This window comes from Lysinibacillus sp. NPDC056232, from assembly GCF_042267565.1.
In the GTDB taxonomy this organism is placed as follows: Bacteria; Bacillota; Bacilli; order Bacillales_A; family Planococcaceae; genus Lysinibacillus.
Genome location: NZ_JBHJTF010000014.1, coordinates 57672 through 105929 on the forward strand (window position 1 = coordinate 57672; position 48258 = coordinate 105929).

General features: G+C 36.4%; 52 protein-coding genes and 2 CRISPR repeat arrays (1 of these 54 cut by a window edge). Of the genes, 38 read left to right on the plus strand and 14 right to left on the minus strand.

What is annotated here, in order from left to right; all coding sequences use genetic code 11:
* Nucleotides 1-114 carry the final stretch of a lactonase family protein gene (locus ACFCYJ_RS12595; RefSeq protein WP_376074274.1) on the plus strand. 987 nt of this gene lie to the left of the window's left edge, so only the last 114 of its 1101 coding nucleotides appear in the window; its start codon lies off the left edge, out of view; its stop codon occupies nucleotides 112-114.
* 159 nt (nucleotides 115-273) lie between these two features.
* Here ACFCYJ_RS12595 and ACFCYJ_RS12600 read toward each other — a convergent pair whose 3' ends face one another.
* On the minus strand, nucleotides 274-1188 hold the full coding sequence (locus tag ACFCYJ_RS12600) for a LysR family transcriptional regulator (protein WP_376074275.1): 915 nt from the start codon (nucleotides 1186-1188) through the stop codon (nucleotides 274-276).
* An 81-nt stretch (nucleotides 1189-1269) separates the two neighbouring features.
* On the opposite strand from ACFCYJ_RS12600, the gene ACFCYJ_RS12605 reads away from it, so the two are divergent.
* From ACFCYJ_RS12605 to ACFCYJ_RS12645, 9 genes are all read left to right on the plus strand, one after another.
* Nucleotides 1270-2490, plus strand: coding sequence for an MFS transporter (locus ACFCYJ_RS12605; RefSeq protein ID WP_376074324.1), 1221 nt, complete (start codon nucleotides 1270-1272; stop codon nucleotides 2488-2490).
* Nucleotides 2491-2683: 193 nt separating this feature from the next.
* Nucleotides 2684-3703: an ATP-binding cassette domain-containing protein gene (locus ACFCYJ_RS12610; RefSeq protein WP_376074276.1), complete on the plus strand. Its 1020-nt coding sequence runs from the start codon at nucleotides 2684-2686 to the stop codon at nucleotides 3701-3703.
* On the plus strand, nucleotides 3700-4488 hold the full coding sequence (locus ACFCYJ_RS12615) for an ABC transporter permease (protein ID WP_376074277.1): 789 nt from the start codon (nucleotides 3700-3702) through the stop codon (nucleotides 4486-4488). The genes ACFCYJ_RS12610 and ACFCYJ_RS12615 overlap by 4 nt, the downstream gene beginning before the upstream one ends.
* A gap of 178 nt (nucleotides 4489-4666) precedes the next feature.
* Nucleotides 4667-5050, plus strand: a complete 384-nt coding sequence (locus tag ACFCYJ_RS12620) for an SRPBCC family protein (protein WP_376074278.1) — start codon at nucleotides 4667-4669, stop codon at nucleotides 5048-5050.
* Nucleotides 5051-5153: 103 nt separating this feature from the next.
* A complete protein-coding gene (locus tag ACFCYJ_RS12625; protein ID WP_370046892.1) occupies nucleotides 5154-5687 on the plus strand; it encodes a sigma-70 family RNA polymerase sigma factor in 534 nt (177 codons plus the stop codon).
* A complete protein-coding gene (locus ACFCYJ_RS12630) occupies nucleotides 5671-6558 on the plus strand; it encodes a hypothetical protein (protein ID WP_376074279.1) in 888 nt (295 codons plus the stop codon). The genes ACFCYJ_RS12625 and ACFCYJ_RS12630 overlap by 17 nt, the downstream gene beginning before the upstream one ends.
* A 177-nt stretch (nucleotides 6559-6735) precedes the next feature.
* The gene (locus tag ACFCYJ_RS12635) at nucleotides 6736-7452 is read left to right on the plus strand and encodes a toast rack family protein (protein WP_376074280.1); all 717 of its coding nucleotides are present in this window, start codon (nucleotides 6736-6738) and stop codon (nucleotides 7450-7452) included.
* 561 nt (nucleotides 7453-8013) lie between these two features.
* Nucleotides 8014-8649, plus strand: coding sequence for a TetR/AcrR family transcriptional regulator (locus ACFCYJ_RS12640; RefSeq protein ID WP_376074281.1), 636 nt, complete (start codon nucleotides 8014-8016; stop codon nucleotides 8647-8649).
* A gap of 133 nt (nucleotides 8650-8782) precedes the next feature.
* The gene (locus tag ACFCYJ_RS12645; RefSeq protein ID WP_376074282.1) at nucleotides 8783-9490 is read left to right on the plus strand and encodes a M23 family metallopeptidase; all 708 of its coding nucleotides are present in this window, start codon (nucleotides 8783-8785) and stop codon (nucleotides 9488-9490) included.
* 220 nt (nucleotides 9491-9710) lie between these two features.
* On the opposite strand, the gene ACFCYJ_RS12650 is transcribed toward ACFCYJ_RS12645, so the two are convergent.
* Nucleotides 9711-10082 (minus strand): DUF3888 domain-containing protein, encoded by a 372-nt coding sequence (locus ACFCYJ_RS12650; RefSeq protein ID WP_376074283.1) that lies wholly within the window; start codon nucleotides 10080-10082, stop codon nucleotides 9711-9713.
* Between the two features lie 244 nt (nucleotides 10083-10326).
* Between ACFCYJ_RS12650 and ACFCYJ_RS12655 the strand changes: the two genes are divergently transcribed.
* From ACFCYJ_RS12655 to ACFCYJ_RS12665, 3 genes are all read left to right on the plus strand, one after another.
* On the plus strand, nucleotides 10327-10869 hold the full coding sequence (locus tag ACFCYJ_RS12655) for a sigma-70 family RNA polymerase sigma factor (RefSeq protein ID WP_376074284.1): 543 nt from the start codon (nucleotides 10327-10329) through the stop codon (nucleotides 10867-10869).
* Nucleotides 10853-11959: a DUF4179 domain-containing protein gene (locus tag ACFCYJ_RS12660; protein ID WP_376074285.1), complete on the plus strand. Its 1107-nt coding sequence runs from the start codon at nucleotides 10853-10855 to the stop codon at nucleotides 11957-11959. Before ACFCYJ_RS12655 ends, ACFCYJ_RS12660 begins: the two co-directional genes overlap by 17 nt.
* Nucleotides 11960-12045: 86 nt before the next feature.
* Complete coding sequence (locus ACFCYJ_RS12665; RefSeq protein WP_376074286.1) at nucleotides 12046-12570, plus strand: tubby C-terminal domain-like protein; 525 nt, start codon at nucleotides 12046-12048, stop codon at nucleotides 12568-12570.
* A 159-nt stretch (nucleotides 12571-12729) separates the two neighbouring features.
* Here ACFCYJ_RS12665 and ACFCYJ_RS12670 read toward each other — a convergent pair whose 3' ends face one another.
* The 3 genes from ACFCYJ_RS12670 to ACFCYJ_RS12680 are packed head-to-tail and all read right to left on the minus strand — an operon-like array spanning nucleotide 12730 to nucleotide 16590.
* The gene (locus ACFCYJ_RS12670; protein WP_376074287.1) at nucleotides 12730-15243 is read right to left on the minus strand and encodes an ABC transporter permease; all 2514 of its coding nucleotides are present in this window, start codon (nucleotides 15241-15243) and stop codon (nucleotides 12730-12732) included.
* Nucleotides 15243-15971, minus strand: a complete 729-nt coding sequence (locus ACFCYJ_RS12675) for an ABC transporter ATP-binding protein (protein WP_376074325.1) — start codon at nucleotides 15969-15971, stop codon at nucleotides 15243-15245. Before ACFCYJ_RS12675 ends, ACFCYJ_RS12670 begins: the two co-directional genes overlap by 1 nt.
* Nucleotides 15972-16023: 52 nt before the next feature.
* The gene (locus ACFCYJ_RS12680; RefSeq protein WP_376074326.1) at nucleotides 16024-16590 is read right to left on the minus strand and encodes a sigma-70 family RNA polymerase sigma factor; all 567 of its coding nucleotides are present in this window, start codon (nucleotides 16588-16590) and stop codon (nucleotides 16024-16026) included.
* Nucleotides 16591-17488: 898 nt separating this feature from the next.
* Between ACFCYJ_RS12680 and ACFCYJ_RS12685 the strand changes: the two genes are divergently transcribed.
* The 19 genes from ACFCYJ_RS12685 (at nucleotide 17489) to ACFCYJ_RS12775 (ending at nucleotide 39804) form a co-directional block, all read left to right on the plus strand.
* The gene (locus tag ACFCYJ_RS12685) at nucleotides 17489-17926 is read left to right on the plus strand and encodes a hypothetical protein (protein WP_376074288.1); all 438 of its coding nucleotides are present in this window, start codon (nucleotides 17489-17491) and stop codon (nucleotides 17924-17926) included.
* Between the two features lie 272 nt (nucleotides 17927-18198).
* The gene (locus ACFCYJ_RS12690) at nucleotides 18199-19881 is read left to right on the plus strand and encodes a methyl-accepting chemotaxis protein (protein ID WP_376074289.1); all 1683 of its coding nucleotides are present in this window, start codon (nucleotides 18199-18201) and stop codon (nucleotides 19879-19881) included.
* A 485-nt stretch (nucleotides 19882-20366) separates the two neighbouring features.
* A CRISPR array of direct repeats spans nucleotides 20367-21327; the repeat unit is 33 nt; unit sequence GTCTCTTCTCGTATGAGGAGAGTGGATTGAAAT.
* Nucleotides 21328-21407: 80 nt separating this feature from the next.
* On the plus strand, nucleotides 21408-23846 hold the full coding sequence (gene cas3, locus ACFCYJ_RS12695) for a CRISPR-associated helicase Cas3' (protein WP_376074290.1): 2439 nt from the start codon (nucleotides 21408-21410) through the stop codon (nucleotides 23844-23846).
* A gap of 386 nt (nucleotides 23847-24232) precedes the next feature.
* Nucleotides 24233-24949 (plus strand): type I-C CRISPR-associated protein Cas5c, encoded by a 717-nt coding sequence (gene cas5c / locus ACFCYJ_RS12700; protein WP_376074327.1) that lies wholly within the window; start codon nucleotides 24233-24235, stop codon nucleotides 24947-24949.
* Nucleotides 24946-26871, plus strand: coding sequence for a type I-C CRISPR-associated protein Cas8c/Csd1 (gene cas8c, locus ACFCYJ_RS12705; protein ID WP_376074291.1), 1926 nt, complete (start codon nucleotides 24946-24948; stop codon nucleotides 26869-26871). Before cas5c ends, cas8c begins: the two co-directional genes overlap by 4 nt.
* 3 nt (nucleotides 26872-26874) lie before the next feature.
* Nucleotides 26875-27711, plus strand: a complete 837-nt coding sequence (cas7c, locus tag ACFCYJ_RS12710) for a type I-C CRISPR-associated protein Cas7/Csd2 (RefSeq protein ID WP_376074292.1) — start codon at nucleotides 26875-26877, stop codon at nucleotides 27709-27711.
* Nucleotides 27692-28351 (plus strand): CRISPR-associated protein Cas4, encoded by a 660-nt coding sequence (cas4, locus tag ACFCYJ_RS12715; RefSeq protein ID WP_376074293.1) that lies wholly within the window; start codon nucleotides 27692-27694, stop codon nucleotides 28349-28351. Before cas7c ends, cas4 begins: the two co-directional genes overlap by 20 nt.
* On the plus strand, nucleotides 28351-29382 hold the full coding sequence (cas1c, locus tag ACFCYJ_RS12720; protein WP_376074294.1) for a type I-C CRISPR-associated endonuclease Cas1c: 1032 nt from the start codon (nucleotides 28351-28353) through the stop codon (nucleotides 29380-29382). Before cas4 ends, cas1c begins: the two co-directional genes overlap by 1 nt.
* 9 nt (nucleotides 29383-29391) lie before the next feature.
* Nucleotides 29392-29682 (plus strand): CRISPR-associated endonuclease Cas2, encoded by a 291-nt coding sequence (gene cas2 / locus ACFCYJ_RS12725; protein WP_376074295.1) that lies wholly within the window; start codon nucleotides 29392-29394, stop codon nucleotides 29680-29682.
* Nucleotides 29683-29851: 169 nt separating this feature from the next.
* A CRISPR array of direct repeats spans nucleotides 29852-32160; the repeat unit is 33 nt; unit sequence GTCACTCTCTGTATGGAGAGTGTGGATTGAAAT.
* A gap of 289 nt (nucleotides 32161-32449) precedes the next feature.
* Entirely contained in the window at nucleotides 32450-34072 is a 1623-nt protein-coding gene (locus ACFCYJ_RS12730) for a right-handed parallel beta-helix repeat-containing protein (protein ID WP_376074296.1), read from the plus strand.
* 494 nt (nucleotides 34073-34566) lie between these two features.
* Complete coding sequence (locus tag ACFCYJ_RS12735; RefSeq protein WP_376074297.1) at nucleotides 34567-34758, plus strand: hypothetical protein; 192 nt, start codon at nucleotides 34567-34569, stop codon at nucleotides 34756-34758.
* A 388-nt stretch (nucleotides 34759-35146) separates the two neighbouring features.
* Nucleotides 35147-35710 carry a cysteine hydrolase family protein gene (locus tag ACFCYJ_RS12740; RefSeq protein WP_376074298.1) on the plus strand — a complete coding sequence of 188 codons (564 nt, stop codon included), beginning with the start codon at nucleotides 35147-35149 and terminating at the stop codon, nucleotides 35708-35710.
* A gap of 1 nt (nucleotide 35711) precedes the next feature.
* Complete coding sequence (locus ACFCYJ_RS12745) at nucleotides 35712-36308, plus strand: class I SAM-dependent methyltransferase (RefSeq protein WP_376074299.1); 597 nt, start codon at nucleotides 35712-35714, stop codon at nucleotides 36306-36308.
* A gap of 25 nt (nucleotides 36309-36333) precedes the next feature.
* The gene (locus tag ACFCYJ_RS12750) at nucleotides 36334-36909 is read left to right on the plus strand and encodes a DNA-3-methyladenine glycosylase I (RefSeq protein WP_376074300.1); all 576 of its coding nucleotides are present in this window, start codon (nucleotides 36334-36336) and stop codon (nucleotides 36907-36909) included.
* On the plus strand, nucleotides 36899-37582 hold the full coding sequence (locus ACFCYJ_RS12755) for a DUF1963 domain-containing protein (protein ID WP_376074301.1): 684 nt from the start codon (nucleotides 36899-36901) through the stop codon (nucleotides 37580-37582). The genes ACFCYJ_RS12750 and ACFCYJ_RS12755 overlap by 11 nt, the downstream gene beginning before the upstream one ends.
* Before the next feature lie 76 nt (nucleotides 37583-37658).
* The gene (locus ACFCYJ_RS12760) at nucleotides 37659-37859 is read left to right on the plus strand and encodes a hypothetical protein (protein WP_376074302.1); all 201 of its coding nucleotides are present in this window, start codon (nucleotides 37659-37661) and stop codon (nucleotides 37857-37859) included.
* Between the two features lie 227 nt (nucleotides 37860-38086).
* A complete protein-coding gene (locus ACFCYJ_RS12765) occupies nucleotides 38087-38389 on the plus strand; it encodes a hypothetical protein (protein ID WP_376074303.1) in 303 nt (100 codons plus the stop codon).
* A 364-nt stretch (nucleotides 38390-38753) separates the two neighbouring features.
* Nucleotides 38754-39104, plus strand: a complete 351-nt coding sequence (locus tag ACFCYJ_RS12770) for a hypothetical protein (RefSeq protein WP_376074304.1) — start codon at nucleotides 38754-38756, stop codon at nucleotides 39102-39104.
* Between the two features lie 79 nt (nucleotides 39105-39183).
* Complete coding sequence (locus tag ACFCYJ_RS12775; protein WP_376074328.1) at nucleotides 39184-39804, plus strand: NAD(P)-dependent oxidoreductase; 621 nt, start codon at nucleotides 39184-39186, stop codon at nucleotides 39802-39804.
* A 199-nt stretch (nucleotides 39805-40003) separates the two neighbouring features.
* Here the strand turns inward: ACFCYJ_RS12775 and ACFCYJ_RS12780 are convergent, their stop codons facing one another.
* Together ACFCYJ_RS12780 and ACFCYJ_RS12785 are read right to left on the minus strand one after the other, a co-directional pair.
* Nucleotides 40004-40390 carry a hypothetical protein gene (locus ACFCYJ_RS12780; RefSeq protein WP_376074305.1) on the minus strand — a complete coding sequence of 129 codons (387 nt, stop codon included), beginning with the start codon at nucleotides 40388-40390 and terminating at the stop codon, nucleotides 40004-40006.
* Nucleotides 40391-40456: 66 nt separating this feature from the next.
* Nucleotides 40457-40648 (minus strand): hypothetical protein, encoded by a 192-nt coding sequence (locus ACFCYJ_RS12785; protein WP_197142381.1) that lies wholly within the window; start codon nucleotides 40646-40648, stop codon nucleotides 40457-40459.
* Between the two features lie 302 nt (nucleotides 40649-40950).
* Here ACFCYJ_RS12785 and ACFCYJ_RS12790 point away from each other — a divergent pair, with 302 nt between their 5' ends.
* Together ACFCYJ_RS12790 and ACFCYJ_RS12795 are read left to right on the plus strand one after the other, a co-directional pair.
* Complete coding sequence (locus tag ACFCYJ_RS12790; protein WP_376074306.1) at nucleotides 40951-41316, plus strand: hypothetical protein; 366 nt, start codon at nucleotides 40951-40953, stop codon at nucleotides 41314-41316.
* Complete coding sequence (locus ACFCYJ_RS12795) at nucleotides 41303-41941, plus strand: O-methyltransferase (RefSeq protein WP_376074307.1); 639 nt, start codon at nucleotides 41303-41305, stop codon at nucleotides 41939-41941. Before ACFCYJ_RS12790 ends, ACFCYJ_RS12795 begins: the two co-directional genes overlap by 14 nt.
* 70 nt (nucleotides 41942-42011) lie before the next feature.
* On the opposite strand, the gene ACFCYJ_RS12800 is transcribed toward ACFCYJ_RS12795, so the two are convergent.
* The 5 genes from ACFCYJ_RS12800 to ACFCYJ_RS12820 form a co-directional block, all read right to left on the minus strand.
* Nucleotides 42012-42251, minus strand: coding sequence for a hypothetical protein (locus ACFCYJ_RS12800; RefSeq protein WP_376074308.1), 240 nt, complete (start codon nucleotides 42249-42251; stop codon nucleotides 42012-42014).
* 149 nt (nucleotides 42252-42400) lie between these two features.
* Nucleotides 42401-42565: a hypothetical protein gene (locus ACFCYJ_RS12805; RefSeq protein WP_376074309.1), complete on the minus strand. Its 165-nt coding sequence runs from the start codon at nucleotides 42563-42565 to the stop codon at nucleotides 42401-42403.
* A gap of 45 nt (nucleotides 42566-42610) precedes the next feature.
* Nucleotides 42611-43039: a GNAT family N-acetyltransferase gene (locus tag ACFCYJ_RS12810; protein ID WP_376074310.1), complete on the minus strand. Its 429-nt coding sequence runs from the start codon at nucleotides 43037-43039 to the stop codon at nucleotides 42611-42613.
* A gap of 345 nt (nucleotides 43040-43384) precedes the next feature.
* The gene (gene csaA / locus ACFCYJ_RS12815; RefSeq protein WP_376074311.1) at nucleotides 43385-43717 is read right to left on the minus strand and encodes a chaperone CsaA; all 333 of its coding nucleotides are present in this window, start codon (nucleotides 43715-43717) and stop codon (nucleotides 43385-43387) included.
* A gap of 17 nt (nucleotides 43718-43734) precedes the next feature.
* Entirely contained in the window at nucleotides 43735-44145 is a 411-nt protein-coding gene (locus tag ACFCYJ_RS12820) for a hypothetical protein (protein ID WP_376074312.1), read from the minus strand.
* A 300-nt stretch (nucleotides 44146-44445) separates the two neighbouring features.
* On the opposite strand from ACFCYJ_RS12820, the gene ACFCYJ_RS12825 reads away from it, so the two are divergent.
* From ACFCYJ_RS12825 to ACFCYJ_RS12835, 3 genes are all read left to right on the plus strand, one after another.
* Entirely contained in the window at nucleotides 44446-45180 is a 735-nt protein-coding gene (locus ACFCYJ_RS12825) for a polysaccharide deacetylase family protein (protein WP_376074313.1), read from the plus strand.
* Between the two features lie 137 nt (nucleotides 45181-45317).
* Nucleotides 45318-45770 carry a Type 1 glutamine amidotransferase-like domain-containing protein gene (locus tag ACFCYJ_RS12830; protein ID WP_376074314.1) on the plus strand — a complete coding sequence of 151 codons (453 nt, stop codon included), beginning with the start codon at nucleotides 45318-45320 and terminating at the stop codon, nucleotides 45768-45770.
* 190 nt (nucleotides 45771-45960) lie between these two features.
* Complete coding sequence (locus ACFCYJ_RS12835; protein WP_376074315.1) at nucleotides 45961-46251, plus strand: DUF5316 domain-containing protein; 291 nt, start codon at nucleotides 45961-45963, stop codon at nucleotides 46249-46251.
* 253 nt (nucleotides 46252-46504) lie between these two features.
* Here ACFCYJ_RS12835 and ACFCYJ_RS12840 read toward each other — a convergent pair whose 3' ends face one another.
* Nucleotides 46505-46654: a YjcZ family sporulation protein gene (locus ACFCYJ_RS12840; RefSeq protein WP_376074316.1), complete on the minus strand. Its 150-nt coding sequence runs from the start codon at nucleotides 46652-46654 to the stop codon at nucleotides 46505-46507.
* 293 nt (nucleotides 46655-46947) lie between these two features.
* Here ACFCYJ_RS12840 and ACFCYJ_RS12845 point away from each other — a divergent pair, with 293 nt between their 5' ends.
* Nucleotides 46948-47229 (plus strand): hypothetical protein, encoded by a 282-nt coding sequence (locus ACFCYJ_RS12845; protein ID WP_376074317.1) that lies wholly within the window; start codon nucleotides 46948-46950, stop codon nucleotides 47227-47229.
* A gap of 104 nt (nucleotides 47230-47333) precedes the next feature.
* On the opposite strand, the gene ACFCYJ_RS12850 is transcribed toward ACFCYJ_RS12845, so the two are convergent.
* Nucleotides 47334-47540, minus strand: coding sequence for a hypothetical protein (locus ACFCYJ_RS12850; RefSeq protein ID WP_376074318.1), 207 nt, complete (start codon nucleotides 47538-47540; stop codon nucleotides 47334-47336).
* Nucleotides 47541-48258 lie beyond the last annotated feature (718 nt).

The following is a 48258-nucleotide window of genomic DNA, read 5'->3' on the forward strand; positions in this document are numbered from 1 at the left end:
CAGGGAACAGTCTCCGTATTTGCAATCCAAGCGGATGGAAGTCTAGTTAGATTGCAGGTTGCTGCATGGACTCAACTCCCTTATTTTGGCTCGCAGGGGTTAGCGGTTCTTTGATTTTAAGTTGGGTGATGAATAAAAAAAGTTGGGTGATAAATTATAAAAGTTAGGTGATAAATTAAAAAAGTTAGGTGATAAATTTTAAAAGTTAGGCGATAAAATTGGGGCGATAAACCTTGAAATTGTTCCGATAAATTGCTAGAAGACCCTATCAAACTAGCTTCGTTCGATAGGGTCTTCTAGCAATGATTCAATTACATGTTTTAATTGAAAAATAGAAGATTGTTGATTCTCGTTCTTCTTGTAAACAAAGACAGTCTCTATTTCTTTATTTAACTTCGGCAAATCGTAATAGTGAATGTTGGAGTAGTTATAAAGGTCAATTAGTTTTGTATTTAATACAGCAATTGTATTGTCTATTTGTAGGAAATCAAGGATACTACTTACCGATTTTATTTCCTTCATCGTAAATGGAACTTGATTCTTTTTTAACCACTCTGCCATCGCCCGTGTATACATACAGCCTTTACTTAACACAAGGAGTGTGAAAGGAGAACGTTTCTCGAAATCAATAATATATGAATCGTTCGAAATGACTTCAAATGTTTCAGTTGCAATCCTGTCATAATTTAAATCAGGGTAGTGTTTAATAGGATTACTCGTCAGTGAACAATCCATTTCGGCATTATGTATTTTTTCATTTAAGGAAGTGCTTGATTCCACGGTGAAATCGACATCTAAAGGAATATTATTTGTCTGCAAGGCATTCATAATGGATGCGCCATAAATTTTAATCGTTGTATGGGAAGTGCCGAAGTTAATTTTTGAATTTGTTTGTGCCGAACCAATCTCTTGTAAAAATTCATCGTACTCCTGTGTCATCAGCTTTAAAAATTTTAAATAGTGTATCCCTACATCTGTAATCTTCAAGCCCTGTGGTGTACGCTTAAACACTTCCTGACCAATTTCAGCCTCCATTTTCTTCACTTTTGAGGTTAAGGCAGATTGCGTATAATTCGTCATTTCAGCGGATTTACTAAGATTTTGTCTCTCCAAAATTTCAATCTTTATTGCTATTTCTTCTATGTTCATGTTGTATGTCACACACCTATAAATTTTTTTGATAGCCACTATCACTTTCCTCCATTTTACGCATTCATAGGGTACGCGTAAACTCAAATATGTAAAGTAAATATGAATTAGTGTAAGAGCATAGGAGGAATTTTTATGAATACATATTATAAGTGGGTCATCGTATTAGTGGCCACGCTGTCTCAAACTGCGGCAACTTTCGTGACGTACGGCATGGGACCAATCGCCACGTTTTATCAAATTGAATGGAATTTATCATCGCTCCAAACAGGATTTATCGTCTCTGCCGTTAATATTGGGCCCATCTTTTCGATGATGATGTTCGGCTATTTAATGGATAAAAAAGGGGAAAAACAAATCATCGGATGGGGTTCCATATTATTAGGGCTCTCGGCTTTACTACTCATGTTGGTCAATAATTATATGGTGTTGTTATTTTTATTATTAATCGTAGGAGTTTGGTACGGCAGTGCACAAACTGGGGGGAGTACGGCTATTGTAAAATGGTTTCCAGACAAACATCGCGGGCTGGCGATTGGCATTCGACAAACAGGTATTCCAATCGGTGGAGCGCTAGCATCAGTCATTCTCACATATATATACCATCATTATAGCCTGTCATTCGTGCATCTTGTACAAGGATTCGTAGCAATTGCTGGTGGACTGCTCTTTTTACTGATTTATCAGGAGCCTAAAAAACGCGTAGCAGTAGCTGCAACATCTGTCACTTTTAAAGAGAAGCTCACGGCCATTAAAAATAATAAAGATTTATATCCAATCTATATTGTAGGAATCGTGATGATGACCTTACAAATGATACTCGTTGCCCATTTTATGAGTTATTTACATCAAGAAGGAGGCTATACCTTAACAGAGGCAGGCCAGTATTTAAGCCTAGTATTAATCGGTGGGATGATTGGCAGGGTGGCCATTGCTTGGATTAGTGATCAATTTTTTGCGCAGAAGCGGGAATATTTATTAATAATCGTGATGGTAAGTGCAGTGATTCTTACAGTCATATTGCCATTTATGCTACATGCTAAAATATTGATGCTAGTATGTTGTTTCTTATTAGGCTTCGTAGCGCTTGGCTGGTATTCATTGTTTATCGCCTGTGTGACAGAGCAATCGAATCCACAATATGTAGGTCTAACTGTGAGTGCTGCCTTGACGTTGAATCAGTTTTTTATCGTCATTGCCCCTTCATTATTTGGATTCATGGTAACTTTTTTTTCAAGTTATCAATTGGCGATGGACATTGTCGCAATAGTTGTCGCTCTCGGTGCAATAAATTTACATAGGGCGACCAAAAATACGAAGATTAGTCCAGAAGTGCTGTAGTTCCATGGAGATTGCTTCGTAAACAAACAGCTGATCAAATTCAATGAATGACTTAGATTATTCGGTTCACATTCAGTTCATAAATTTATTGTATCATCCGTTTATAGACAATTAATAAAATCTATAAAAAACTTAAAAAAAGGATTTCCATCATGAAAAATGAAATGATGGTAGTAAGTGAGGAGGAATAGTAATGGGGAATGTGAATAGAATGAAAAGCCCGTTAGAGAATAGTGAGTGGGCTATTGAAGCACGTGGCCTAGTCAAACATTTTGGAGAAAATCGGGCTGTTGATGGTGTCGATCTAAACGTACGTGCTGGCACGATCTATGGGGTACTTGGTCCTAACGGCGCAGGAAAGACAACTACCATCAGAATGCTAGCAACTCTTCTACGAGCAGATGCTGGATCGGCACGAATATTCGGTTATGACATAGTGAAAGAGCCACATATTGTACGTCAATTAATTGGCGTTACTGGTCAGTATGCTTCAGTTGACGAGTCACTTAGTGCAACGGAAAATTTAATTATTTTCTCTCGTTTGCTAGGATTGGGACGTACAGAGGCCCGAAATAAGGCAGCTGAATTACTGGAAGAGTTCGGTTTATCAGAAGCTGCTAAACGTCCTTTGAAAAATTTTTCTGGAGGTATGCGTCGTCGCTTGGATTTGGCAGCCAGTTTGATTGCACAGCCACCGTTAATTTTCTTAGATGAGCCGACGACGGGGCTAGATCCTCGTACGCGTAATCAAATGTGGGATACTATTCGTCGTTTAGTAGATACAGGGTCAACTGTCTTGTTAACGACACAGTATTTGCAAGAGGTAGATGAGCTGGCAGATCGACTTGCCGTTATTGATCATGGCCGAGTTGTTGCGGAGGGAACAGTCGATGAGCTAAAGGCATCTGTAGGTACATCATCTTTACATTTGAACATTCAAAATCCTCAGGAGATCATAGTTGCTCGTGAAACCGTAGAACAAATACTCAAAGTAAAAACTACAGTTACACAGGACATTGGGAAGATTACGGCCCCGATGTCAAATGTTGACGCAGTTACGGATTTACTGATCGCACTTCGTCAAAAAGGAATACAACTTGATGAGTTAAGTGTACAAAAACCGACCTTAGATGAAGTGTTTTTGACAATTACCGGTGAGAATGTTCCCCAAGAACTCCAAGGCTCTGAGCAAGGAGAGGGGGAAAGAGTATGAAAAGTCAATTACTAAAGAAGCCGAGCTTCAATCAATCTTTAAGAAATTCGTTAACGATGGCCTATCGAGGTGTATTAAAAATTCGACGTACACCTGAGCAATTGTTTGATGTAACGCTTCAGCCGATTATTTTCACCTTGATGTTCACCTACATTTTTGGGGGAGCCATTTCGGGCAATGTGGAAAACTATTTGCCAGTCATCATTCCAGGAATTCTCGTGCAAACGGTCATCACTACCTCAATCGTTACAGGAGTCCAATTGAGGGAAGATATGGATAAAGGGGTGTTTGATCGATTTAAATCACTACCTATTGCACGTATTGCACCACTTGCTGGAGCTCTCTTGGCAGATACGATTCGTTATACTATTGCAACTGTACTTACTTTTACTATGGGATATATCATGGGGTATCGACCAGAAGGTGGATTGGGTCGCGTTGTACTTGCGGGGCTTTTAGTTATTGTCTGTGCCTGGGCTATTAGCTGGATCTTTGCCTTCTTTGGTGTCATTGCACGTACAGCTTCGAGTGTACAAGGAATTTCCATGCTCGTTCTGTTTCCACTGACATTTCTTTCTAATGCTTTTGTTCCAGCAGAGACTTTACCAAATTTCCTGCAGTGGTTTGTGAAAATTAATCCAATTTCACATCTCGTCACAGCCGTTAGAGAACTTGCAAATTCGGGAGCTATAGGTTGGGATTTGTCAGCTTCACTTATTGGAGCTGCCATTGTTGTAATCATTTTTGCACCACTAACGGTTCGTGCTTATATGCGTAGAACATAAAAAAGTCTAAAAGCGTGTTTTGATCAAGCAATTGTCAAAACACGCTTTTTATTGGATTGTTTGCGTAAAAGCATAGCAAAACCTAAAAACAAAAATTAAAGTTGCAACTGTTGTTGATTCCTATAATAGGATAAAATGATAGAAAAATACATGAATTCAGCAAACGGAGGATGCGATAATGGATAAAGACAAAAGTTCGATTTGGATTGATGCAAGTATTGCTGCAGTTTGGCGAGCAATCACAGAGGAACAGCTACTGTCGCAATGGTACGCCCCAGATTCAACTTTGGAAATCCCTAAATTAGAGGTTGGAGAAGAGATGATTCTCACGTTACTGCCGAATGAACATAATCAGCTTTCAGAAAAATTACCGATGGTGTTAACGATTAAAAATGTAACGCCGAATCAAGAGTTTTCGTTTTACTTAGGCATAGAAGAAACACTGATCGCTATTGTCTTAGAGGAAGAACAAAATGGCACCACGGTCACTTTTAATACGAACGGCTACGAGGCTTCTCTCGCTAACTTACAAGCTTTAGTGGAGGGAAATGATAACCTTTAACATGTAAGTTTCATGGGGAAATTTGATTTTTCCATGAAACTTTTTCATTGTTCATCAGTCTAACTGTAAATGCTTTTTTGTAAAAGCAAAGGGGGCGAGCAAAATGTTAAAAGAACAGAAGGACGCTCACTTAACTAGAGCTATGAAAAAGTACGGAGATTATTTAATACGAGTTTGCTATACATATGTACAAGATTGGACAGTGGCCGAGGATTTGGTACAAGACACCTTTGTTAAATATTATGAGAAAATGGAGCAATTTCGTGAAGAAGCTTCCATCAAAACATATTTATATCGAATTGCGATTAACAATTGTCATAGTTATCTATCAAGCTGGCGTTATAAAAAAATACAAGTCATTGATTATTGGAGCAAATTAAAGAGCCTTTCCAATAATCCTGAAAAAGAAGTATTGATGGGAGAGACGGATGCATTACTAGTGGCATCGATTGAAAAACTACCGACGAAATACAAAGATGTACTACTACTATTTCACTTTGCGGAGTTTTCCATAAAGGACGTTGCAGAACTGCTAAAGCTACCAGAAAATACGGTCAAAACACGATTAAGGCGAGCGCGTCAAATGGTTGGCATCACGCTATTGGAGGAGGGGTTCGAATATGGATCAGATTCGTAATGCCATCAATCGAATGTATAAGGAAGGTAAATTCTCTCATGAAAGTCATGTAAAAACCTTCCGAAAAATCAATCAGAAAACGAAGAGGCGGACACCGTCGTTAACGCCAATTATTCTAACAGTAGTCGTATCAGGATGTCTGTTAATCGGTTTAAAGCTAATGCTATCCCAAAATGATTTCCAATCAACGACGTCGGCAATTATCGATTCAAATCTTTATCCAGAAAAGTCTGGAAAGGTTAAAGACTATAGCGTTTTAACACAACCATGGATGGTGGTAGGGTTAGTTAGTACGGTCTTCTTATTTATTTTTGCATTACTTGCTTTCATGAATAAATGGTTTTGGCGAGTACTACTATGTATCGTCATTATTATTGCCATTTTAGGGAATATGTCTGAACGAATTGGCTATCGCGTTTACGTACAAAATGAAGCGGAAATTCAAAATGCTATAAAATGGGGACCGTTTCATCCAGATACTGTTAAAATGAATGGTTCAATAACGATACAACAGTATAGAATTAGTTATTTTTCGGAGAATGGCTTTCAAGGTATTGCAATTTTCAAGCATGATGGAAAAGGTTATGCATTGGATCAGTATATACAGAGCGAATTAGATACCATGGATGCTATTTATTTGAAAGACATCCACCATATTGTTATACCATTAGTTGAAAATCATGACATTGAAAAATTAATAATAGACACTGGGGCCGAGCGTATTGAGAAAGCAGTTGATTCGAATGATGCGCAATTAATATTAGTGCCTCTAAAATCAGAAATTGCCACTTCTCAATTGCTGATACATGCATTGGATCATAAAGGAAAGACTTCTATTCTTTATAATGATTCACGTATTTTCACCTATTAACTGCTACCCCGTATGAATATGATGCTTTCATACGGGGTTCATTTTTGACATATCAATGGAATGAGTGTTCACTACGTCTTAGGTCTTAGATGAATTTAAAGCGGAGGTTCGTTTTTATATATGAAAATTCCTATATAATGAATTTATTGGAATATTATATAGTGGGAGGAAATTACATTGAAAAAATTTATGGGACTTGGTTTGGTTATAGGCGCCTCATTAATTGCGTTATCGGGGTGCAACTCAGTCACACCAGGTAAAACCAAAGATGAAACGATCCTAGTAGAAAAGGATAAAGCAGAAAAGTTGGATGTAGAATTAAATCTTGGTATTGGAGAAATAACAGTAGAAAAAGGTGCCAAGGATTGGGTGGAAGGTACTGCTGAATACAATATTGATAAACTTGCTCCAAAAGTAAGATATGACCTACGCGGCAAGACAGGTAAAGTATCGATTGACCATAAAGGTTCAACTAGCGTGCGTTTAGGGAAAATAAAAAATATATGGGATATAAAATTGAATGAAGAAATTCCAATGGATCTATCAATCGAAACTGGCGCATCGGATGCAGAACTAGATTTACAAGGGTTGCAGCTGGAAAAATTAAATATTGACACGGGTGTTGGCGATCTCAAAGTGAATTTAGGCGGTGATTGGAAAAAAAGCTTCGAAACGAATGTTGAAACAGGTGTTGGGGACACTACTGTCATATTACCGTCAAAAGTGGGGGTAAAGATTACGACAGAAGCAGGCATCGGCAGTTCAAATATAGAAGGTTTCATTTCTAAAGGCAAAGGGGTTTATGTAAACGAAGCGTACGATAAAGCAGATGTAATACTAGAGGTGAACTCGGAAATCGGAGTTGGCGACATTACTTTTAAATTGGATAAATAAAGAAAAGTTTAGTAGGCTACTTTAAGTTGAGGTAGTCTATTTTTTTTTGGTAGAAATATAGGGATAGTTGGCAAAAGCGTTGGCAAGAACGATTACAGTGCAAGATAGAAGAGCCAAAATCGTGGATAGAACAGTCAAAGTCATGGATAGAACAGTCAAAGTCATGGATAGAACGAATAAAATGCATAGAAGAGCCGAAATGACCGATTGAACGTCACCCCAACATTTGAAGCAGAGCCGCTTTGGTCTATTTATAAGGCTGTTTTTCCGAAGATTATTGTTGTTAAAACTAAAAGGCAGATTAAATCTACAAAACGTGTAGAATAAATCTGCCTTTTTTTGTTATTTTTTGAATCGAAATTTAACTAAAGCCCCCCCTATAAGAACCTTGCTACATTTTATTGTAATAAGGCACTTTAAAGTTGTTTGCCCTCAAAAAAATTTAATACTAAAATTGTTTAATTCTTGTTCAACTAACACACTTGTTGACCTTTTAGGTAAATAAACGTAAAATAAGATTGACCTAGTAGGTTAATCACGTTTCTTATAAAGGGGTGACAAATGTTGACAAAATTATTAGATTTAGACTCTCAAAGAAGGAACGCAATTCTAAATGCAGCGTTAAAAGAATTTTCATCACAGGGGTATGACAACGCTTCAACAAATGTTATAGCAAAAGAAGCCGGAATTTCTAAAGCCCTTATGTTCCACTATGTAAATAGCAAGCAGGAGCTTTTTCTTATTGTGTATGATTACTTCTCTGACCTAATTAAAAAGGAATATTTTGAATTATTGAATTATGATACAAAAGATATTTTTGACAGATTGCGTCAATCATATCTTTTGCAAATTAAATTATCGGAAAAGTACCCTTGGATTTTAGAGTTTAATAAACTTTCACGAACAACTAATTCCAACGAGATTAATGAGGAACTCGAAAATAGAACACGCAAAGAACATTCAAACTGTTGTCCTAAATTATTTGATGAAATAGATGAAGCTAAGTTTAGAAAGGAGCTAGATATAGAAAAGTGCAAACAGTTTATACTTTGGTCTAATATTGGATTTACTAATGAAATATTAGATGATATTAGAAATTCAGAATCTCCGGCTTTGAACTATGAACTCGTTGTTAAAAAACTCGATGGATATTTTGATGAACTTAGAAAAGTATTCTACACGTCAAGCAATGAATAATGGGGTGGGAAATGTACGTTCAACACGAAAAAAATATACGCCTGCACGTATCATTATCCTATTGGGACTTGTCCTTGTAGCACTAGTCATTTTCAATAATATAGGTAAAGAATCGACGGGGGAGGGATATGAGATGATTGATGCGCGTGAGCCGATAATTGTGGAGTTTCCTTTGAGAGGAGAATGGCACTCTCCTAACACGCCAGGTACAAAAATTCCGAGTCACGGCACAAACAAATTAGCTTCAAGATATGCTTATGACTTTATACAAGTGGATTGGGAAAGAAAGGGCTGGCCCGCCTATCGCGTTAGTTTGGCGCAATATCTACTTTTTGGGGTTGCCTTAGATGAATATTATTGTTGGGGGCAAGACGTATATGCTCCTTGCGACGGGATCATTGTCCAAGCAGAGGATGGTTATAAAGAACGAACACGAACAAAATTGCTTTCAGATATGTCTAACGCTTATAAAAATGCTCATTATTTCGACCCGAAGAAAGATGACATACAATCAGTTGCTGGCAACTACATCATTATAGAATGTGGCGACGATGTATATGCTGCATTAGTCCATCTTCAAACAGGGTCAATTCAGGTTTTAGTTGGTCAGCGTGTAAAAAAAGGTGAAGTTATTGGTAAAGTTGGTCATTCAGGTAACTCCTTTGCTCCGCATTTGCATTTTCAGCTTATGGATAGTAGTGACATAGCTACTGCAAACGGATTGCCTTTTGCTTTTGAACAATACGAAATATTTAAAAATGGCATATGGGAAAAAGTAAATAATGGGATTCCAACAAATAAAGATAGAATAAGATTTCAAAAATCTGATGAATGGGAATAAATTGAAACTGTATAATGGGGTAACGTCAGGAAAACGGGCTTAGAGTTGTAAATCCACATTTTCCTGATGGTACCTCTAAAATAAAGTGCAAAGTCAATCTTTCTAGCTCACTATTCTATCTAGCACCGTTTGTTCCAAAAGAAAAAAGTTGTCATTAATGACAGCCTGGATCTTCTGCTAATGCACAGGTAGTTGAACAAAAACATTTAGAAAATCAACCTCAACCTTCTACTTTAGTTACAGTAACCTCATCTAACTTTACATCAAAAGTTATAGTAACTGGACCTTCTGGTGGATTATGAGGACCTGAATAAGTATCATATTTAATCTTTATTGTAAAATCATATTGAGAATATCCTCCAGTTTTTCGTTTGACTTCTAATATCTCTGCATTCCATAACCCATAACTGCGAGATGGGTACGTATTGTTTATCGCTTTCCTAGTATATGGGTCTAATAAAACTAACAAAGCATCATAAAAATCAGTATGTTTTTCCTCGCCACTAATATTAGTCTCTGCGACCACTTGGTAAGACAATGATAAACTCCAGAATAATAAACATATAACAAGTGAAATTAGAATCCGTTTCATATATAACACCTCTGAATTATTCTCCCTAATCGATCGCTTCGTTATTCCACTAAATTGCACCGTTAGCCATCCATGAAGCGCAAAAATCAGCTCTTCACCACAGAAAATGAAAGATGATTAAGTTCTTTCATGGAAGTTGAAAAGCAACAATATTTTCGAAAACAGCCATTTATAAAAAGAATTTTATCAAAGTGAAACCTTTTCATTGAGTTATTGACTCTAAGTATTGAAAGGAGGGAACAGCGTGGAACATGACTTATCAATCGTCAAACAGGCTATTGCAGGGAATAAGGTGGCTTTTGAGCAGCTACTTATTCTAGAGGAAGAAAAATTATTTTATACTGCGCTTTCTTATGTTGGCCAAAAAGAGGATGCTTTGGATGCGATTCAAGAAGCAGCGTGTAAAGCCTTTCTAACCGTTCATCAGCTAAAGCATCCAGAATTTTTTTCTACATGGCTGTTTCGAATTTTAATACATGAGTGCTACCGGTTACTAAAAAAAGGGAATAAAATCATCCCCTATGAAGAAAGTGAATTATTAAATCGTTTACAGGAGCAAGAAAATGTTATGGCGAATCCAATCGATTTATCGGAATCCATACAGCAATTGAATCATTCTCAGCAAATGGCCATCATTTTATTTTATTATCACGATCTACCGATTAAAGAAATTGCAGAAATAATGGAAAAGCCAGTTAGCACGATTAAAACGTATTTGCATCGTGGAAAAAAACAGTTAAAACGAGAATTAGAAAGGAGTGCAACGTTCAATGAAAAAGTCATTTAATGAAAACGGTACCCTTCCAGAATTTCCAAGAGATGAGGTACGAGCAGCAATTACCAAAGGAATCCAACAAGCGGAGGAGCAAACAAATATGAGTCAAGCCTCTATTCAAATGAAAAGAAAAAGTAAACGTAAACCGTTATTATATGTAGCAAGTGCGGCAGCAGCATTTTGTATTATGGTAGGTTCAGCCGCTTATGTATCACCAACATTCGCAAGTACATTATCACAGCTACCAATCGTCGGTTCGGTATTCAGTAACTCTGGCTTCCTTGGGCTAAAACAAGCGAGTGAACAAGGGTTAACAAGCACTATTGGAGAAAAACAAACAATTAACGGTATTTCCGTAACAATTGATGAAGTCCTTTATGACGCGTCAAATATTACGGTTGGACTTACAATTGATTCTGAAAAGGAATTAAGTGATTATTACTTCGGGGCAGGACCAGACTTTACGATTAATGGTACAAACCCTGAAGTGAGTTCTGGTGGCTATGGTGAAAAAGTTGTAAGTCCAACGGTCCGTACAGGCATCGCAACATTAGAAGTGAAGGAGGACATGCCGGATTCCTTTGAAATGGGCTTAACATTAGAAGGTAAAGAAGGAGAAAAATTGGAATTCTTAGTTCCTGTTAAAAAGATTACGAATACTATTGATGTTCCAGTTTATCATCAGCAACAAGCAGAGGGCATTCAACTAGATGTGTCCAAAATTTCATTCAGCCCATCAGGTATAGCACTTGACCTTAAAGCTACTGAAAAGGGCACAATTGATAATGCTCAAGTAGGCGCATCGTTTATAGAATTCCGTATTACCGATCAGAATGGCAAGGAGATTACATCGCATTCAGGTGGGGGAGAAGGTCATTTCGATAAAGGTGAATGGAACTTTAGCAGTACCAAGTCCTTTGACCCGATTTCAGACGATGTTCAAAAATTAATGATTACACCGTATTTAATGCTTCCTTCAGGCGGAGGTGGCGTACAAATTGATAAAGATGGTGTAGAAACAAAAATACCTTTCGATAAGTCATCACTAAAAGAAGTGAAGTTCCAATCATTCACAGTAGAAGTACCTAAGCAAACTAAATAAACATTCAAGCGTCAAATGCAACCTTTGTATTTGGCGCTTATTTTATGTTAGTTTATAGGAAGCAATTGAATGAAGGAGCGAACGGATTGAAGATTTATACATATAAACAACCAGCGGCAATTGAATCAACAGAGGCAGTATTAATTTTAAATGAAGCGGGGGAAGTATCGACTACTGTTCAACGTGTTTATTCGAATGGCTTGAAAAAGGCGTTTGACCGCACAATGGACTATCGTTATTTTGTACGTTTTGATGTCAGTGATGTCACTGGTCAGCCTCTTTTCACATGTAAGAAGATGTCGCGTCGTGGCCGAGTGCATTTTAAAGGGAAGGATTTCGTCACAGGCAAAGAGTATATGATTGCCTATGACGGATGGCAAATTATGATTCCTGACTTAATCATCACGGATGATGTCCAAACTATAAAACTGAACAAGGAAATGGAGGACTGGTCCGTATTTTCTCTAGATGATCAGCCGATTGCACGCTGGCAGGCTATTTTTCGTGAAACTCATTTTGAGATTACCCTACAAATTGAAGACAACAGCCCAATACAGCATGAAGCCTTTTTTATTGCGATTGGACAGGCCGTGTTGTTTGTAGGAGCGTAGGATGTCGATAAATTTGTAAAAGTGTCCGATAAACTGAAATAATTGGGTGATAAAATGAGAAAATTGGGCGATAAATCTAGAAAGTTGAGCGATAAAATTAAAATATAGCGCGATAAATGAAAGCAGACCCTCTACTATTTTTAGAGGGTCTGTTGTCATTCAAATATCAATCATTTCATTCGCTAATTTCTTACGACTAATCCAGTATCCTTGCAGCGTAAAGACAATGAGTGTCGCGCTCAAAAAGACGATACTCGTAACACCTAAGGTAACGAAATCATAAGATCCTTCGTCAATAGTGAACATCAATTTTGTAACTAGAAGACCAAGGAATGTCCCTACTGCCAGTCCATAAAGTACAAAGGATAACACTTGTGTCAAAATCAGCTTGATTAATCCACTTGGTGAAAGACCAATAAGTCGCTGAATCGCATAATCGCCACGTTTTGAGTGAATCGAGTGAAGAAGTGTTTGCAATACTCCGAGACACGTTGCGGCAATTAAAATAACAAAGACGCCAACAAAGAGGCTCCAGCGCTGGAAGGTCATTTCATCGTTTTGCTCGATAATTGTTTTTTTATCAGTAAATTTTAAAGCTGGCCAACGCTCTTGTAAGTAAGAGAGCTCAGTTAATGCCTGCTCTGTATCATCTGTTTCCACCATAATGTCTGTTATATTTGTTCTGCTAATACTTGTTATATCAAGATTTGATAGGAAAGATGACCAATCAACCATTAAATCAGAATCATTAATGGAGGAATCAACAATATCAATAATTTGTAATTCGCCGATAGATATATCCTGATGTAATTCATTATCGTACGTACCTACTTTAAAGTGATCCCCAACTGCTAATTTATGTTGTTTTGCAAAACTTTCTGTAACAATAAGTCCATTTTTTAAATCGCCTTCAATAGCATCTAGCTTTTCTAATTGAACATATTTAGGAACATCTATCGCAATAATGTTATCAGATGTCCAATTATCATCAATCTGTAATGAGATATAAGCATAGTTACTTCGTGCATAGGCATAGGACACGCTCGGCAATGCCTCAATTTCTTTAATCAGTGCAGGTGTAATAGTAGGATCATTTAATTCATTATCAATTTTAATGGATGTTTCATATTGAGAGTTAATATACTTAGATGTGCTTTGCTGACCTGATTTAAATAAAGAGCTGCCGAAAATTAAAATGACCATTAACCCGATAATGCTAAGGATAATCGGCATATTTCTTCTTACTTGTGGCATGAGCTGCTGACAAGCTAAGTATGCTTCTTTGCCAAGGATAGCACGAATTGACTTCAATGAAATTTTGAATAGTGCCGTAAAGAGGTAGGGTATTATATACAGGAAAATTCCACTGACAAGTAATGTGCCAATTAAAATCATGAGTGCACCTTGCCCACTATTCTTTCCGACTTTATAAGCATTCAAAAACAAGAATAGGGATATGACTGCAACGCCGCTCATAACAATCGTTTTCCATTTTGCCCATCGTAAACTTAAATTTTCATTCTCTGTTGCGATTTGTAAAGGTAATAGACTAGAGCTTTTATGGACTTGCCACTTTGTGATTAGCTGGAGTAATAAAAAGCTTACAATAGCAATCCCTAACACAAAGATCATCGGTAAATCAGTTTTTGCACCTGGCATTTTCATGATGCTAATGAGCTGTGGTAGCCAACTTTTTATTACTAATAAACTAATCGATGTCCCCAGCAATACACCGAAGCCGATGATTAAAGATAATTGCAATTGTACAATGCGTCCTACTTGCTTAATGGAGGCGCCAAGCGCACGTAATACCATAAGCTGTTCTTTAATTTTGTGGAATAATAGTTGGAACGTTGATAGTAGTAAGACACTTGAAATAAGTAAGATAAAGAATGACAACACAATCATAAAAATCATTAATGCCTGTAAATTTTTCTTAAATTCATCATAGTCACTCATGACATCGACACGTAATTTTTCATCGAGCTGTTTCAAATCCGTACCAACTGAGGTTGCCACATTATCTTCCGTTTTAATGAGTGCAAACATACCGGCTGTTTGTGCAATACTATTTTCCATCCACATTTTCAACACATCATTTTGCATCAGGATTATATTAGGACTATCTGTGCCTTTTAAAGGTGGAAGGATTTCTTGGATCGTAAAGTTGCCTGTATCTGCTTCAGCGTAGTTTCCAACTGTTTTATTGAAAGTAACGTTTAAAGTATCACCGACATCTTTGTGAAAGAGACGTGCCACATTTTCAGTAATGACAACATCTTTCGGACCAAGATTAACAGTAAAATGATAGCGGCTTTTCACTAAGTCATCGTTTTCAACACCAACTGTATAAAATGATGTGTTTTGTTCATTTTCCACATTTGTATGAGCTAATGACACACTAGAAACGTTTGTAACACCAGGCATTGCCTCGAAATCTTCAATTTGCTGTGAAGTTAATAGCATATTTTGCTCGGGATTATAACCGACCATTAAATCCATTTCTCCATATAATGCTTGTATTTCTTCCTTCATTTGACTATTGGCATTCCATATGTAAACACTCATTGTCATCACAAGACAAATAGAAATGGTGATAATACTAATACTTGTTAATACATTGGCCCACGCTGCACGAAATAGCTTTACGGCAATGCTACGCATCGTAAACATTACACATCACCTCTAGTAATCAGTTTGAACTTTGCTAAAATGCAATCTAAATCCTCTACCGTTTGCTTATTTTGATAGGAATCCACAATGGCACCATCATGGAAGAATAATACGCGATTTGCATAAGTAGCCACATAAGGGTCATGTGTCACGAGTAAAATGGTTTGATTCATATTTTTTTGCAAGTCTACTAACAGCTCTAAAATTTCATCTGTTGTATTCACATCCAATGCACCAGTCGGCTCATCTGCCAGCAATATTGGTGGATTTGCAATAATGGCACGGGCTATCGCCACCCGTTGCTTTTGACCACCAGAAAGCTCATTTGGTCGATGCTTCGCCCATGCGGCAATATTGAGCTTTTCCATCATTTGCAGTACACGTACTTTGATCTCTTTACTTGGTACATCATTGAGGATAAGGGGGAGTGCAATATTATCTTCAACTGATAAATCCTTCAACAGATGGAATGATTGAAAGATAAAGCCGATATTCTCTTTTCGGAATTTCGATGCTTTTGGCTCTTGATAAATATCATGCGCTTCCTTTCCAAATAAGAATAGCGCACCTTCAGTCGGTTCATCGATGGCACTAATCATATTTAGTAGCGTACTTTTACCGGAACCGCTCGTCCCCATAATGGCCACCATTTCACCTTGATAAATCGTACAATGGATATTTTTCAATGCATTTACTGTATGATGCTTTTGTTGAAAGATTTTTGACATCCCTTCAATGCGTAACACTTCTGTTAAACGTCCCTCGGGAATTGGAATCGCATCAATGACTTCTTTCAACGGATTGAACCCATTCATCTATATATGCCCCCTTTAATTGTTGTCGTAATGCTTGTAAACCCCGGCGAATATGAGTTTTCACTGTGCCCTCTGGACATTGTAAAATCGCTGCAATATCCTTTACCGAGTAGTCTTGATAAAAACGTAATAGTAAAACTGTTTTATATTTTTCCTCTAGCTTGCAGAGAGAATGCCATAAATCTAGTTCTTCTTCGATATATGTAGGTGACGTACTATTGAGATCCTCTAATGTATGTGGTTCTACAAGCTGTACTGAGTTTTTCTTGGTAAGATAGGTTTTACAGCAATTAATGATAATGCGCGTTAACCAGGTAGAGAAATATTGAGGGTCCTTTAATTGAGGTAAGCCCTCATATGCACGGATAATGGTCTGTTGAAAAACTTCTACGGCGTCATTTTCATTTTGGACATAAACATAAGCCATTCGATATAGCTTTTGTTGTTCTTGTTCAATTAGCTGATAAAAAGCTTGCTCATCTCCGTTTTGTGCTAACTGTATTAATGTTTCTTGCTTTGTAGTAATGAAAATCGCCTCCTTCTGACTATTAGACTTGGCAAACCATCATTTCGATTCAAATTTTTTATATTTTCTTGGAATTTAGAGGTGGATCACCATAAATAGGAGATTACAGATTTTCCGAACGAGAAAACCCATGTAGGGTGTAGCCCGTCTTTAAACATGGGATGAAAGTGAGGTCAGACTAACAGGTAACTTTTGCTACCTTAATTGTCTGAAAGGTTGTTATCCTTCATGTATAGACAAGTAAAAGTCTTTAAAACACGCTCGTTCATTGAAAATTGGATATGGTTCGATAGCCTAATTCATGCTATCGGTAAAACAATATGTGTCGTCATGAAAAAGACGCTAAAACACATCGAACGAAACCAACTATACGCTATCGTAAAAGTAGCGTAGCCCTATCTGCTATATGCACTGGATGGGGCCCCAATCTTGAGAGCTGTTCAAAACAGAAATGGACTGCGAACGCTTAGTTACTCAGGAATCCCACTGACATTAGTCAGCTTGTCCCTTTAGGGGTGGGAGTCTCAAATTTGTTAAAGCCTAAACATCGTATATAAGTTGATTGAAGTGGAGACAGGGCGACTCATCGGACGCCTCCAGGAAAGTGCTCAGTCGGAACAGAAATCAACCCTACTTTATGCTGTTGTTACAATTTATGGTTAAAAATGATTTGTTGCTATAATACCATTAATTGGTGGAAGTGATGGAGGTTTAAGAGGAAAGACGAAAAATAACTAAATTAGAAGCATTTTAGAATAAAGGTACAAGATGAAACTAATTGCTGTACATAATGTGCGTATTTTAGGCCTCCTCTTTTTAGTAACAATAAAATAGAAAAATATTGAAGGAATTCTTCTATCTTTAATAGAAGGTCATATAGACACAAAAATAAAGGGGTGATTCGTTGAGATTAACGAAAGGGATTTCTGGTTTTGATGCAGACCATCTTATCGAACAGGATATGCGAACTTTCCAGTCGATGGTTTATCATTTAGTGACAAGTGAACAACGAGCAAAAGCTGTACAATTTATTAATCAGCCTCATTTTGTTTATATGCAAGCAGTGATTCAACTGGAGGATGAACATTTGACGATTCTTCATCACAGGCTAATGCCTTATATTGCGTTTGCTAAGTTCGATGAAGAGCTAACCTTTCAATTTTTAACGAAAACTCACTTACACAAATATTTTCCGATGCGTAAATGCCTTACTGCCGATACACTAAATACATTGTTGATGCAGGATAAGGAGTTGCACAGTTTATCTGAGGTGGAATGGAACTACATTTCACACTTTGATAGTAAAACAATTGGAGATGTTATCTTTAACTATTGGGATTAATATTTAAATAGAAGGAACAGCATATTTTTTATGACTGTTCCTTTTTATGTGTGTCAAAAGTGCTATTTTGAGTTTTGGGCTAGTCCATCTGTTTTATTTTCCGGATTGTATAATCTGCTATAAATTACATAAAAATTAGCTAGTTATTTCATTTAATGTAGAAAAAATTCCTGATACATCCAAGTTCTTCATTAAAATGGTAGATTACTAATGGTATTCAAATTATGACAAAGTACATTTAGGTTTGCATTGGAAAATAAGGAGAATTTGAAATGGATTTTAAGTCTATTAGTAAAAGAATTGTTTTTTCATTCAGCATTGTAATAGCAATAGTTGTTTTATTCATTGGTTACAATTACTACACAGTAAAACAAAGCAATAGCGCAACGGAACAAATTATTGATGAGGAAATGCAATTACTAATTACAGATTATGAGCAAGCGCAAACGATTGCGCTAAGAATTGCTGCAGCTAGAGGGTATGTACTTTCTGGCGAAGAAAAGTATAAGAAGATTTTTGAAGATAATGTAAAGCTGGCTGTTGAGAACGAACAAAAACGTTTAGCAATAACGGAGTCAGGCGATTTCAGCAAATATGCGGAAATGGCGAAGGAATGGAGTAGCTATGTTGAAAAAGAGGTACTTGATGTTTATGATCGAGGTCAGATTGAACTAGCTACGAAAAATTTAGCTTCTATGAGTGAAAAGGCGACGGAAATACGTGAAGGCTATGAGGGATTAGCCGAACATCGTAAGCAATCGATTAATTCTTTAGGCGTAGATATTGTTAACGCAGGAGAGACGAAGCAGCTGACAGGTATTATCGTTGGAATTGTCATTGTTATTGTGTCGATTATGATTGCATTGTTAAGTGCTCGAATCATTTCAAGACCAATCATCGCAGTGACAAATCGTATGCAACGAATTACTGAAGGTGATTTAAGTGAGCCTGCACTTGTTATAAAATCCAAAGATGAGGTAGGACAGCTTACAGAAGCGACTAATAAAATGTCCGATATTTTGAATCGTTTATTAAAGCAAATTCAAACAGTATCTAATGACGTAGCTGCGCATAGTGAAGAGCTTATGCAATCATCGACAGAAGTGAAAACGGGTACGGAACAAATTGTTGATACAGTTACTGAAATTGCAAGTGGCACAGAAGTGCAGGCGAGTAATGCATCAGATGTGGCGACAACAATGACAGAATTCACCTTAAAGATGACAGATGTCAATAATAGTAGTACAGATGTTCAGCAATATTCACAAAATGTCATGGCTTTAACGAAAGAAGGCCAAGGTTTAATGGACGCATCTACTGCGCAGATGACATCCATTCATCATATTGTGAAGGATTCTGTTTATAAGGTGGATGAACTCAGTAAACAAACACAGGAAATTTCAAAAATCGTAGCTGTAATTCAGGATATAGCTGCACAAACGAATTTACTAGCTCTTAATGCAGCTATCGAAGCGGCTCGCGCAGGGGAGCATGGTAAAGGTTTTGCGGTCGTTGCAGATGAAGTACGTAAACTCGCCGAACAAGTAGCCGTCTCAGTTGACGATATAACGGGGATTGTTCAAAAAATTCAACACGATTCTGACACGGTGACATCCTCACTGGAAACTGGCTATCAAGAGGTTGAAAAAGGTACGGCTCAAATCGCATCTACAAATGAAACATTCAGCCAGATTGCAGAGGCTGTTTACTCAATGTCAACGAACATTGATAGTATGACGACAAAGCTAGAAGAGGTAGTACAAAATACGGTTACGATTAATAAATCAGTGGACGAAATTGCCGCTGTATCAGAACAGTCTGCTGCAGGCATCCAAGAAACTTCAGCAACGATTGAACAAGCAGCAAGCTCTATGGATGAAATCAAAAATAGCTCAGCCAATTTAGCGGACATGGCAGAAAATTTAAACGATCTTGTTAGGAAATTTAAATTATAATTAAGCTTGTTAGAATTCTGAATTTGCATCTAATGCGGGTCCAAAAGAAGGTTAATCAGTAAACGCCATACCAAACTAAAGTAGCTGATGAAACATTATTAAGCGAAAGCACTGTTTGAGTTGTGCGCAATTGCATTATTACTGAAAAGAATAATGAAAATCGGAGAAACCAGCAATTGACGAGGAAATCGTGTGATTGCTGGTTTTATTTGGTTATGAGGTTTAGAGGCTAGGGTGAAGTCGAAGATATATATATTACTAAATAATTGTAAAATAATAGTTTTAATTTAGGTTTATAATACAGTGTTTTGTTATAATGGGGTAAGGTGCGAATAGCTAGCTAGCATAATTTTATAGAGGGACTCGCACCGAAAAACATAGATAATGATAGTTTTGATTGTATGTTTTTATTTCTTAATGACTATTTGTATTATTATTTATGTTAATAAATCAATTTATTTATTATTAATTTATTACTTTTTGCAGTCTCTTCTCGTATGAGGAGAGTGGATTGAAATCAAAGTGAGTGCAGTATAGACCACGCCCCATCCGTCTCTTCTCGTATGAGGAGAGTGGATTGAAATACCCTGTTTGAATCCATAAAAACAGCTCGCTCTTGTCTCTTCTCGTATGAGGAGAGTGGATTGAAATAACGATCAACGTTGGAATACCAATCGATTCGTCGTCTCTTCTCGTATGAGGAGAGTGGATTGAAATAGGAACAGCAATAAAGTAGTAATCGCCAGCTGTCGTCTCTTCTCGTATGAGGAGAGTGGATTGAAATATTATCTGAACGCCTGATTAACTCAGAAGCAATTGTCTCTTCTCGTATGAGGAGAGTGGATTGAAATATCTATTGCATCTAATACAACACTGACAAATTCGTCTCTTCTCGTATGAGGAGAGTGGATTGAAATCATGTTACTAGTGTTAAAGAATGTGCCGATATTGTCTCTTCTCGTATGAGGAGAGTGGATTGAAATACAATCCTTAATACTAAGGAAGCTAATATATACCGTCTCTTCTCGTATGAGGAGAGTGGATTGAAATTTATTCCATGAAGGAAAACAGCATGGAATCACGTCTCTTCTCGTATGAGGAGAGTGGATTGAAATCACTTTGGGAGAAAGGCCTAGAGGGGGCATATGTCTCTTCTCGTATGAGGAGAGTGGATTGAAATTGTAACAGTGGCTCTTATTGTAGATGCAATACGTGTCTCTTCTCGTATGAGGAGAGTGGATTGAAATTGTTCAAGTGAAGAATATATCGTCAGAACAAACGTCTCTTCTCGTATGAGGAGAGTGGATTGAAATCACATTAGAATTTACTAAATGCATTCCCAAAATCGTCTCTTCTCGTATGAGGAGAGTGGATTGAAATTTAATGAATACAGAATAAATTTTTTGATCTATTGTCTCTTCTCGTATGAGGAGAATGGATTAAAAGTAGAAGATTATTGCGATATCCTTGATGTCTTTAAATGAAGAATTGGATAAAAAATAACTAATTTAAGAAGGTGAATGTAAATGGCGGTAAAAGACTTTATTGCACATATTCGGACTAGTGATGGAGCGGAGCAATTGTTAGTAGATCATTTGAAAGAGGTGCAATATATTGCTGAAAATATAGGACAGAAAATTGGACTTAAGCATGTAACAGGGCTTGCTGGTATGTTGCATGATATGGGCAAATTTAGTGAAGCGTTCCAGGAATATATTCGCGATGCGGTGGCAAATCCTTCTGATCCACCAAAACGAGGGAGTGTTGATCACTCGACGGCTGGTGGGAAATTTTTGATGGAGCATTTTCAACAAGTAAATTCTGTCTCCCCTTTTTTAGTAGAGTGTGTTTCTAATGCTATTTTTTCCCATCATGGACAGTTACTAGATATGGTAGATATGGATGGGAAGTCGCCTTTTGTGAATCGGTTGACATCTGAAAAGAATATAGATTTCCCACAAGTAAAACAACGTTTTTTACAAAATATGTATGATGTATCCTATATGAACAATTACGTTATAAAGGCTGCAAAGGAATTGGAAACGTTTTTTTGTAATAAACTGAAAAATGTGAAAACTGCAGAGGGAGTAGCCGGTGTTATACAAAAAGAAACAAGCTTTGTCACGATATTTATTTTTAGTGCTTTGATTGATGCAGACCGTCGCAATTCACGAGCATTTGAGGAACAAGAGAAAATTACACCTTTCGATGTACAATCACTTTGGAAAACATTTGAAGAACACTTAAATAATGATTTAATCGAAAAGCAGAAAAATTCTTTACCTAACGAAATTACACGATTACGCAAACAAATGTCGCTAGATTGCCTAGATAAAGCATCACGACCAACAGGTATTTATACACTATCTATTCCTACAGGCGGTGGAAAGACATTAGCAAGTCTTCGTTTTGCCCTGCGACATGCACAGCTTCATCAAAAGCAACGTATTATTTACATAGTACCGTACACAACCATCATTGAGCAAAATGCACAAGAGGTGCGTGAAGTTTTACAGGCTGAAGATTATGTATTGGAGCATCACAGTAATGTAATTGAGGATACTGAACACAATGAAAATCTATCCTTTAAGGAATATCAAGTGTCAAGAAGGTTGAATACGGCAAAGGATGATTGGGATGTACCGATAATTTTTACGACGATGGTACAATTTTTAGAGACGTTTTATAGTGGTAAGTCGCGTAATATGAGAAGGTTACATAACTTAGCAAACAGCATACTTATTTTTGATGAAGTGCAATCCGTACCGATTCATTGTGTATCTTTGTTTAATGAGGCGTTGAATTTCTTGAAAAATACATGTAATACCACATCTATTCTATGTACAGCTACACAACCTGCTCTCCAACTTGTCCGAAATAATATTAAGATTGATGAGGAACTTGTGGAAGACTTACCAACGAATATTCAAGCATTTAAGCGTACTTCCATCACGTCGCTCTTAAAAAATAAGGGGTGGAACACGGAGGGACTAAGTGGTTTTGTGGAAGAATCATTAATCCAACGTAACAATGTATTAGTTATTTTAAATACAAAAAAAGCAGTTCGTGACTTATACGAACAGCTTAAATATGCTGATTTTGAGGTTGTGCATTTAAGTACTGGCATGTGTCCTGCGCATCGAAAGAAAAAAATTGAAGAGATGAGACAGAAACTACATAGAAAGGAAAAGTTTGTTTGTATTAGTACGCAATTGATTGAAGCAGGGGTGGATATAAGCTTCGAGTGTGTTATCCGCTCGTTAGCTGGATTAGACTCTATTGCACAGGCTGCAGGACGTTGTAATCGTAATGGTGAGGTAGAAATACAAGACGTATATGTCTTTAACCATGCAGAGGAATCGCTCAGCAAGCTACCAACTATTAAAATGGGCGGAGAATGTTCGCGTTATATAATGAAGGATTTACAGGATAATCCTGCGCTATTTGGTGGTTATTTAATGTCAACCGAAGCAATGATGCATTACTTTAATCATATTTATAGGGCGTTTGATTCAAAGTTGAATTATCCATTATCAAAACTTAAAACAACAATTTATGAGTTATTGTTTCGGTTAGATACAGATGAGAATAAAGCATATATTAAGGGACCTGGTAAGCAATATCCATTAGCAACCCTAGCTAGTTATAAAACAGCTTTTTCTCATTTTGAAGTGATTGATGCCAAAACGCAAGGTGTACTTGTGCCTTATGGTGAGGGGAAAGATCTCATTAGTCGGCTCATAGGTTGTGAGCCAATCGATGATTATCAAGTATTTTTGAAAAAAGCCCAGCAATATAGCGTTAACTTGTTCCAACATGATTTTGAGGCATTAAAGAAAAATAACCAGCTAATTGTAGTTCAGTTCGGAACTTTTAATATTTATGTAGCGAAAGAAACTGCACATGATGATCAATTTGGAATAAGTGTTCAGGGAGAAGCGCAGTTAGACGATTGTATTATTTAAGAAGTGAAAAGCAGCTCATTGCTTTTCAGGTAGTGAGCTGCATTCAAACTTAAATGATATAGTATATTTTTCAATCCACGCTATTAAGCGACATGAATAATAATAGCATAAATTCTTGGATAGTTAAATTTTAATTTTATAATAGATTGTTCATATAATATATTAATTTAATGTTTGTTATGTCTCTGAAAAATGATTGACAAAATAGGTTTATATTGTAACAATTGGTTATAGATAATTCTTTATAGGATTACTCTCTTGGGAATTTTTGAGTGGTAGATTCTACTTTTTATCACCTCCCGTTAAGAAGAGAATTTCCCTCAAAAATCCACAGAGAAGTTCGTGTAATAAATCTATTAATTCAAGGAGGTGATAAAATGACAAAAATACGAAATCAAATTGAGTTTGAGGTACATGGTGCCTATGCATTATTTACAGACCCACTAATGAAGCTTGGTGGTGAAAAGATGACAACTCAAATTCCAAGTTATCAAGCACTAAAAGGAATTGTGGAATCGATCTACTGGAAACCTAGCATCATTTGGTATATCGATGAAATACGTGTCATGAATGCTATTCGTATGGAATCGAAGGGTGTACGACCAATTGACATGTCAGGAGGTAATACGCTTGCCAATTACAGTTATTTGCGAGATGTACGTTATCAAGTGAAGGCACATTTTGAGTTTAATAAAAATCGAATGGATTTAGAGCAAGATTTCAACGAGAATAAACATCACAACATTGCTAGACGTTGTGTCGAAAAGGGTGGGCGTCGTGATGTCTTTTTAGGTGCAAGAGAATGTCAGGCTTATGTAGAGTCCTGCAATTTTGGTGCTGGGGAAGGTTTTTATGATAATTATGATGAGGTGCATTTTGGTACGATGGTGCATGGCCTAAATTATCCTGACGAAACAGGACGTAATATGCTAGAAACAAGACTTTGGCAGCCTAGGATGAAAAATGGCTATATTTCTTTTATTCGTCCAGAAGAATGTTCTCTTGTTCGACCGATTAAGGAAATGCATGCAAAGTCGTTTAATCTAGGAGAATCAATGACAGCTGTGGACGAAGAATACGATGAGCTGGAGGTGAAGAAATGAGTTATTTACGTGCTTTGTTTTATACCTACGAAGAAAATGAAGCGCAAGTAGGAGAGATTTTCTCGAAAGAAACAAAAGATAAAAAAGTGCTTGAATATTCATTACTGCCGATTTCGCACACAACTCAAACAGCACATATTGAAATGATTATTAATCTTGATGGTACATTATATGATGCAAAAGTAATTGGAAAAATCAATACCATTTTACCGTTTACCGAAAGCTCTGGTAGTCGTTCAGGGAAAAATTATGTGTCTCATATGTTGCAGGACAAGCTGATGTATGTGGCAGGTGATTATATTGATTTTACACAAGAAGAAGATAAAAGAGATGCACATCTCCATTATTTAGATCAACTCGGAGAATGGTGTGATTCGCACTATAGTCATCCGCACATACAAGCAATATACGAATATGTGAAAAAGGGAACACTTATTCAAGATTTGGTAGAGCGCTCTATTTTACATTTAACAGAAGCAGGACAATTGCGTTCAAAATGGGATACAAAGCAGGATGGTGAAAAGCCACCTATTTTCCAGATGCTCGCAGGTGCGCAGGAAAGCGCATTTGTTCGTTTTAATGTTCATGTACCTGGAGAAATTACTGATCCTGTCTGGAGTAATAAGGATATATATGATGCATATAGTCAATTTTATAATACAAAGCTTCAGGAAAGCGATATTTGCTATGTAACAGGTGAATATTTACCTTTCACTGTGCGTCACCCTAATAAGCTACGTAATTCGGGGGATAAGACTAAGTTAATTTCAGCAAATGACAGTAGCGGTTTTACATACCGTGGTCGTTTTAAGGATAGCTTTGAAGCGGCGAATATTAGTTATGATGTCTCACAAAAGGCGCACAATGCACTGAAGTGGCTGATTGAACGACAAGGCAAGCAAGTGGACGGGCGTATCTTTCTTGTATGGGGCTCAAAAAATCCAGGTATGCCATATGTAGCTGACGATTTATCGAGTAGTGTGTTTACTGGATGGAATGATTTCTTGGTACAGCGCGATGCTATGCTTGCGCAAAAAGCTGATACAAAGAAGGTATTGGCAGACCAGCATAGTTTACTTATTAGCGGTATAAAAAAGAACATGAATATTCAAGAACATGATGATGAAAAGGTTTATATTTTAACGCTTGATGCGGCAACCCCTGGACGGTTAGCAGTACTCTATTATCGAGATTTAGATATTAAAGATTATTTTGATAAGCTATTAATCTGGCATAAGGATTGTAGCTGGCGTCATACGCGGAAGAAAGAAAATGAATGGGTGCAGTACTTCGGCTCTCCGTCCTTTTATACAATTGCACATGCCGCATACGGCCCAAGACCTAGTGATAAGGTCGTCAAAGGTGTGATGGAGCGGATGCTGCCTTGCATACTTGATGGACGAAAAATTCCGATTGACATAGTGCGGAGTGCAATTGTTCGTGCTTCAAATCCCCAATTCTACGATCAAATGTGGGAGTGGGAACAGGTACTAGGAGTAGCGTGCTCACTCGTGAAAAAGCATTATTTTGATAAAGATAAGGAGGTTTATACTATGGCACTTGATACGACAAATCCAGAACGTGATTACTTATTTGGTCGTTTGCTCGCAGTTGCAGATGTGTTAGAACGTAATGCCTTGGGCAAGGAAGAAAACCGTCCGACTAATGCGTTGCGTTATATGAATGCATTTTCTCGACATCCAGCAAGGACATGGGCAACGATTCAAAGAAATCTACAACCCTATCAAATGAAGTTACGAGAAAAGGGCATTTATTATACAAAGCTCATTGATGACATTGGTGCACAAATGGATATAAAAGATTTTACGGATGAGCCACTTAGTGGGAAATATTTATTAGGTTATTACAGTCAACGACAAGCATTGTACACAAAAAAAGAAAAGAATGATGAGGAGAGTTAAACGATGACAACATTAGATCATAAAATTGATTTTGCGGTTGTATTTTCTGTACAAAATGCCAATCCAAATGGTGATCCATTAAATGGTAATCGCCCGCGTCAAAATTACGATGGTTATGGTGAAGTATCGGATGTGTGTATTAAACGTAAATTACGCAACCGCCTACAAGATATGGGGGAAGCAATTTTTGTACAATCTGATGATCGTAATAATGACGGCTTTAAAAGTTTAAACGATCGAGCAGATGCGATTCCAGAGCTTAAAAAGATAAAGGCTGATAAAAAAGGCAACGCCGATGTGTATGCAACGATTGCGAGTAGTACTTGGTTTGATGTGCGTGCATTTGGACAAGTTTTTGCTTTTAAAGGAGATTCTTTGTCTGTTGGTGTTCGTGGTCCAGTATCTATTCACCCATCTATTAGTCTTGCTCCAATCGACATTACAAGTATTCAAATAACAAAAAGTGTGAATTCTGTAACGAGCGATAAAAAAGGATCTGATACAATGGGCATGAAGCATCGAGTTGATTTTGGTATCTATAAGTTTTTTGGAAGTATTAATACACAATTAGCTGAGAAAACAGGCTTTACAAATGAAGATGCTGTTAAATTAAAAGAAGCATTAATTACATTGTTTGAAAACGATGCTTCCTCTGCTCGTCCAGAGGGATCGCTAGAAGTACATAAAGTGATTTGGTGGGAGCATAATTCAAAGCTTGGCCAATACTCATCAGCTAAAGTACACCGTTCTTTAAAGCTAGATGGAAATTCATTTGAGGATTTAACAATTAAAGTTGAGCCATTAGAGGGGCTGAGGGTTCATGAGCTGGACGGTAAATGATGATGTCGATTATTTAATGTTATCGGGTATTCAGCACTTTCGCTTCTGCCCAAGGCAATGGGCGTTAATTCACATTGAACAGCAGTGGGCAGAAAATGTTTTGACGATTGAAGGACAACATGTTCATGAAAAAGCAAATCAACCATTTTTACGTGAAAAGCGTGGAAATAAATTAATTGTGAGAGCGATGCCCATTCGCTCTCACAGTTTAATGACGAATGGTATTTGTGATGTCGTGGAATTTCACGAGCATAAAGATGGTGTCCCTATACATGGTGAGACAGGTACTTTTTTACCAATCCCAATAGAATACAAGCGTGGAAAACCAAAAAGGGGACAAGAGGATGTTGTTCAGCTTGTAGCGCAAGTGATGTGTTTAGAGGAGATGTTATTATGTAATATCCCCGTAGCATACCTATTTTATGATGAAATAAAACGCCGTGTGAAAATCGATATTACAGATGAAATGCGTGATGAAGTACGGTCTGTGTTTAAACAGATGCATCATTATTTTGATAGAAGACATACGCCAAAGGTGAAAACGGGCAAGCACTGTGCAAGCTGTTCTTTACAAAATTTATGCATGCCGGAGCTCATGTCATCGGCTACGGTTCGTCGCTATATGGAGAGGTATTTATAATGAAAAAATTATTAAATACATTATTTATTACAACTCCTGACATTTATCTGTCGTTAAAAGGTGAGAATGTTGTAATAACACATGAAGATCAACAGCTTGGTAGATTCCCTCTACACAACTTTGAGGCAATCTGTACTTTTGGATATGCTGGAGCTAGCCCTAAATTAATGCATGCATGTGCAGAAAAGAATATTAATTTAACCTTTTTGTCACGTTCAGGAAGATTTCTGGCGCGAGTGATTGGTGAAAGCAAAGGGAATGTTATCTTACGTAAAACGCAATATCGTTTATCAGAAAGTGAAGTTGAAAGTGCGAAAATTGCTCGTAGTTTTATTTTTGCAAAGATTTCTAATCAAAAATGGATTTTAGAGCGAATGGCACGTGATTATCCTCTTCGTATAGATGTACCTATGTTTAAGCAAGTTTCTAGTGAATTGACAGTAACGATGAAGTCGATTTTAGTGACTGAAAACTTAGAAAGATTACGTGGGCTTGAGGGGCAGGCCGCCACAGCATACTTTAAATTGTTCGATCAAATGATTTTGCAACAAAAAGACGTTTTTTACTTTAAAAATCGAAATAGACGTCCACCAACAGACAACGTAAATGCTTTATTATCTCTTGCCTACACATTGCTTTCCTCAGATGTTACAGCTGCTTTGGAAACTGTAGGTTTGGATGCTTATGTAGGCTATTTACATCGCGATCGCCCGGGTCGTGCATCACTCGCTCTGGATGTTATGGAGGAGCTTCGTGGTGTCATGGCAGATCGTTTTGTTCTAAAGATGATTAACAAAAAAATGATGCAGTCTACTGATTTTGTACAAAAAGAAAATGGCGCTGTACTTTTAACAGATGACGGGCGAAGGAAATTTATTAAAGCATGGCAAGAACGTAAACAAGAAAGTCTTACACATCCTTTCTTAAACGAAAAAATAAATTGGGGTCTTGTACCTCACGCACAAGCTATGTTACTTGCACGTTATTTACGGGGAGATTTAGAAGAATACCCACCATTTTTATGGAAATGAGGGTTTTACATGTTAGTATTAGTCACGTACGATGTTGTCACAAAAACACCTGCTGGTCAAAAACGTTTACGTAAGGTTGCAAAAATATGTGAAAATTACGGTATACGTGTACAAAATTCTGTTTTTGAATGTGTAGTGGATGCAACTCAGTTTAAGCAACTACAACTCGCACTTCAGGAAATTATTAATGTGGAAGAAGATAGTCTACGCTTCTATCAACTAGGCAACAATTACAAATCAAAGGTTATTCATATTGGAGCAAAAGAAACATTCAATGTTGAAGATACATTAATTTTGTAATCAGCAATCGGTGCGGATGCCAAGCTAACATAAATCTCTAAAGAGATTCGCACCGAATTTTGCTACAAAATCAATTATTTAAAATGCTCTGTATGATACAAAAGATTTAGGATGAAATTATAAAAAGCAAAAATCAATTAGAATCATTAATTTTTTATGGTTTTTTGCAGTCACTCTCTGTATGGAGAGTGTGGATTGAAATTATTTAGTAGTAACGTTTTATCAGGTTGGTTACAGTCACTCTCTGTATGGAGAGTGTGGATTGAAATTAGTAAACATTAATAAGCTTTTAAATAAACATAAGTCACTCTCTGTATGGAGAGTGTGGATTGAAATTAATATGCAGTAACTACATTAATGACAGATACTGTCACTCTCTGTATGGAGAGTGTGGATTGAAATTGTATAGACCAAGCGCAGCGTAGCCACGCTATTTTGTCACTCTCTGTATGGAGAGTGTGGATTGAAATATAATCTTTAGACCAACTCAATAAGTTGTTCGTGTCACTCTCTGTATGGAGAGTGTGGATTGAAATTGGGAGCGAAAGTTACTTGGTGAAATGAGAGAACTGTCACTCTCTGTATGGAGAGTGTGGATTGAAATACAAACTGTGGAATCGTGCTAGCATGTTCATTCGTCACTCTCTGTATGGAGAGTGTGGATTGAAATAATTGAATTGAATGTATTTACAAAATGTATATCGTCACTCTCTGTATGGAGAGTGTGGATTGAAATGGATAAACATCTTTGACGTAAATAATTAGACCTGGTCACTCTCTGTATGGAGAGTGTGGATTGAAATGAAATTAGAAAGGCATAATGTGACTTATCAACTAAGTCACTCTCTGTATGGAGAGTGTGGATTGAAATTCTAAATCAAAGGTGGATACTACACTCATAACATCGTCACTCTCTGTATGGAGAGTGTGGATTGAAATCTATGATTGGAGAACGTAATAACCCTCGACCAGTCACTCTCTGTATGGAGAGTGTGGATTGAAATATTTTCTCTAACCAGGTAAAAAGATTTACGTCCAGTCACTCTCTGTATGGAGAGTGTGGATTGAAATACATCAACCACGCCAGGTACATTGGATGGCACCGAGTCACTCTCTGTATGGAGAGTGTGGATTGAAATAGCATCAAACACTTTAAATAACACATTTACGCTTGGTCACTCTCTGTATGGAGAGTGTGGATTGAAATATGGGGTACGGCCTTTAGGTAAATGGGTCAGGAAGTCACTCTCTGTATGGAGAGTGTGGATTGAAATTTCCATCTCGACGCACCAGGTACACCGACAATTCAGTCACTCTCTGTATGGAGAGTGTGGATTGAAATATACGGCTCCGGTCTGCAGTTAATTGTTTTTTTGTCACTCTCTGTATGGAGAGTGTGGATTGAAATGTCATTTGAACAATATCAGCAACGGCTTGATGATGTCACTCTCTGTATGGAGAGTGTGGATTGAAATTATGACAGCTGAAGCAAACGCATATCCCATAATCAGTCACTCTCTGTATGGAGAGTGTGGATTGAAATTGTATAGATCAAGCGCAGCGCAGCCACGCTATTGTCACTCTCTGTATGGAGAGTGTGGATTGAAATCTTTCATTAGCTCTAGGACTTGTTTAACATCGCGTCACTCTCTGTATGGAGAGTGTGGATTGAAATTCTGTGGTCCATCGATGCACCAGGTACACCGACGTCACTCTCTGTATGGAGAGTGTGGATTGAAATTTCAAGTAACACCTTATAGTCATCAACAGTATTCTGTCACTCTCTGTATGGAGAGTGTGGATTGAAATATGGCAAAGGCGTGTAAATCCTCACCATCACCAAGTCACTCTCTGTATGGAGAGTGTGGATTGAAATTGCCTTGTTATATGTAATAACAAATGTGTCACCCTGTCACTCTCTGTATGGAGAGTGTGGATTGAAATAAGCAAATCATTACGATATGCAAGACAATAAAGGTCACTCTCTGTATGGAGAGTGTGGATTGAAATACAAGGTACTAATGATATTAATAAATCGATTCGTGTCACTCTCTGTATGGAGAGTGTGGATTGAAATTTTGTTAGCATAGTCTCTTTTAATAGCTTCAAAGTGTCACTCTCTGTATGGAGAGTGTGGATTGAAATTAATACAAAACTGCGTGACATACACGTTTTTTCGTCACTCTCTGTATGGAGAGTGTGGATTGAAATAACCTTAAAACACTACGTAACATGAACAGAATGAAGTCACTCTCTGTATGGAGAGTGTGGATTGAAATATTTACTTCCGGGTACCCTTTAGAAATGCCATAGTCACTCTCTGTATGGAGAGTGTGGATTGAAATTCCGAATTGGTCTGTCATCTATTACGCCTCCCGTCACTCTCTGTATGGAGAGTGTGGATTGAAATTTCCTGAAACAACGCACAACCGTCCAACGGCTCGCGTCACTCTCTATATGGAGAGTGTGGATTGAAATCCGAATTTCGAAGCCACCAACGTTTCCAGGTAGTCACTCTATGTATGGAGAGTATAATTGAAATTACTGCATCATCGAATGTCTTCCCACAATTTTTTTATAAGCATGTTGCCATTAAAGGTTTATCAAATAAAACATTCTAATCTTATCAACAATTAAATTGTCTGCCTATGAAGGTAATTTATTTATACAAAATTGAATAATTGGAAGTTCAATGGGGCTATAAATAAAATAAAACCGACAATTAATTTCATGATTTCATGAAAAAGCTTCGATAAGGAGTGTGGAGATGGCGACACTTGTTGTAAAGAGAGGTATTATGCACAAATACCAAAGCATTGGGCAGGCGATTCAAGAGGCACAGCCGGGAGATTTTATTGAAATCCGGGAAGGGATCTATGAAGAAAGCTTCGAAATTTCTAAAAGGCTTACACTGTATGGAGTAGGGAATGTGACCATTAAAGGTGGCGTGTTTATCCGCTATCAGACACTTGTCAATATGCGAAATTTACGTTTTACTCAAGGGCAGGGTATTTATGTAAAGGGAGATTTACAGCTAGAAAACTGTGTCATTGAGCAACAAATGGTGCAAACACAAGTAACCGTAAGCTTCGGAAGTCTAATGATGAAAAATGTTGATGTTTTAGCGAGCCCTGTCAATCATGTTGGCTTACGTATTGATAATGGTTCAAGTGTTATTCTAGTGGATACGACTATCCAGCATCATGTGAAGGCTCAAATCATGGTGCAAAATAGCGAAATAGCATTGACAAATTGCATGTTGTTGGAAGGGTACGCGAATGGTATTTATGCAATACAGGATGTGAAGATGGAGATGATGGATTGTGAAATTCATGGACATCCAAAGGCGCAAATTGTTGCAGCTTCCAGTTCAATTTCAATGATGAATACACTTATTCACCAAGGGCAAGATGTAGGGGTGCAAGTTTTCGATAGCTCGAAACTAACGATAGATGGCTGTGAAATCAAGCAACATCAAGACACGCAACTGGTTGTTCATCAAAGTGAGTTGTTAATGACGGATTCTATCTTTTCTGATGGGCAAGGGAATGGCATTTTTCTTGGGGAGAAATCTAAGGCGATATTGTACGATTGTAAAATCCATCGACATGCGAAGTCGCAGTTATTAATTGATAATAGTAAAGTGGAGTTTCGTACATGTAGGATAGATGAGGGAGAGGCAACAGGAGTAACGATTGTCAACGAAGCCGATGTATCGATGACAGAGTGTGATCTCCAAGAACATCCGCAATTTCACTTTATTATCGACTCAAGCGGGCTAATGCTCAATCAGTGCATGATTCAATTTGGGCAGGCTGGTGGTATTTATGGTAATGATCACGCCAAGATTACGCTTCAGAACACCATAATTCGAGAGCTCGAAAGTCATCATATTTATATCAATAACGCTCGACTCTTTACTGATAATTGTACTTTTGAACATATTAGCGGGAATGCGATTACTTGTATTGATGCTATTTTTGAAGTTGCGAATAGTGAATTTAAAAACTGTTATGAAGGCCCGCATACAATCGTTTGGTCTGATCAGTCAATGGGACGTATTGAGCATTGTACGATTGATGAGGCAGATCGTACATTTTTAGCGATGTCCAATCAATCTTTACTTGAGATGGTGTACACAGATCTATCTACTGTAAAAATACCCGCTATTGTACAGGGGAAGAGTCAATTATTTATCGAAGGGTATACGAACGAGACAATGTGGAAGTGTGATGCATCGTCGAGAATAGTTTATTTGCCAGTTATTACAAGCGACAAGAGAAAGCGAGTAAATCGAGCAGAAGTTATGAATATCCAAATACTGGACGAAAAATCACGAATGCCGGGTGGGAATTTACAGAAACTTAACATAATACCACCAGGTAAATAATGTTAATAAAACAGTGTAGTAACCGAATAAAGAAGTAGGATAAGTAGTTTCAATTATTTTGAAATTACTTTTTTTTAGGGATAAAAGCGCTTTAATAACGAGAAGGTGTATAATTAAGATGGATATATAAAGACACTTACTGTCATTGTTCGTAGTAATTTATAATTTTTATGTAAACGGTTTCTTTATAGTAGTTTTAACGTTGTAGCGCAGAATACTAAAATTCGACAAAAGTACTTGTTATTTTTATAATAGAATTAATGACTAACAAGTATCGATATTTGGTACTGCATTAAAAATTATTATTAAATAACAATGATTTTTTACGGAAGTTAAAATTTTATTGTATTTAAGTAGATTTTGGATTGTTTAATTTCTATATGTTATCCTATAATCAGTAAAAAAAGTTCAGGAATGGTTGTAGAGTATGTTGTTTTAGAAATATGAATAATGATTGTAAAATAATATTTGGATGAATTAGAGGTGAAAAAGGAATGTTTGGGCTTACAAAAGAAGAAATTATGTTAATGCTTGAGAAGGTAGGATTAGAAGAGAGACAAAAAAATGCAATTGCGGACATCCTGCATCTTAACAATTTGCGAATCGAGCAACAACTTGCATTTATTATCCACTTAGTTATGGACGAGCGCGAAAGAAGTATTACCAACAATACATATTTAAATTAAAAATGTTGTAGGATAAGAAATTTAATTTTTTCACACATACCATATAGTTTGTTATAGAAAAAACGAATTGACTAGAAATCATGTTCAAAAATAATAACACTTTAAAATGATTGTAACTATTATTTTATCCTACTTATAGATGAATAAAATCACAAGTGCTATGTATTTACTAAATGCACTTGTGATTTTTTAAGTTCTTTCAGCGGGTGTTTGGACACCCGCTGAAAGAACTTAAAGCCTCCGGCGGATGTCTTGTTTAAAGTTTGTCAATTTCCATGGCTGCCTGTTTAATCATATAAAAACTCTTTCTTGAATGGTAAAATTTGAAACTTTTTTATTTTTCAGAACGTAAAGAGATAAGATAGAAAAGAATGGGAAGTGTAGTACTTTGAAGCAAGCGTTACTGATACTTGATATTCAAAATGATTACTTTAGTGATCAAGCTAGAATGCCTGTAGCAAAGCATCAAATTGAGCCTACTTTAAATGGCATAAATGACCTTATAAAGAGCGCTGAAAAATCAAATGTTCCTATCATCTATATTAGGAATGAGTTTGAGCGAATGCATGTACTTTCGAATCTTTTACGAAAATTCACTGCGTTAAAAGGAAGTAAAGGTGCTGAATTGGATGAACGACTATTAAGATCCGAGGGTGCGTATTTTTCAAAGAATAAAGCGGATGCATTTAATAATCCCAGCTTAGTAACGTATTTAAAGAATAATGACATAAACCAATTAATAGTAACGGGTGCATTTATAGAAGGCTGTGTCACTGCAACAGTGAAAGGGGCCCTAGCTAGAAATTTTGCTGTAACAGTTGTGAGAGATGCAGTCGCAGGTGCTACAGATCAACGTAAGGAAGTAGCCTTAACAAAGCTAGCTACACAAGACATCTTAATCCTTACTTCGCAGCAGGTTTTTGAAAGTGAAAATGACAAAGGGGGAATTTGAAATGACACTTTTACAACGATTAATCGAGCAAGCTAAAAAACCACGAGGATTCGTAGGCTCACTGATGCTACGAATTATGAATAAGGCACATAGCGGTATGAATACTTGGCTCATGAAACAGGAAGCTGTAAATGATGGCAATATTGTGTTAGATATTGGATGTGGAGGTGGAAAAACACTTCAATCCTTATCGAAAATGAATCCAAGTGGTAAAATTTATGGTATAGACTTTTCTGCGCAGGCTGTTAAAGATTCTACGAAAACCAATCAAATGGATATAGCAAATGGAAAAGTGATCGTGACGCAAGCAAGTGTTTCGAGCATTCCGTACACAGATAAGTTTTTCGATACGATTACAGCGTTCCAAACACATTATTTTTGGCCTGACTTAGCTAATGATGTGAAAGAAGTATATAGAGTGTTGAAGGACGATGGGAAGTTTATCATCATTTCGGAGCTCTATAAAATTAATTATCATATGAAAGCCTACAAAACAAAACCTGAAATCAAGCAGTTGTTTGAAAGTGTTGGGTTTCAAACTGTTACTATAAGAGAAAACACGCAAAAAGGATGGCTTTGTATTACAGGGATTAAATGAACCATAAAAAATGGAGGATATATGAATGAAAAGATGTGAATGGGTAAAGTTAGATGAACCTTTATATGTTGAGTATCATGACAAGGAATGGGGTATTCCTGTCCATGATGATCAGCATTTATTTGAGATGCTCTGTCTAGAAGGGGCACAGGCTGGTCTTAGCTGGTGGACGATTCTACAAAAAAGAGAGGGCTACCGGGCAGCTTTCGACCAATTTGAAGCTTCGAAAATCATTCTCTATACGGAGGACAAGCTACAGGAGCTTAGACAGGATTCTCGCATTGTCCGAAATAAGCTTAAAATTGCTAGTGTTGTAACGAATGCTCAAGCCTTTCTACGGATACAGGAGCAATATGGCTCCTTCTCTGAATATATTTGGGGCTTTGTAGACCATCAGCCGATTATCAATGAATGGTCGTCCATTGCAGACGTACCTGCTACAACAGAAATTAGTGAACGCATGAGCAAGCAATTAAAAAAAGACGGTTTTAAATTTGTTGGTAGTACGATTTGCTATTCATTTATGCAGGCAACAGGGATGGTAAATGACCATGTCGTAGATTGTATTTGTCGCAGTGAGGGGGTAGTTGATGAAAATTGATGCTATTAAGGCTCAATTAGTAAGGCAGGCAACGATCTTTGAAACGGGTGGGATTAGACCTACACATGACCTGCTAGAAAGCTGGATTGGCTTTGTAGGCTGGTCATTACCATCTGAGCAATTGCCACAAGGGTTTCAGCCACTTGCTACATTATTTTTAAAGGAGCTGCCTTTTGTACCCGCATCGCTTCAACATATTGAGCTGCTAACGCTATTTATCAATGAAGACATATTTGATCACCTTATAGAGGATGATCTTAGCCGTTTTTTTGAAATAAAAGCATATACTTCTCTAGAAGGTTTAGTCCAGCAAACTTGGCAACATGACCGTATTCGAGCCTTCCCGCTTATTTCGAAATGGATTGACAATGATTATCCGACATGGGATGGGGGAGGGATTCCATCTGATGTAGAGGATGAAATATTGAGGCTAGAGCACGAGGAAGATGTTGAGTACTTCGATGATATCGTAGAGGAAATATACGCCGTGCATAAAATTGGCGGCTATCCAGCTTTTTGCCAAAGTGGTCGTGATTACGGAGAGGAGTTTCCCTTTGTATTCCAGATTGCCTCTGACGGGAAAGCATATTTTAATATCGTCGATAATGGGAATTTCTATTTCTTTTTTAATCGTGAGCTAAATGAGTGGCGTGTTTATTGCGATTTTTATTAGCGATAAAACCATTTTCACGTTCAAACAGCAAGGTTACAGTGATAATCCATTGATGGCATGATTAGGAGGAATGAAGATGCGGAGGCATACTTCCGAAATTAGAAAAGTAAAGAAGGAGAGAAAAATGGGGAATAAAACGGTCATTAAGAGCGGTATTAGTTTTGGCTCGGTATTGGCCATTACTATTTCTTGGAGTGTCAATCATTCGATCATCTGGGCAATCATACATGGTTGTTTAAGTTGGTTGTATGTCATTTATTACGCAATATTTAGATAGATAGTGAATAGTATGTGAAATTTAATCAAGGAACGGGCTGAATGTGGAACCTGACGCTGTGCAATTGTTTAGCGATACATTGCATCGTATACATACAATAGTGAATGTGCTTCGTTCATAACTTTTGAGTATTTAGCATAAATAACTAAGTGCTCTTTTAATGAAAAGCTCATATTATGAAAGATTACTAACATCTTTCCATGTATCGTAGAAGAAAGGTTGATAGGATGACACATCAAGTAACCGCCACAAGCCATTTTGATTTTAATGCTTCAGGCGTTGATGAAATATTACAAAATGTAGCATTTATATTATCTACTTTCGTAATATCTTGCCCTTTATACAGAGATTTTGGTTTTAGACTAGACACTCTTCCACCTTTCCAGCTTGCCAAAAGACGTAATACTGCACGTCTTTTAGAAAGCATTCAACGTTTCGTGCCACAAGCTATAGTAATCGATGTAGATTATCTTGGAGATGCATATGTAGGAAAATTAGAACCAGTTGTGAAAGTCATCGTAAACGAATAAACAATTAAGATGTAGATTGTCCTTTCCTTACAGAAATTTGCCAGGCTATATAAATGTAAGCCTGGCAAATATTTTAAGGAGAATTATATATAAATAATATTTGTTCGATGCGTAGACCGGGAAAGTGGGATTCATTCATTATTTAACTTATTTCAGCGGGTGTACAAACATCCGCTGAAATAAGTTAAAAGCCTCCGGCGGATGTCACGGAAATCGGAAAGGAGTTCTTTGTGCCAGCACAAAGCCGATTCCGGACGCAATTATGCCGAGGCATAATTGATTATGACAAGCGTATTCTATTAAAAAGATGAAATGGAGAGAATACATGAGAGGGTTCATAAAAGGCCTTTTTATTTTATTTTCCGTGATAGTAATAGCTGCTGCCTTGATAAAGTATAATCAACCTTCATTTGAAAGACACATTCAAAAAAATCCCGATACAAATTATAATGAAGAAATTGGTGAAAAATTACAAAGTACGAATTTTACACAAAAAATTATAGTAGCGTTACGAGCAGCGGGCTATTATCCAGATAGTACGATCGGCTATTTAATTGAATCTCCAAACAATCAAGTAATCACTATACCATTACATAATTTAGATGAATTAGATAAGAGTACAGAAAGCGAAATCCAAAATATCGTCAACAGTATTGCGGAAACAAATGATCTTCAGCTGTTTATCGTTAATGTCAGACTTATTGATCCTCATTAACAACACGTAAGGATGGTTAAAGACCTCTAAAAAATTACAGAAAATTTGTGTGCTATAATCAAAAAAAGAGGTGATCATTCTGGAAATTTTAGTTTTAGGTGCCACTGGACGTGTTGGTAGCCACATTGTTTCCCTAGCTTTACAAGATGCACATAGCGTTACAGCTTTAGTTCGTAACCCAAATAAGCTAAACATAAATGATGAAAATTTACAGATTGTACAAGGGAATGTATTAGAAAAACAAGATATAGAAAATGTCTTGGCGAATGTTGATATTGTGATCAGTGCATTAAACACGGATGGCACCAATACATTAACCAAAAGTATGCCGCTAATTCTTGAAGCAATGGAAAAAATGCATGTGAAGAGAATTATAACGATTGGAACGGCTGGAATTCTACAAAGTCGTCTGACACCAAGTATTTTACGATATCAATCGAGCGAATCAAAAAGAAAATCAACCTTTGCGGCAGAAGAGCACCATAACGTCTATCATCTATTGAAGAAATCTGACACCGATTGGACAATCGTCTGTCCTACATACTTACCTGATGGTGAATACACGGGTACTTATCGAATCGAACGAGATTTTTTACCAGATGGTGGGGGAGAAATATCTGTTGCAGATACGGCAGAGTTTGCCTATCAACAAATTCAGAGCAAAGAATATGTGAAATCGCGTGTAGGTATTGCGTACTGATTACAAAATAAGAATAAGAAGCGGACAAAATGAGACTGAAAAAAGACTGATAGTAGTGGATAGTTGAGCAAGCCTTGTTCAGCTAAAGGGGAGCGTTAATCAAAGAATGATTAACGCTTTTTCTTTTCACCTACAGACTAAAAAAGTTAAGGTCACCAAAGTTAAAAGGTGACCTTAACCTAAACATGTCGTCAGTAAATCAGCCCTCAGATAGAACTAAATACCGTTTAACAACATCGTCGTATTTCACGATTAAAATATCATCACGTTCTTTTGCTGAATAAATCTTTGCGCCAATCGGTAAATGGTTAGCTGTACCATTTTTAAAATCCTCAGCTTTAGTGGCATTATATTTTATGGCACCAATATATTGATCTTCATTAATCTCAAGTTCATCGATCCATTCTATTTCGGTTTCAAAAATATTACCTTCCCATTGAAAAATATCTGCTTGGTTGTTTAATCTTAAAGATTCAGCTGCGTCAGGTTTTTTAGAAGTAAAAGTATCTACTGTGCCTGTTTCATTACAACCAACTAAAAATAAACTAAACAATACTACAATTAATAAATAGTCTTTCTTCTTCAATATATCACCTACTTAATTCAGTCGGAGGAAACTTACAAATTTATTCATATTTACTCATACGATCAATTATTTGATGTGGCATGCAAAGGTGTAATTTAATGAAAGAAGATCTCTTTCTACAATGGGTTCTCCACCTGCTTTTAGACACCTTTCACTAGCCAAATTAATTTCCTGTTGATTAAAATATGATTGCACCCCAGTTAAAAACACTACGCCAAAAACAAGTAATAGACCAAGTTTTAAAAATGGCCTTTTCATTTTATCGCTCCTTCTTTTGAACATGAAGTTCTCTACATCAATAAAAATGAATCCCTAACTCCTAAGTCACACAACTATTAATTACCGTTTTATGGTGATGGCTATTATTTACAGTTTAATGGAAGAACAGAGGGAAGTACATATTACATAATTCCTTAAAACGTTTAATGTTTCTGTTGTTAAAGTATGAAATTAGGAAACGGGAAATGAATAGAGAAGGTTAATTGACAAGTTGTATACATTTGTATACAATTTAAATGAAATCGAGATTGTATACAAATGTATACAATAGGAGGATGAAAATGAGAAGTGAAAAAATGAAGGAATTTAGAGAAGAGGGACATCATCGAGGGGGACGTCATAGAGGAAGAGATGGCGCTCACCAACGTGGACCTAAAACCTTCCGTCGTGGAAGGGCTATTGCTTTTTTAGAGATGATGAATTTAAAGCGTGCAACGATTAAGCAACAATTAGAGCAACCAGAGTTTCAATCGATTCAGCCAATACTAGTGGGTGAATTAAAAGCCATAGATATGGTCATCAATGAATTCAGTCAATTATTTGAACTACATGAAAGTGAAACTATCGATATATCCGTTAGTCAAGAAGAAGATGAAAATTCTTTAAACCATGATGAAGAAGGGAATAACCTAAATGAAAATAATTAATCATTACATTGATTCAGTGTTTCATACGCAAGACGCTATTTTAGAGGAGGTCATTACATCCATTGAAGAAAACGGAATGCCCGCCATTTCAGTTTCTGCTTCCTCTGGAAAACTTTTAACAATGCTTGTCTCGATGACAGGCGCTAAAAACATTCTTGAAGTAGGGGCTCTCGGGGGATATAGTGGAATTTGTCTAGCTAGAGGATTCGGTAGTAATGGAAAATTAACTTCTCTAGAGTTAGAGGAAAAATACGCGCAGTTAGCTTACAGTAATTTATCAAAGGCAGGTTTTGGTGAACAAGTGACCTATATGACGGGACCTGCATTGCAAAGCCTTGAAAAGCTAAAGCAGGATAATAAGCGATTCGATTTTTTCTTTATCGACGCTGATAAGGATAATTATGAAAACTATTTAAATTATTGTGTGAAGCTAGCAAATCCCGATGCTATCATAATTTCTGATAATGTCCTTGCTAATGGGAGTGTGGCAGACCCAAATGCCCAACCAAAACGTTATACGGAATTAATGAAGAAATTCAATGTAGCAGTAGCGAACCACCCTCAATTAGAGTCGATTATTCTTCCAATTGGTGATGGTATGACACTTTCAAAAGTGAAGAAGTAAGTCACTATTTTGTTTCGAAGGCACTGACGGACTGCATGTTAGTGCTTTTTTGCTTTACAATTTTTCTAGTCTACAAGTATAAATAATTGAGGATCCATCCGGTAATTCCAGCGATAATTCCTGCAATAATTAAGATACGTCCATGCTTTGTCGCATGATAATCCTTTCTTAAAACGATGCCCATACAAATCGCAATAATACCACAAAATAATTGAAAAAAGACAAGTGCAAACGAAACGTTTATCCAACCAATTAGTATGAGTAGGGATTCATAGTTTTTTTCAGTTTCCATATACATTCCTCTTTTCATGTTATGTATATATATCATTTTATTGGACAGTTTTATTAAAAATACATGATTTAATTTGGATATTATCAGTAGTATAAAATTGGGAAGCTACGATAAGTAGGGGGGTGAATTAAAAAATGACTGAAGTCGACCTTGCTGTAAGCTTGATTTCAGTCTAATTTCACATTTAACTTTTCTAAAATGCTTCTAAGTATTTCAGTTTGCTCCTGCTGAATTTTAATGAATTTAATTAAAATCCAAATGATAAAGGCAGCTAGAACAATGTAAAACATACATATATCGAAAGGAGGTATAAGTGCAAAAAATATTCCCATTTTAAATCTCTTTTTTATGAATAAAGTAGATGGATGGCCTATTTATTACTTTAATTCTAGATGTAGTACTGGATAATGGCGACCTGAACTATCTGTTAGTTCTTCACTAACAATAGTAAAACCATTTTTCAAATAAAACATCTTTGCGTTGTCATTGTCTTTATTAACATCAACAGACCTTATATTAAAATCTCTAATAAGGTGTTGTATAATTTGTTTTCCATAACCTTTTCCAATTTCAGCCGGTTCTAAAAATAGCATTTCTAAGTGCTGATTATTGGTACCTGAAAAACCTATCAATTCGCTTTCCACAAACCAAAGTCTCACATCAAGATGCGGGAAATACATAGGAATTTCCTGTTTAATGTCTTCCTTATCTTTTAAACTTAAAAAATCATGGGTTTTGGTAACGGATCTATCCCAAAGATTTATAATAGCTTCATAGTCATTAGTTGTAGCTTGTCTGTTTTTCATAATGTTCTCTCCTTTTTCTCTTCAATATCAGGCTCCTTTCTATTTTTTATTTGAAGATTTTAACGATGTAGCACCAATCTAAATAAAATTTCATTTTCTATGATCCTCTCGATTTAGGGGATTTGTTCTTCTTATAATTTTTATGTAACAAAAGTTGTAACATATGGTACTAGATGAAACAAAATAATAAAAGGGCCACATTCGTGACCCTTAGTATCAAGTCAGGAGGTGTAAGGCTAAATTAGCTTTACACTACTAAATATATGATGTAGAAGAAATTTAAGTTAGTTTTGTGCCTGTAAAATAGATTCATTTTTTTGATTTCACTATCATAAAATCCTAGACTTAACTAATTTTAGTTCCGTTTGGTACAGGCTGATCAGGAGATAATAGAATGACATCTCCTTCTACAGGAACACTGCCAATCACTAAAACTTCAGATTTAAAGCCTGCCACACGACGAGGAGGGAAATTAACAATCGCTACTACTTGCTTATTAATGATTCCTTCAGACGTATAGCGTTGAGTAATTTGTGCAGAAGATTGCTTGATTCCAAGGTCTTCTCCAAAATCAATTTTCATTTTAATGGCAGGAACCCTTGCTTTCGGAAGTTCCTCAGCTTGGATCACAGTACCAATTCTAATATCAAGATTCACAAAGTCTTCTATAGTGGCCATAAAAAATACTCCTTCATTTAACTTTCAATGTGTATAAACTCTTGTAAATTCTTTTCGATGAAATTATTTATTTTTTCTATAGTAGCTGGATAAATATTTTCGAACATTGCATGAAGCGATTCAAATGATGCAAGGAGCTCTTTGTTTTGATTTAATTCATCTCGAGTGATTGAAAAATTCTCTAATGTAGTAGGGTGATGATGTTGTTTTAGTTCTTGTTCAATTTTGTCAAGGAGTAAAAGAAAAGGTTCATCATGAAAGTACTTAAAACATGCTTTGATAGCTGCCCAATTTTTAGGCTGAGCCATGAAATAAGCACTCCACCAATAATATTCGATAAGAGATTTACTAATATGGTTATAATAAACATGAAACATAAATAATGCTCGTTGGCCTTCCGTAAGTTCCTCATAAAAACGTTCTTTCACACCGATATCACTTTCTTCGGACATTCTTACCTTATAAATCTGAATTAGTGGTTCGAAGCACCTTTGACTTAGACTGGAGCAGTTAAAATCCAAATTCTCTTCCTTTACCTTTATTATCAAAATAATCACACTCCTTCCCAATAATATAACATTTTGGAATTGGAATGTGCAGCGTTATTTACATACATTTTGGATTGTTATTGGTTTTGTATACAGTTAAAAGTAAAAAAATAAAAGCATCTTTTAGTGTAAACCTCAAATAATAATGATTAGAAATAATTATTTACAGGAGGTGAGAACTTGAGGAAATATTATCTGCTGATCGCATTATGCATTATGGGGATATTTCTATTTTTTGTAAATGAAAAATCCTTTGCAGATAAGGGAAGGAAGTATTACGAAGAAGCAGGCCAAATTTTGTGGGATATTAATACAGATGAAAAAGTGATCGCCTTAACCTTTGATGATGGTCCTCATAAAAAGTACACACCTGCTATTTTAGATATATTAGACAAGTACAATGCTAAGGCTACATTTTTTATTGTGGGTGAAAATGCAGAAAAAAACCCTGATCTTGCTTACCGTATACACGAAGAAGGTCACGAACTGGCCATTCACACATATACACATCCTTTTAGGACTAACGTCTCCAATTTAATGAAGGAAATAAAACAAACACATGCAACAATTTATGGTATTACGGGATATGCTCCTGTCTTATTTAGACCAGTTGAAGGGCAATACACGGATTCCATGATTGATGCAATAGCAAAAGCAGGATATAAAGTTGTTATGTGGTCATGGCATTTAGATACATTTGATTGGAAAAGTCCTGGAGACAAGAAAATTACCAATACGGTTTTAAAAGGTGCAAAGCCTGGAAGTGTCGTGTTATTTCATGACGGCGGTGGTAATCGTGAGCAAACAGTAAGGGCATTGGATAAAATCTTACCAGAGCTTGAAGACCAAGGATATAAATTTGTAACGATCTCAGAGCTGCTGGATATTCAAAAATTAAATAAAGATGGAAAATAATATAGGCAGGGCTCGGTTTGAAATGTAAACCGGGCTTTGCTTTTTGAATGTTGTTAAAAAATGGTTTAAATAGTAGCGGTATTGTATAATTAAGTTCATTATTTTCGAAAAACTAAATGAAATGGAAGTGGGAAAAGATGAAACAAATTATTGCATTAGGAGGAGGAGGCTTTTTTATGGAGCCTCATAATCCATTATTAGATACATATATTTTACAGCAGTCGAACAAAGCTAATCCTAAGATCTGCTTTGTGCCTACTGCTAGCGGAGATTCAGAAAATTATATGGCAAGATTTTATTCTTTTTTTGACTCACAATCATGTGTTCCGTCTCACTTATCACTTTTTTCTCCCCCTACGCGAGATTTAGAAAGTTTTATTATGGAAAAGGATATCATTTATGTTGGTGGAGGAAATACTAAACTCTCATCTGGAATTGCCGCTGATGATGGAGTAGCCGTTCATTATATCGATCAAGAAATTCATAAAATCGTTAGCTCAAAACCAAATGGTAAAGCCTATAAGGTCTCCTTGGATAAGGAGATCAATGAGGAAGAATTAGCTGTGAAATATTTGGGTACTATAGATTAATAATATTTTATTATCAAAGATTGTCATAACTTCAAAGAATAAGCCTACTCATGATTATCCCATTTTGAATAGGCTTATTTATTTTTTGAAGCAAGACCGTCCTACTGATGCTCCGACTTTTTGAGAATCTTGTTTTTGTCGAAACAAAATAGGGTAATCAAACGTAAAATAAAGAAAGGGGGGATTTGGGGTGAAATATTTATTAATCGGTGTTCTCTTATCATTATGCGGTGTTTTCATATCGTTGATTTTGTGGGGAATGGATAAGATCTATTTAGTTCCAGGAACAGTTGGCTGTATTTTCATTGTCATTTCAATGGTTTTTTCAGGGTCTATGGCCAGTGGGGATCGGATGAGGGCAAACTTTGCTACCGAAACTACAGGACATCGGGACGAACGTCATAAAATCACTATAAATTCCTTATACATTGCTTTACCAAATATTATTGTTGCGGTTTTATTTTATTATTTAAATAAATGATGGAAAAACGCTCAGAACTTTTTATTAATAAAATGAATAAAGCTTCTATAGAAAGTTGAATATTCAAAAATAAAAGGTCACTCGGACAAAAGTGACCTTTTTTGTTTTAACTGTAGTATGTCAGGCTGGTAAGTTATTCTACTATTACTATGGATGTTATTTAGCAATAGAGAGTATGGAATGTTTGATTGTGACAATGATAATTAGCATTAACTTTTTTCATTAAAAATCTGAATAGTAGTAGAAAACGGCATTAATATTGCATGAATGTTGTACCGACAATAATTAAAAGAATGAAGAGAACTACGATTAAGGCGAATGCTGAGCCGCCGCCGTATCCTCCACCGCCGTATCCTCCATAACAACCACAGTTACCATAATTTCCACCTTGGTAGTATCCCATAAAATATCCCCCCCTTCTACGTCTATAATATGTTCAGGTGTAGAAAGGAGAGGAGGTATTCATCTATGTTTTACTCAGTTTGGTTTGAAAATTTAAAAAGTTTATAATGAGGAATTACTAAAGAAAAAGGACATCTATGCTAATGGTTTCTTGGATTTTTGAGGTTTTTTTTAGGGAGTAGAGCATGGTACTTATGACATTTAGAGAAAAATCATTTTTTTAGAATAATAAAATTGAAACTATTACAAATTTCAATCGTATAAATAAGGAAGATTCTCGGAGGTGTTTGTACTATGCCGTTTATTGGATGGGCTATATTAACTTTTTCAATTGTATGTTACTTACCTTTTTTTATCTGGCTTTCTGCTAGTTATCTAAGTAACGGTGATCAATCAAAAAGAAAAAATAACTATTGGTTATTCTTGATGTTAGCTGGATTATTAAATTCTTTGAATTTTTTCTTGTTTAAGATTCAAGATACATATTTCTTGGCAGTAATAGTCACAATCATTTTATTATCGAGCCAATACATGTTTTTCATCGTTCGAAAAGATAAAAGAAAAGCGATGGAATGACTAACGAAACGTTTCAGAAATTTGTGTTGCAGTACACAAAAAAATATCCCCTTGAATTTAGACTAATTCAAGGGGATATTTTAAAAAATCTAGAAAGTTCTTCGCTATCTAGAAGATTCGATTTTACCTCTGCTTTTTAAAATTTTTTCTGTTTCAATACCCGCGTTGAAAACGGACACGATCATAAGAAAGAAAAATAGAATTTGAATGAACCTATCTGCTGTCCAATAGCCCAAATAATTCATAAATACAAGGATGACAAATAAAATAGCAGTAACAATGGGGGAACAAAGGCGTAATTTACGAGACATTTTATATCCTCCTTTTTATGTTAACAAAACCATGTTCTAAAGTTAACATAAAAAGGGTATTAATAAGTATTAAAAGAGCAGACGCAATTAAAGTGGTTTATTAATTTTTAGTTTCCAGACCAAAGTGACATATACAAATGGCATATATGATACCGCTAATGATGCCCCAAAATTCTAGACCAAAAGGTAAAAGAAAAGTAGCGATACCTACTATGTATGAATATCCCAAATAGCTTCGCTAGTTTATCTTTACCACCAATAAAACTTTCTGCTTGGTAACCCGCAATTTCTGCTTTATAGATAAGATAACCCATGAAAAAAATAGTAAAGCAAGAACAATACAAGTAACATTTTCAGCAATCATTTTACGTGTCGCCGCACTTTTTTAGTTCTAATAAATATGCGAATATAATAAGAAAGGGTTTTCCAAATTATTACTCGTGGTGATGTATTTCTCAATACAAGCATTCAGTGTAGAAAGTATTCCATCCTACCAAAACTTAGATAAATAACCCTAAACTAGAGAATACCTATATATATCAGTATAGGTATAAAAAAAATTGAGAAAATCGAATAACAATAAAACTGACTACTCCCACAGCTAAAGCAGTGGGGCTCTTATATACTTAAGAGAAGCGTTACAAAGCTCTCCACAGATGGTGTTGCCATGTCCTGTGTACAACATCTTTGATTTATCTTCTGTTCCATAAGACTTTCT

Bases quoted from the DNA above. Each gene is read 5' to 3' on its own strand.
- ACFCYJ_RS12610 (WP_376074276.1), top strand. From the start codon at position 2,684: ATGGGGAATGTGAATAGAATGAAAAGCCCGTTAGAGAATAGTGAGTGG.
- ACFCYJ_RS12615 (WP_376074277.1), top strand. From the start codon at position 3,700: ATGAAAAGTCAATTACTAAAGAAGCCGAGCTTCAATCAATCTTTAAGA.
- ACFCYJ_RS12620 (WP_376074278.1), top strand. From the start codon at position 4,667: ATGGATAAAGACAAAAGTTCGATTTGGATTGATGCAAGTATTGCTGCA.
- ACFCYJ_RS12625 (WP_370046892.1), top strand. From the start codon at position 5,154: ATGTTAAAAGAACAGAAGGACGCTCACTTAACTAGAGCTATGAAAAAG.
- ACFCYJ_RS12630 (WP_376074279.1), top strand. From the start codon at position 5,671: ATGGATCAGATTCGTAATGCCATCAATCGAATGTATAAGGAAGGTAAA.
- ACFCYJ_RS12640 (WP_376074281.1), top strand. From the start codon at position 8,014: ATGTTGACAAAATTATTAGATTTAGACTCTCAAAGAAGGAACGCAATT.
- ACFCYJ_RS12645 (WP_376074282.1), top strand. From the start codon at position 8,783: ATGATTGATGCGCGTGAGCCGATAATTGTGGAGTTTCCTTTGAGAGGA.
- ACFCYJ_RS12650 (WP_376074283.1), bottom strand. From the start codon at position 10,082: ATGAAACGGATTCTAATTTCACTTGTTATATGTTTATTATTCTGGAGT.
- ACFCYJ_RS12660 (WP_376074285.1), top strand. From the start codon at position 10,853: ATGAAAAAGTCATTTAATGAAAACGGTACCCTTCCAGAATTTCCAAGA.
- ACFCYJ_RS12670 (WP_376074287.1), bottom strand. From the start codon at position 15,243: ATGTTTACGATGCGTAGCATTGCCGTAAAGCTATTTCGTGCAGCGTGG.
- ACFCYJ_RS12675 (WP_376074325.1), bottom strand. From the start codon at position 15,971: ATGTCAAAAATCTTTCAACAAAAGCATCATACAGTAAATGCATTGAAA.
- ACFCYJ_RS12690 (WP_376074289.1), top strand. From the start codon at position 18,199: ATGGATTTTAAGTCTATTAGTAAAAGAATTGTTTTTTCATTCAGCATT.
- cas3 (WP_376074290.1), top strand. From the start codon at position 21,408: ATGGCGGTAAAAGACTTTATTGCACATATTCGGACTAGTGATGGAGCG.
- cas8c (WP_376074291.1), top strand. From the start codon at position 24,946: ATGAGTTATTTACGTGCTTTGTTTTATACCTACGAAGAAAATGAAGCG.
- cas7c (WP_376074292.1), top strand. From the start codon at position 26,875: ATGACAACATTAGATCATAAAATTGATTTTGCGGTTGTATTTTCTGTA.
- cas4 (WP_376074293.1), top strand. From the start codon at position 27,692: ATGAGCTGGACGGTAAATGATGATGTCGATTATTTAATGTTATCGGGT.
- cas1c (WP_376074294.1), top strand. From the start codon at position 28,351: ATGAAAAAATTATTAAATACATTATTTATTACAACTCCTGACATTTAT.
- cas2 (WP_376074295.1), top strand. From the start codon at position 29,392: ATGTTAGTATTAGTCACGTACGATGTTGTCACAAAAACACCTGCTGGT.
- ACFCYJ_RS12730 (WP_376074296.1), top strand. From the start codon at position 32,450: ATGGCGACACTTGTTGTAAAGAGAGGTATTATGCACAAATACCAAAGC.
- ACFCYJ_RS12735 (WP_376074297.1), top strand. From the start codon at position 34,567: ATGTTTGGGCTTACAAAAGAAGAAATTATGTTAATGCTTGAGAAGGTA.
- ACFCYJ_RS12745 (WP_376074299.1), top strand. From the start codon at position 35,712: ATGACACTTTTACAACGATTAATCGAGCAAGCTAAAAAACCACGAGGA.
- ACFCYJ_RS12750 (WP_376074300.1), top strand. From the start codon at position 36,334: ATGAAAAGATGTGAATGGGTAAAGTTAGATGAACCTTTATATGTTGAG.
- ACFCYJ_RS12755 (WP_376074301.1), top strand. From the start codon at position 36,899: ATGAAAATTGATGCTATTAAGGCTCAATTAGTAAGGCAGGCAACGATC.
- ACFCYJ_RS12760 (WP_376074302.1), top strand. From the start codon at position 37,659: ATGCGGAGGCATACTTCCGAAATTAGAAAAGTAAAGAAGGAGAGAAAA.
- ACFCYJ_RS12765 (WP_376074303.1), top strand. From the start codon at position 38,087: ATGACACATCAAGTAACCGCCACAAGCCATTTTGATTTTAATGCTTCA.
- ACFCYJ_RS12785 (WP_197142381.1), bottom strand. From the start codon at position 40,648: ATGAAAAGGCCATTTTTAAAACTTGGTCTATTACTTGTTTTTGGCGTA.
- ACFCYJ_RS12790 (WP_376074306.1), top strand. From the start codon at position 40,951: ATGAGAAGTGAAAAAATGAAGGAATTTAGAGAAGAGGGACATCATCGA.
- ACFCYJ_RS12795 (WP_376074307.1), top strand. From the start codon at position 41,303: ATGAAAATAATTAATCATTACATTGATTCAGTGTTTCATACGCAAGAC.
- ACFCYJ_RS12800 (WP_376074308.1), bottom strand. From the start codon at position 42,251: ATGAAAAGAGGAATGTATATGGAAACTGAAAAAAACTATGAATCCCTA.
- ACFCYJ_RS12805 (WP_376074309.1), bottom strand. From the start codon at position 42,565: ATGGGAATATTTTTTGCACTTATACCTCCTTTCGATATATGTATGTTT.
- ACFCYJ_RS12810 (WP_376074310.1), bottom strand. From the start codon at position 43,039: ATGAAAAACAGACAAGCTACAACTAATGACTATGAAGCTATTATAAAT.
- csaA (WP_376074311.1), bottom strand. From the start codon at position 43,717: ATGGCCACTATAGAAGACTTTGTGAATCTTGATATTAGAATTGGTACT.
- ACFCYJ_RS12830 (WP_376074314.1), top strand. From the start codon at position 45,318: ATGAAACAAATTATTGCATTAGGAGGAGGAGGCTTTTTTATGGAGCCT.
- ACFCYJ_RS12840 (WP_376074316.1), bottom strand. From the start codon at position 46,654: ATGGGATACTACCAAGGTGGAAATTATGGTAACTGTGGTTGTTATGGA.
- ACFCYJ_RS12845 (WP_376074317.1), top strand. From the start codon at position 46,948: ATGCCGTTTATTGGATGGGCTATATTAACTTTTTCAATTGTATGTTAC.
- ACFCYJ_RS12850 (WP_376074318.1), bottom strand. From the start codon at position 47,540: ATGTCTCGTAAATTACGCCTTTGTTCCCCCATTGTTACTGCTATTTTA.